Here is a 57,671-nt window from a genome sequence, read left to right on the forward strand (position 1 = left end):
GTGCGATTTCCTGGTTGATCGCGCGGGTCAGGCAGTAAGCGGTGTGCAGGTGCCGAAGCGCCACGGAGGCCGACAGGCGTGGCAGTTCCTCACTGGCGACCAGGCGATCCCTGGAACTTGTCCGGGCCCGAGTGGGCGAAGGCCGCGGCAAGTTCGGCCTGGTGCGTGCCCAGCACGTTGAGACCGAAGCGGCCAGTGCGGCGGATGATCGCCAGCAGGTGTGAGCGTGTGTCCAGCGACACCATGACCATGGGTGGCGTCAGGGACAAGGATGCGAAGGCGCTGACCGTGGTGCCGTGCGGACGTCGGCCGTTCATGGCGGTGACCACGGCGACCGGGGACGCGACGGTGGCCATGGCGTCGCGGAACGCCTGCTGTGCTGCGGTGTCGGGCGGCGGTGAAGCTGTGGCGGGCATTATCGGACCGGTTCCGTGACGCACGGGTCGAGCCCGTACTGGTGGCGGGCTCCGAGGTGGTCGCGCAGGGTGGAGCCTTCGTAGTCGAGGTGGAACAGTTCACGTTCCTGCAGGAGGGGGACGACCTGGTCGACGAAGGCGTCGACGCCGTCGTGGTAACTGTCGATGGCCAGCGAGAAGCCGTCGCAGGCCCCGGCCTCGAACCACTCCTGCATGTGGTCGGCCACGTCGGCGGCGGTGCCGGCCACAACCGGGTGGTAGTCGATGACCCCGTGGGCGATGACGTCACGCAAGGTCCAGCCCTCCCGGACCACTTCGAGGGCGCGGGCCGAGCGCGGATCGTGCGGACTGGGTACGGCGTCGGCCAACTGGTGTGCGGAGAGGGGTTCGTCGATCTGGTCGTATCCGAGCGGCACGCCTATCATCGCGCCGAGGTAGCGCACCCGCTGGCGCAGGTCGACGGACTCGTCCAGAAAGCGGCGCCGGTCGAGTGCGGCCCGGCGGGAGGAAGCGATGGTCGGCATGAAGCCGGCGAACATCTTCACCTCGTCCGGGTCGCGTCCGGCGCGCTTGGCGGCGTCGCGCAGCGCCTGGCGCTGGGCCTGGCCGTCCTCGACGGTGTAAGGGTTGGCATAGACTCCGTCCGCGTAACGGCCCGCCAACTCCAGGCCGTAACTGCCGCCGCCCGCCTGGAAGATGACCGGCTGGCCCTGCTCGGACGGCGGGATGGGAAGCGGACCGCGGGAAGCGACGTGGCGGCCCTGGAGGTTGACCGGCTGGATCCTGTCCATGTCGGCGAACCGCTTCCCGGCCACGTCGAGGACCCACGCGTCCTTCTCCCAACTGCCCCACAACGCCTGCACTATCTGGACAACCTCGTGGGCGCGCTCGTACTTCTCGGTGCGCGACAGAATCGGGCGGCCGAAGTTCGCCGCGGCGGCGGGATCCGAGGTGGTCACCGCGTTCCAGCCGGCCCGACCGTGGCTGATCACGTCCAGGGCCTTGAACTGGCGGGCGAGGCTGTAGGGCTCGTTGAAGGTGGTGGAGGCGGTGGCGACCAGGCCGATCCGCTCGGTCTCGCGCGCGATGGAGGTCATGACCAGCAGCGGGTCGATCGGGTGGTGCGGGGCCTGGTGTTCGAGGTCCACGTCCAGAACCGGGGTGTCCGCGAAGAACAGCAGTTGGACCTTGCCGCGCTCGGCGGCCTGCGCGTACCGCACGAACTGGTCCATGTCCGTGTAGCTGGACAGGTTCGCCCCGGGCAGGCGCCATGCTCCGGGTTCGGCTCCGTAGCCGCTGGTGAACTGCATGCACAGGAGCATCTGTCGGCTTGTCATGGTCGCTCCTCCGAACGAGGCAGGATGAATCGGTGAGTGCATCCGCTTCCGGACCATGCGGAGGCAGCCTCCGGGTCGTCGGCAGGGGGATGCGGTGAACGAGAGGGGCTGACAGGCGCCGGGGCACAGGCGTGTTCGGCCGGGAGGACGCCCGCAGCACCGCGCCGGCAGGAACGCCGGGTGCTCGCCCCGCCGTCGGCACACCCCAACTGCGGTAGCCGCGGCACGACTTGGGCGGAATACTCTTCACGTTCCCGCCGTGTCGCGACCACGGCCCCGCGAACTGCCGCCCCTCCACCAGCACGATGTCAGCGGTGGGCGGCGCGGTTCATCTCGACGACATCCTCCAGCGTGGGGTTGGCCGGGAGGGCGACGAAGCGCTCCGGCATGCTGTCGCGGACGAGGGTGTCCTTGACACGATCGGCCGCGGCCAGGGCCGCCGGCAGCTCGTCGAGGGTCAGTTCGGTGCAGTAGGCGGGGCCCATCGGCTGCTGGCGCCAGGAGTCGGCCAGCACGCCTGCGTCGTAGGGGTCGAAGCCGGTGTCGTCCACAAGACGCATGGCCACACGCCGTGCCTCATCCGAGTCGGCGGCGACCGGGAGGGCGATGCGGCCGGGGGTACCTGCCGGCACGCTCTTGGTCCGCTGGGTTTCGGCCAGGGCCGCGTTCCACGCCTTGACCACGGGCCTCCCCAACTGCTCAGCAACCCATAGGCTTTCCACCTGGCCCTTGTCCACCGACTCGATGCGGCCGTTGAGGTGCGGGTAGTAGTTGGAGGTGTCGATGACCACCGTCTCGGCGGGCACGGAGGCGAACAGGCCGGCCAGCTCCGGGACCCGATCGAACGGGATGGACAGGATGACCACCTCCTTGCCCTGAACAGCATCCTCAAGGGCCGCCGCGCGGGCTCCGAACTCCAGCACGTCGGCCCGGACGGCCTCGGGACCCCGGGCGTCCGCCACCTGGACGTCGTGACCGGCCGCGCTGAGCTTACGGGCCAGATTCCCCCCGATCGCTCCTGCGCCAATAACAGCAATTTTCATGATTTGTCCTTCCAAAGGTTGCGCCACCCTTGAGGGCGCAAGAGGTGATGAATGTGCAGGTGGCATCGCGGGCCGCTGGTCGTCGCCGGGAACTGGACCTCGGAACCGGAACTCCTCCAGGTCCCCGGCCGCCCGGCGCTCAGCCACGAGGGGGCGTGCCGATGGACTACGCCTCGTCGTCCCGCTCGCGGTATCCGCTTTCGATGAGCGCACGGAGACGGTCCAGTGACTCCTCGTCGGTGGCACCGGTGCCCTTGATCCAGGCAACGGAACAGGCCGCGAGGAACAGGTCGTACCCCTTCACCCCCGGGCGCACGTGTCCCGCGAGCTGAGCGGCCCGCACGTACTCGTCGGTGGTGGCGATGAGGGTGCCACAGGGAACCGTGAGCGGGTTGTCCGGCTCCTCCGCCCTGGCTGCGGCCATAAGCGGTTCCGGAAGCCCGCTGAAGGCGCTGAAGTACTCCTCCATCGCCCGCAGCCACTGCACCAGCGCCTCGGCGGCGTCACCGAGCTGGGCGACCTCCGTCCGGCGGGCCACCAGTTCCTCGGAGCGCGTCTGCAGCACGCCCGCCAGCAGCGCCTCCCGGGTGGGAAAGTGCCGGTACAACGTGCCGGGTCCGACGCCCGCCTCCTTGGCCACCGCCTCCAGCGACGTGCCGACGCCGTAACGCAGGAAGTGACGCTGGGCCGCGTCCAGGAGAGCCGCACGGTTGCGCTGGACGTCCGCACGGGGCCGACGCCCCTGCTGCTCCTTCGCTCCCATACGCCCTCCTGACTCGTACGACCCTCGACCAGCAAAACGGAGGATGCCTCCGCACTGGGTCGAGCATAAAGCGGAGGTAGCCTCCGGTCAAACCGCACCTGCCGTCCCGCCGACACCCGGGCCGCACGCACGCCGGTCCACCCGCTCACGGCTACGCCACCACGCCCTCCCGCGTGATACCGAGCGCCTGCGCCAGCAGGGCGCGAGAGTGCGCACGGGCGTCTGGGTCGCCCATGACGTCCTGGACCATGACTTTTTGGACGCCCGCCACCTTGGCCATCCGTCCGATCTGCCCCCGCACGGTCGTCGGACTCCCGGCGACGGGGCCCTCCCTGGAGGACGCAGAGGCCGGCTCCGCCTCGCCATGGAAGCCCTGTCGCCCAGCGCGAAGGTGGCAGAGTCGCGACCGCTGTCGGCTGTGGCGACGGCTACGTCGCGAGGCTCCGGGCAGCACAAAAGGCAGTTGTCCGGGATCTCGGCCCATCACCGTCAGGTCGGTGGCACAGTCCGGCCGTCGCCACTTCAAGGATCAGCCGACCAGGGCCCGGCTCCGGGCGGGATCGGTGAGCAATTCGGGGCGCGCCTCCGGCCCCGCCGGGTCGAGGGCGGCGCGGTCGCCCTCGCAGGCGAGGAGGCCGAGCGGGTACATGCCATGGTCGTCGAAGCGCCCTTGCGGCCCACGGGCACGGCGACGTCGGTACGGGTGCGCCATGCGCCAATGAACCAAGGCGGCAGAAGATCACTCAATAGGTCCGGCCGCAAGGTGACAACCCGTCAGAAGAAGCGTCATCTCAGCGTCGAGACGACCTGCCGCCCTCCGGGCCGAAACGGAGGAGATTCACCCGTCATCCCGGCACGACGCCATGGAACAGCAGGTCAGCGGCGTTCGTGAGCATACGACGCGCTTCACGTCATGTACTTCGGGGAACAGGTCGAGCACCACCGGCCACATCTGGAAGACACAAGAAAGCCGCAGGTCAGAGCCCCTTTGCAGTAGGCTCCAAAATCGCCACGCACTCCACGTGCGACGTCATCGGAAACAGATCGAACGCCCGCAACGTCCGCACCCGGTACCCCCCGTCCCGGAAGTACCCCAGATCCCGCGCCAGTGCCGCCGGATCGCACGCGACGTACGCGATGCGACGCGCGCCCAGCGACGACAGGTGCTCGACGGTCTTCCGGCCGGCCCCGGTCCGGGGCGGGTCCAGGACGATGAGGTCGACCTCGGTGATCCCGGTGCGCGGCAGGACCGACTCGACCTTGCCCTGCTCGATACGGACCCGGTCGAAGCCGGCGAGGTTGTGCCGGGCGTCCTCGACAGCCCGCTTGCCGGACTCGATGCCGAGGACCGCGCCCTGGTCGCCGACCCGGTCGGCCAGCGCGCCCGCGAACAGGCCGACGCCGCAGTAGAGGTCGAGCGCCATGTCGCCCTTGCGCGGGAGAAGGCCCTGCATCACGGCCGTCACCAGCGTGTCCGCGGCCTTGGGATGGACCTGCCAGAAGCCGCCGCTGCCGACTCGGTAGGTACGCCCGTCCGCTCGCTCGCGGACGAAGGGCCGGCCGTGGACGCGGTGCACCCCGCCGTCCTTCTCCTCCACCCGCATGACGGACACGGGCTTGTCCAGTTCCACGAGGGGCAGGCGCGCGCCCGGCCGGGGCGTCAGAATCACCTGGCGGTCCTGCGAACCCGTCGCCGCGATCGCCTCGACCGAGGCCATGCCGGTCCAGTCGCGCTTCTCGATGCCGAGCTCGCTGACCCCCTCGGCGGCGATCATGCAGTGGTCGATGGGCTCCACCTCGTGCGACCGGTGCCGCCGCAGGCCCGCACGGCCGTCGGCGTCCACCGCGTACTGCACCCGCGTCCGCCACTGCGGCACCTGCCCGACGGGCAGCTTGTCGCCCTCGGCCGGCATCACCGTGCCGTCCCAGCCGGCCTCCTCGGGCGTCAGGCCCGCGAGTCGCTGCAGCTGCTCGGCGATCACCTCGCCCTTGAGGCGCCGCTGGGCACCCGGCTTCGCGTGCTGCCAGTCGCAGCCGCCGCAGCGGCCGGGACCGGCGTAGGGACAGGGCGCCTCGATGCGGTCCTTGGACGCCGAGAGCACCTCGACCGCGTCCGCGCGCAGGAACCGAGCGCCCTCCTCACCCTCGGTCACCCGGGCCACGACCCGCTCGCCGGGCAGCGCGTGCCGGACGAACAGGACCTGACCCGACTCGGTGCGGGCGATGCAGTGGCCGCCGTGGGCGACGGGGCCGATCTCGACCTCGTACTCCCGCCCGACCAGGGACCCCGCCTGCGACTTCTTCGGTTCTGCCTGCATGGCGGGGTGACTCCAGAGATGAGAGGGACTACGGCTGGACAAAGGACTACGGCTGGACAACAGCCCACCAGTCTACGTGCTCCTGCACACGTCAGTCCTTGGCGCTGGGCTCCTTCGGCCGCACCTGCGCCGGACCACGCCGCACCGAACCCGGCGCGCTCCACTCCTGCCGCTTGCCGGCCCGCTTCTTGGCCACCTCGGAGGAGGCCAGCTGGTAGGGCACCGAGGTCACCATGACCCCCGGTGTGAACAGCAGCCGGCCCTTCAGCCGGAGCGCGCTCTGGTTGTGCAGCAGGTGCTCGTACCAGTGGCCGACGACGTACTCCGGGATGATCACGGAGACCACGTCGCGCGGGGACTCCTTGCGCAGGCTCTTGACGTACTCGATGACCGGCCGGGTGACCTCCCGGTACGGCGAATCGAGCACCTTCAGCGGTACGTCGATGCCGCGCTGTTCCCATTCCTCGCGCAGACCCTTGGTCTCGGCCGGGTCCACGTTGACGCTGAGCGCCTCCAGCGTGTCCGAGCGCAGCAGCTTGGCGTAGGCGAGGGCGCGCAGGGCGGGGCGGTGGATCTTGGAGATCAGCACCACGGAGTGCACCCGCGAGGGCCGGAGGCTGTCGTCGCTCGGACCCTCGGGGGCGGCGAGTTCCTGGGAGACGTGGTCGTAGTGGCGGCGGATCGCCGTCATCGTCACGTAGAAGATCACCATGCCGAGCAGCGCGACCCAGGCGCCGTGGGAGAACTTGGTGACCAGGACGACGACCAGGACGAGACCGGTGAAGAAGGCACCGAACGCGTTGATCGCGCGGGAGCGGATCATGCGGCGGCGCTTGGCGGGGTCCTGCTCGGTGGCCAGGTGGCGGTTCCAGTGGCGGACCATGCCGGTCTGGCTGAGCGTGAAGGACACGAACACGCCGACGATGTACAGCTGGATCAGACGCGTGGAGTCGGCTCCGTAGACCCACACCAGGAGTGCGGCCGCGCCGGCCAGGAGCACGATGCCGTTCGAGAACGCCAGGCGGTCGCCGCGGGTGTGCAGCTGACGCGGGAGGTAGCGGTCCTGGGCGAGGATCGAGCCGAGCACCGGGAAGCCGTTGTATGCGGTGTTCGCGGCGAGGAAGAGCACCAGCGCGGTGGCTGCGGCGAGCACGAGGAACAGGATGCTGCCCTTGCCGAAGACGGCCTCGGCGACCTGCGAGATCACCGGGTTCTGGACGTAGTCCGAGCCCACCGGGACGCCCTTGTCGAGCAGGTCGTGGGCCGGGTTCTCGGCCATCCGGACGTTGGACGCCATCGCCAGGCCGATGATGCCGCAGAACATGGTGACGGCGAGCAGGCCCATCAGCGCGAGCGTGGTGGCCGCGTTCCTCGACTTGGGCTTGCGGAAGGCCGGCACGCCGTTGGAGATCGCCTCCACGCCGGTCAGTGCGGCACAGCCGGAGGAGAAGGCGCGCAGCAGCAGGAAGAGCAGGGCGAAGCCCGCGAGGCCCTCGTGTTCGGCCTTGATCTCGTACCCGGCGGTCGGCGCCCGCATGGTGTCGTCGAGCACCAGCCCGCGGAACGCGCCCCACATGATCATGATGAAGACGCCCGTGACGAAGACGTACGTCGGGATCGCGAAGAGCGTGCCGGACTCCTTGACCCCGCGCAGGTTCATCAGCGTCAGCAGCAGGATCACGGCCACCGCGCAGAACACCTTGTGCTCGACGACGAAGGGGATCGCGGAGCCCAGGTTCTCGATGCCGGAGGAGATGGAGACGGCAACCGTCAGGACGTAGTCGACGAGCAGGGCGCTGGCGACGGTGAGGCCGGCCTTGGGACCGAGATTGGTGTTCGCCACCTCGTAGTCGCCGCCGCCGCTCGGATAGGCGTGCACGTTCTGCCGGTAGGAGGCGACGACCGTGAACATCAGCACGACGACCGCGGCGGCGATCCAGGGGCTGAAGTGGTAGGCCGACACGCCCGCGATGGAGAGGACCAGCAGTACCTCTCCGGGCGCGTACGCCACGGAGGACAGCGGGTCGGAGGCGAAGACGGGGAGTGCGACGCGCTTCGGCAGGAGCGTTTCGCCCAGCCGGTCGCTGCGCAGTGCGCGCCCGATCAGGATCCGTTTGGGCACGTCGGTCAGTTTGGACACAACAGAGGATCGTAAGCCTTCGAACAGGGCTTCGCCCACCTGCCTTCCCGGCATCTGCCCCACGAGTGAAATACCGGGGCCGTCAGGCCACGGGTCCGGCCGGCACGACAGCCCCCATGCCTATATGACAAAACCCTTATGTCAGAAACCATCCCGTGAACCATCCCGTGCGCCATCCCGTCGCCTGCAATCGGAGGTCCCATGTCTGCAACCGCGGAGTTGATCGGCGCCACCGCCGCACTCGTCGGCCTCGGAATCCTGACTGTCTTCAGCGTCTGGAGCATCAGCCGCCGCTGATCTGGGCAAACCGTGCACGGGGGTGCCTTCCGCGGACCGTGCGTGTGTAGCTTGGTGGCCGGTCTGAGAACCTAATCAAGGCAAGTCAGCAACTTGATCTCGGAAGGACGGTCGTGCACATCGTCATCATGGGCTGCGGCAGAGTGGGTTCCGCTCTCGCCCAGACCCTGGAGCAACAGGGGCACACGGTCGCCGTGATCGACCAGGACCCCACCGCCTTCCGACGCCTGGGATCCTCGTTCGGCGGCCGCCGCGTGACCGGGGTCGGCTACGACCAGGACACCCTGCGCGAGGCCGGAATCGAGGAGGCCGGCGCCTTCGCCGCCGTCTCCAGCGGTGACAACTCGAACATCATCTCCGCCCGCGTGGCCCGCGAGATGTTCGGCGTCGAGAACGTCGCGGCCCGCATCTACGACCCCCGGCGCGCCGAGGTCTACCAGCGCCTCGGCATCCCGACGGTCGCCACGGTCCGCTGGACAGCGGACCAGATGCTGCGCCGGCTGCTGCCGTCCGGCGCCGAGCCGCTGTGGCGCGACCCCACCGGCGGCGTCCAGCTCGCCGAGGTGCACGCCTCCAACGCCTGGGTCGGCCACAAGATCAGCAGGCTGCAGGAGGAGACCGGCGTCCGCGTGGCGTTCCTCACCCGCCTGGGCGAGGCCATCCTGCCCACCTCGCAGACGGTGTTGCAGGAGGGGGACCTGGTGCACGTGATGATGCGCTCGGACGACGTCGAGAAGGTCGAGGCGGCGTTCGCCGAGGGCCCTGAGAAGGAGGGCGGTCACTGATGCGGGTCGCCATTGCCGGAGCCGGCGCGGTCGGCCGGTCGATCGCCGGTGAACTGCTGGAGAACGGCCACGAGGTCCTGCTCATCGACAAGGCGCCGACCGCCATCTCGGTCGAGCGCGTCCCGCAGGCCGAGTGGCTGCTCGCCGACGCCTGCGAGATCACGTCCCTGGACGAGGCGGCGCTCCAGCGCTGCAACGTCGTCATCGCCGCAACGGGCGACGACAAGGTGAACCTGGTCGTCTCGCTGCTGGCGAAGACGGAGTACGGCGTTCCGCGCGTCGTCGCCCGGGTCAACAACCCCAATAACGAGTGGCTGTTCAACGAGGCCTGGGGCGTGGACGTCGCCGTCTCCACCCCGCGCCTGATGTCGGCCCTGGTCGAGGAGGCGGTGAGCGTCGGCGACCTGGTCCGCCTGCTGCGCTTCAGCCACGGCGACGCCAACCTCGTCGAGCTGACCCTGCCGGACGAGTCGGCCCTGGCCGGCACCCAGGTCGGCGATGTGGAGTGGCCGGAGGACACCTCCCTGGTCACGATCATCCGCGGCACCCGGGTCCTCACCCCCACTCGGGACGACTCCCTGGAGGCGGGCGACGAGCTGCTGTTCGTGGCCGCGCCGGCCCGGGAGGAGCAGCTGGAGGATCTGCTGTCGGTACGGCGGGAAGACGCGACGAGCTGACTCCCCGCCGTCGATACGAGGATGGGGCGCCCTGAGATCTCAGGGCGCCCCATCCTCGTATCGACGGCTGTCAGTCCCGCCGGTGGCGAGCGCCGGTCGGCAGCTCCCCGTGCTCCCCCGCAAGGGCGGCCTTACGCTCCTGCTCGGCGCGCTCCTCGGCCTCCATCTCGGCGAAGACGTCGATGGGCGGCGGCGCCTTGGCCAGGAAGACCCAGGTCAGCCAGACCGCCAGCAGGAACGGCGGGATCTTCAGGGTCACCAGCACCCAGCCCAGCTGTGTGGTGTCGGCCCACCAGTACAGCGGGAAGAGGATCGCGCACTTGGTGAGCAGGATCAGGCCCCAGGCCCAGCTGGCCTTGGCGTACGCCTTCTTGCGGCCGGGGTTGCGGGTGCGCCAGGAGAGGTTCTCCTTGAAGACCGGGCCGAGCATCAGGCCGATCAGCGGGACGCCGCACAGGGTCGTGATGATGTACGCCAGCGCCAGGCCCAGCGTGTAGAGCATGCCCGGCAGGTAGAAGTCCTTGGCGTTGCCGGTCATCATCGCGAAGACGACGCCGAAGGCCACGCCGAAGACACCGCTGAAGGCGTGCTTGACGGTGTCCTTCATCGCCAGGCGGACCACGACGAGCAGCAGGGACACGCCCAGGGCGGCGATCGCCGACAGGTGCAGGTCCTTGTTGATCGTGTAGATGGTCACGAAGAGCAGGCCCGGCAGCACCGTCTCGACCATGCCCCGCACGCCGCCGAACGCCTCGAACAGCGCGGCCTCCGTGACCGCGCGGGCGTCCTGATCGGTGTCTTCGGTGTGTTCAGTCGGCTTGTCGAGCGACGTCACCGGCTACTCCCGTCCGAGGGGTCTCAGTTCGTATTTCGGGTTGAAGAGCACCCGGCGGCCCCGGCTCATCGAGATCCGGCCCGATGCGATCAGCTTGCGCCCCGGTTCTATCCCGACGATGGAGCGCCTGCCGAGCCACACCACGTCGAGTGCGGCGGAGCCGTCGAACAGCTCGGCCTCCAGGGCCGGGACTCCCGCGCGCGGCCGCAGCGTGACCGTGCGCAAGGTACCAGTAACCGTCACTATCTGTCGGTCGTGGCAGTCACCGATCCGCGTACAGCCTGCGGTCTCGGCGTCCTCCCGCAGTTCCTCGGACTCCAGGTCCTCCTGCGAAGAGGAGAGCCGGTCAAGCATGCGCCGGAACCGGCCCGCCGGCTTTTCGGAACGAGGAACAGCACTCATGTCTGAAGCCTACCGGGGTGGCATCGACAGTCACGTACCCGTTGTGTCACAGCTCGAAAGCTCACTTCTCGAAGCGGTATCCCATCCCCGGCTCCGTGACGAAGTGCTTCGGGTGCGACGGGTCCGCCTCCAGCTTGCGGCGCAGCTGTGCCATGTACACGCGCAGGTAGTTGGTCTCCGTCCCGTACGACGGTCCCCACACCTCCTGCAGCAGCTGCTTCTGGCTGACCAGCCGGCCGGTGTTGCGCACCAGCACTTCCAGCAGATGCCACTCCGTGGGGGTCAGCCGTACGTCCTTGCCGCCGCGGTTGACCTTCTTGGCGACGAGGTCGACGGTGAACTCCTCGGTCTCCACCATCACCTCGTCCTCGCCGCCGCCGGTGGGCTCGGCGCGGCGGACGGCCGCGCGCAGCCGGGCCAGCAGTTCGTCCATGCCGAAGGGCTTGGTGACGTAGTCGTCGGCGCCCGCGTCGAGTGCCTCGACCTTCTCGTCGGAGGAGTGCCGGGCGGACAGCACGATGATCGGCACGCGGGTCCAGCCGCGCAGCCCCTTGATCACTTCGACGCCGTCCATGTCCGGCAGCCCCAGGTCGAGAACGATGACGTCGGGGTGGCGAGCCGCGGCGAGCTCAAGGGCGGTGGCCCCGTCCTGGGCCGCGTCGACCTCGTACTTGCGTGCCTTGAGGTTGATCACGAGGGCGCGAACGATCTGCGGCTCGTCGTCGACCACGAGCACCCGGTTCATCGAGCCTGCCTTTCTTGAGGTGCGGAGGAAAGAAGCACGGGGCGCGCTCCTGCCGCCTGGAGGGTGAGGACCATGGTGAGGCCGCCGCCGGGTGTGTCCTCGACGTCGAGGGTGCCGCCCATGGCCTCGGCGAAGCCCCGGGCGACGGCGAGGCCGAGTCCGACTCCGGCACCGCGCGGAGCGTCGCCGTAGCGCTGGAACGGCTCGAAGATCCGCTCCTTCGCCTCGTCCGGGACGCCGGGACCGCGGTCCACGACCCGGACCTCGACGCGGTCCGCGATGGCACTGGCGGCGACCAGCACGGGCGTACCCGGCGGGCTGTACTTGACCGCGTTCTCCACGACGTTGGCCACCGCCCGCTCCAGCAGTCCGGCATCGACCTCGACCATCGGCAGCGTCTCCGGGACGTCCAGCTCCACGCTGCCCTCCGGCACGCCGCCCAGCGCCATCGGCACCACCTCGTCGAGGTCGATCTCGCGGATGATCGGCGTGACCGTGCCGGTCTGCAGGCGGGACATGTCGAGCAGGTTGCCGACCAGGTGGTCGAGGCGGTCGGCGCCCTCCTCGATCGCCTCCAGCAGGGCCGCCCGGTCCTCCTCGGACCACTCGACGTCGTCCGAACGCAGCGACGTGACCGACGCCTTGATGCCGGCCAGGGGCGTCCGCAGGTCATGGCTGACGGCGGCCAGCAGGGCCGTGCGGATGCGGTTGCCCTCGGCCAGCGTGCGGGCCCGGTCGGCCTCCTCCCGGAGCCGGCGGCGGTCCAGGACGACCACGGCCTGCGCGGCGAACGCGGCCAGCACCCGGCGGTCCTCGGCGGGCAGCACCCGCCCGGTCAGTGCCAGGGCCATGTGGTCGCCGACCGGCATGTCGACGTCCGCGTCCTCCGGGCTCTGACACGGCCGCGGCCCGACACTGCCCGCGCACGTCCAGGGCGCCACGTCGCTCTCACGCTCCAGCAGCGCCACCGACTCCATGCCGAAGGTCTCGCGCACCCGCTCCAGCAGCGCCTCCAGGCTGGTCTCACCGCGCAGCACGTTGCCCGCCAGGAACGACAGGATCCCGACTCCGCCGCAGACGGGCCGCCTGATGCGTCCGCCGGGCCGCGAGGTCGACCACCGACGCCACCGACACCGCCACGCCTATGAAGATCACCAGGGCGACGATGTTCTTCGGGTCCGCGATGGTCAGCCGGTGCAGCGGCGGGGTGAAGAAGTAGTTGAGCAGAAACGTTCCGAAGGCCGCCGCGGCGAGCGCCGGGTAGAGCCCGCCGAGCAGGGCCGCCGCCACCGTCAGCGTCAGGAAGAGCAGCATGTCGTTGGCGAGGCCGAGGTGAACGGTGTTCAGCAGGACCGCCAGGACCACCGGCCCGGCCAGGCCGACCAGCCAGCCCCAGATGATCCGGGCCCGCCCCAGCCGTGCACCGCGCGCCACCGGCAGCCCACGCCCCTTGGCGGCCTCGTCGTGCGTGACGATGTGGACGTCCAGGTCGGGACCGGACTCCCGGGCGACCGTCGCCCCCACACCCGGCCCGAACACGTACTGCCAGCTCTTGCGCCGCGACGAACCCAGCACGATCTGGGTGGCGTTCACGCCGCGGGCGAAGTCCAGCAGGGCCGCCGGTATGTCGTCGCCGACCACGTGATGGAAGGTCCGCGAGGTCCTCGACCAGCGTGCGCTGCACCGCCAGTTCCTTCGGCGAGGCGGACGTGAGCCCGTCGCTGCGCGCTATGTAGACCGCCAGCACCTCACCGCCGGCCCCCTTCTCCGCCAGCCGCGCCGCCCGCCGGATCAGCGTCCGCCCCTCCGGACCACCCGTCAGACCCACCACGATCCGCTCCCGCGACCCCCAGATCCTCGACACCCGGTGATCACTGCGGTACTGCTTCAGATACTCGTCGACCCGGTCCGCCACCCAGAGCAGCGCCAGCTCCCGCAACGCGGTGAGATTCCCCGGCCGGAAGTAGTTCGACAGCGCCGCATCCACCTTGTCCGGCTGGTAGATGTTGCCGTGCGCCATCCGCCGCCGCAGCGCCTGCGGCGACATGTCCACCAGCTCGACCTGATCCGCCCGCCGCACCACCTCGTCCGGGACGGTCTCCCGCTGCCGTACCCCCGTGATCGACTCCACCACATCACCAAGGGACTCCAGATGCTGGATGTTCACCGTCGAGATCACATCGATCCCCGCCGCCAGCAGCTCCTCCACGTCCTGGAAGCGCTTGGCATGGCGCGAACCGGGGACGTTCGTGTGCGCCAGCTCGTCCACCAGCGCCACCTTCGGCCGCCGGGCGAGGACCGCCTCCACATCCATCTCCGTGAACACCCCGCCCCGGTACCCGAACTCCCTGCGCGGCACCTGCTCCAGCCCGTGCAGCATCACCTCGGTGCGCGGCCGGCCATGGGACTCCACGAACGCCACCACACAGTCCGTGCCCCGCTCCACCCGCCGGTGCGCCTCGGACAACATCGCGTACGTCTTGCCCACCCCCGGTGCCGCACCCAGGTAGATCCGAAGCTTGCCGCGTGCCATGGCCTCATTGTCCGTCTTCTGCAAACTGCGCGTATGCAGCGTCGACCTTACGGCCAGCGTTCCGGGCAAATGGGGCGGCCAGGAGGGCAACGGGCGACTTTGACGGAACCCTGACGACACCCCGTTGAGCGAGCTAGCGTTCGACGACTGCTCCGTCGCTCAGCTCCAGGACCCGGTCGGCCAGGTCGAGCAGGGTCGCGTCGTGCGTGGCGACCAGCGCCGTGACGCCTTCACTGCGTACGACGGCCCGCAGCAACTCCATCACCGCGTGACCGGTCTCCGCGTCCAGCTGGGCGGTCGGCTCGTCGGCGATGAGGAGGGAGGGGCTGTTGGCGAGGGCGCGGGCGATGGCCACCCGCTGCTGCTGACCGCCGGACAGCTCGCCAGGCCGCTGGGCGGCGTGGTCGACGAGGCCGACCAGGGACAGCAGCAGCTCGACGCGTTCCTCGCGCTCCCGTGGGTCGGCCCGACGCAGCCGCATCGGTACGCCGACGTTCTCTGCGGCCGTGAGGATCGGGATGAGCCCGAAGGACTGGAAGACGAAGCCGATGTGGTCCCGGCGCAGTTCCAGCAGCCCGTTCTCGCCGAGCCCCGACAGATCGAGCCCGTCGACCACGACCCGACCCCGGTCCGGCTCGTCGAGGCCGCCGACGATGTTGAGCAACGTCGTCTTCCCGGACCCCGAGCGCCCCTTGAGGGCGACGAGTTCACCGCGCGGGACGTCGAAGGAGACCCCGCGCAGGGCGTGCACGGCGGCGGCTCCCTCGCCGTACGACTTGTGGACGTTCTCGACGCGCACCATGGTCTCGGTGACCACCTGGCTCATGTCGCCTCCCCCGTGATCCGGGCGCCAGTATCACGAAGCGACGCCCACCCGTTCAAGCGTTCGCACACGATGAGGGCCGCACCCCGGCGGGGGATGCGGCCCTGCGTGCGCTGACGTCTAACGGACCTCGGTGATCTCCGGCCCGCGCTGCAGCTGCCCCATGCCGCCCGAGAACCGGGAACCGGCCTGGTCGTCCTGCTGGACGCCCTCGGGGACCATCTGCGCGTCGTTCGGCAGCTTCAGGACGATCGGGTCGCGGGGCGCCATCGGTCCGTCGCCGCGGACCACGACCGTGTCCCGGAAGATCTGCTCCAGGAGGCCGGCGGCCTGCGGCTGCACGGCACCCTGCCCGGAGATCACACCCCGCAGGAACCAGCGGGGCCCGTCCACACCGACGAACCGGACCACCTGGAAGCCGCCCGTGCCGTCCGGCAGCTGCACCGGCACCTGGGCTCGCAGCTCCCAGCCGAGCGGGCCCTCGACCTCGTCGATGATGCCGCCCTGCTGGGTGATGCCGGCGCCGATCTCCTCGCGCACCTCGCCCCAGATGCCCTCGCGCTTGGGCGCGGCGAAGGCCTGCAACTGGATGGCGCTGTCCCGCAGTACGACGGTCGCCGCGACGATCGCGTCGCCCGCGACCTCGACCCGCAGCTCCATGCCGTCGACGCCCGGCACGAACAGACCACCAAGATCCACCCGGCCCTCGGCCGGGTCCCGGACCTCGGTGCTGTCCCAGGGCCCGTCGGGCCGCGGTTCCGGCTCGAGCCGCACCCGCTCGCGCTCGACCTCGTCCGCCTCAGTGTCGACGCTGTCGACGACCTGCTCGGCCTCGCCGGCCGCGTCCTCGGCGGCACCACTCTTCTTGCGACGTCCGAACACGTCACTGTCCTTCCCGGTCGGATACGACCGAAGCGTATCGATTCCCACCCGTCTTGCCGCCAACGGCGGCCTGACCGTTTGTGCCGCGCCCGCCGTCCACGGCAGCATGGCCGCCGGTGGACCCGAAGCCCCCCTCGGCCCGTGCCGAGTCGGGAAGCTCCGCCACCTCCTGGAAGCGGACCCTCTCGACCTGCTGGACGACCAGTTGGGCAATCCGGTCGAAGCGCTCGAACCGCACGGGCTCGCGCGGGTCGAGATTCACCACGATCACCTTGATTTCCCCACGGTACCCGGCATCAACCGTCCCCGGGGCATTCACGAGGGCCACGCCGCAGCGGGCGGCGAGACCGGAACGCGGGTGCACGAAGGCCGCGTACCCCTCCGGGAGCGCCACAGACACCCCCGTGGGCAGTACGGCCCGCTCACCCGGCTTCAGTTCACGGCTTTCGGTGGTGCGCAGATCGGCTCCCGCGTCGCCGGGGTGCGCATACGTCGGAAGCGGTACGTCCGGATCGACACGCCGGATCAGCACGTTCACGGGGTCGCGGCTCACGGGTTCACCTCGAAGGCGCGGACACGCCGGATCTGGTCGGGGTCGTTCATGGCGGCCTGGATCTCTTCCTTGCGGCCGTGGTCGACGAAATGGTCGACCTTGACCTCGATGAAGAGCGCATCCGCTCGGACGACGACGGGTCCGTCGGGGCCGCCGACACGTCCGGTGGCCCGCGAGTAGATCTTCCGGCCGGCCACCGCCGTCACCTCGGCCGCAAGATGGAGCGTGGTGCCCACCGGCACCGGACGCACGAAGTCGGTCTCCAGCCGTCCGGTCACGGCGATGGTGCGCAGCAGCCAGTTCAGCGAGCCGAGGGTCTCGTCGAGGGCGGTCGCCAGCACTCCGCCGTGGGCCAGGCCCGGAGCACCCTGGTGTTCGGGCCGCACGGTGAACTCGGCGGTGATCGACACCCCTTCGCCGGCCCGCGCCGCGAGGTGCAGTCCGTGCGGCTGGTCGCCGCCGCAACCGAAGCACTCACCGTAGTGCGGGCCGAGGAGCTCGCCGGGGGCGGGAGCGTCGGGGTGCCGCACCGGCTTGGTCGCGTCGGCGGGAGGCTCCAGAGCTGCGGATGTACCACTCACAGCCGCAGACCTTACCCGGCGTTTCGCCCCGGCCCCCCTGACCCTGCCTCCCCGCGGACACCGTGCCAAGCTTGACTCCATGCAGCTTTCCGCCGCCCCGTACGAAGAACGCCTCACCGCGCCCCGCTCCTGGTGGCTGATCAGCCTCCTGGTCGGGGTCTCGATGGCCCTGATCCTGCTGCCCTTCGGCACCCTGCCGTTGCTGGGGGGCCTGGCCGGCGGCACCGCGGTCGCGGCGGTCGCGGCGAGTTCGTACGGTTCGGTCCGCATCCGCGTGGTGAACGACTCTCTGATCGCGGGCGAGGCGAAGATCCCGGTCACGGCCCTGGGCGAGGCGGAGATCCTGGAGCCCGAGGAGGCCCGCGCCTGGCGCACGCACAAGGCCGACACCCGCGCCTTCCTGCTGCTGCGCGCCTACATCCCCACGGCCTTGCGCGTGGAGGTCATCGACCCGGCCGACCCGACGCCGTACCTGTACCTGTCGACGCGTGAGCCCGAGCGGCTGGCGGAGGCCATCCGGGCGGCCAAGGCGGCGTGTACGGCGTAGCCGACCACGCCGATCACTCGGTCGCGTTCGGGCCCGGACGTCCGGGCTCCTCGAGGGGCTTCTCGATCGACAGCGCGTCCGCGGGCCGCTCCAGCGGCGGCAGCGGTGGCAGCTCCGACAGCTGGTCCCACGGCACCTGCATCTTCCGCAGGTCCGCCCGGATACGCGCGGCGACCTTCCTGGTGTCCCGCCGGTTCATGACCGCGCCCACCGCGGCTCCCACCATGAACGGCATCAGGTTCGGCAGATTGCGCACCATGCGTTTCATGATCTGCTGCCGCAGCTCCCGCTTCATCTGACCGCCGAGAGCCGCGTTGACCGTGACCGGCTTCATGGGGTCGATGCCGCGCTCGTCCGACCAGGACTTCAGATACGCGCTGCTGCGGTCCTTCAGATTGCCCGGCGGCCGCACACCGTAGACCTCGTGGAGCTCGGCGATCAGCTTCAGCTCGATCGCGGCCACCCCGGTGATCTCTGCCGCCAGTTCCGTGGGCATCGCGGGCGGCAGGGGAAGCATAGCCGCCGCGCCGACTCCCGCTCCGACCGTCGCCGACGCGTTCGCCGCGCCCGCCACGAGCTTGTCCGCGAGCTGCTCGGGCCCGAGGCCCGGGAACTGCCTGCGCAGCGTCGCAAGGTCCCGTACGGGGATCCGAGGGGCGATCTCGATGATCCGGTCGGCGAGATACGCCAGGCCCGCCCTGGCGCCGCTGCCGCTCTTGGCGGCGCCGGCCTTGGCCAGGTCCATGGCCCGGGTCGCCGCCGCCCGCCGCCTGGCCACGGGGGTGGGACCCTGAGCCGGTACCGGGAGGTCGGCCCGGTCACCGGCCGGTTCGAGCGAGGCTGACTCCGCAGGGACCGGCAGTCCCGTACCGGAGGAGCCTCGCTCGTCGTCACGCACGCCGTGAGGGCCGTCGGACGGCCCCGAGTCCGCTCCCCAGGGGAAGCGGCGCTTCCGAGGTGGGGTCGAGCCAGTCACGGCCGACCCCGCCTCAGTCGCAGTCGCGGCAGATCGGCTGACCGTTCTTCTCCCGGGCCAGCTGGCTGCGGTGGTGCACCAGGAAGCAACTCATGCAGGTGAACTCGTCCTGCTGCTTCGGCAGCACACGGACCGCCAGTTCCTCGTTCGAAAGGTCGGCGCCGGGAAGCTCCAGGCCCTCGGCGGCCTCGAATTCGTCGACGTCGACCGCCGAGGCGGACTTGTCGTTCCGCCTGGCCTTCAGCTCTTCCAGGCTGTCCGAGTCGACGTCGTCGTCGGTCTTGCGTGGGGTGTCGTAGTCAGTTGCCATGTCGCTCTCCCCCTCCGGGTGTCTGCGGTGTCTCCAGCGCACGTAACGCGTGAGAGGCCGGACTTGTGCCCGACCCGAGGCGGAGATTTTGCCTCACATCAAGGTCTGTTACTCAATCGACACCCAACCGGACTCCTCGCGAGTGATCGGCTTGGATGGCGATCGGGACCGTACACGGTCCGAATGTCGCACTCCAAAAGGGCCTCATCGTGTACTTCCCGTGATCAAGCCCCTGGAAAACCCGGATTTTCTGGGCTTTCCGGCAACTAAATGATCACGGAGAGTAGATGGCCTGAAAATCGCCCTTGTGATCGATCACACATGGGACAGCCGGACGGGTGCCCCGAAAATTCCGCGCAAAGCGAACATTCCTCGGGTGTGTCGGCCCATGGTCTCAGATCGGGAAGGTGACCCGCATCACGAGCCCTCCGCCCTCCCTGGGCTGCGCCGCGATATGCCCGCCGTGCGCCCGGGCCACGGACCGGACGATGGACAGACCGAGGCCGACGCCCTTGTCGCTCCCCGTGCGCTCGGTACGCAGTCTCCGGAACGGTTCGAAGAGGTTGTCGACCTCGTACGCCGGCACCACCGGCCCGGTGTTCGCGACGACCAGGACGGCCTGCCCGTGCTGGATCTCCGTGGTGACCTCCACCCAGCCTCCCTCGGGGATGTTGTAGCGCACGGCGTTCTGCACGAGGTTCAGGGCGATCCGCTCCAGCAGGACGCCGTTGCCCTGGATGACCGCGCGCTCGCGCTTGCCGCGGATCTGCACGCCCTTGGCCTGCGCCTCGGCGTGCACCTGATCGATGGCCTGCGAGGCCACCTCGGCGAGGTCCACCGGCTTGCGCTCGACGATCTGGTTGTCGCTGCGGGCGAGCAGCAGCAGCCCTTCGACGAGTTGTTCGCTGCGCTCGTTGGTGGCCAGCAGCGTCTTGCCGAGCTGCTGCAGCTCCATGGGCGCGCTCGGATCGGACAGGTGCACCTCGAGGAGCGTGCGGTTGATCGCCAGCGGGGTGCGCAGTTCGTGCGAGGCGTTGCCGACGAAGCGCTGCTGAGCGGTGAAGGCCCGCTGCAGCCGCTCCAGCATGTCGTCGAAGGTGTCGGCCAGCTCCTTCAGCTCGTCGTCGGGTCCGTCCAGCTCGATCCGGCGGGACAGGTCGGAGCCGGCCACCGCGCGCGCGGTGCGGGTGATCCGGCCCAGCGGCGACAGGACGCGGCCGGCCATGGCGTAGCCGAAGGCGAAGGCGATCACGGCAAGCCCGAGGAGCGCCAGGAGCGAGCGGCTGAGCAGGTTGTCCAGGGCGTGCTGGCGCTGCTCGTTGGCGCAGTTGTTCATGGCGTGGTTGAGCTCGGTGGCAGTCGGCTGCGACGGGAAGTTGCAAGCCTCGCTCGCCACCTGGCCGGAGAGGATCTTGAAGGGCAGGTCACTGCCCACGTTCAGCGCGTTCGCCGCCAGCAGGTAGATGATCGACAGCAGCAGGATGCCGGCGATCAGGAACATGCCGCCGTACAGCAGCGTGAGCCTTATCCGGATGGTCGGGCGCAGGATCGGGAACGGTGGTGGCTTCCTGGGATCCCAGGTGGGCTTCGGGGGCGCCTGGGGAGGCGCGGGGTTCGCTGCCACGGTCGATCAGATCCGGTAGCCGGAGCCGGGGACGGTGACGATGACGGGCGGCTCGCCCAGTTTGCGGCGCAGAGTCATGACGGTCACGCGCACCACGTTCGTGAACGGGTCGGTGTTCTCGTCCCAGGCCTTCTCCAGGAGCTGCTCCGCGGAGACGACGGCGCCCTCGCTGCGCATCAGCACCTCCAGGACGGCGAACTCCTTGGGCGCGAGCTGGACCTCCTTGCCGTCCCGGAAAACCTCGCGGCGGTTCGGGTCGAGCTTGATCCCGGCGCGCTCCAGGACGGGTGGCAGCGGCACACTGGTGCGCCGGCCGAGGGCACGCACGCGGGCCGTCAGCTCGCTGAACGCGAAGGGCTTGGGGAGATAGTCGTCGGCGCCGATCTCCAGGCCCTCCACCCGGTCGCTGACGTCGCCGGACGCCGTGAGCATCAGCACGCGCGTGGGCATGCCGAGCTCGACGATCTTGCGGCACACGTCGTCGCCGTGCACCAGGGGGAGGTCGCGGTCGAGGACGACCACGTCGTAGTCGTTGACGCCGATGCGCTCCAGGGCGGCCGCACCGTCGTACACGACGTCGACGGCCATGGCCTCCCGGCGCAGTCCGGTGGCCACCGCATCGGCGAGCAGTTGCTCGTCCTCGACGACGAGTACGCGCACGTCGCTTGTCCTTCCTGTATCCACCCGCGTAGCGCCTGAGCACGCGCGGGCGGGGGTCTTCGGGGGTGTGTTGACCTCCATCCTGCCCTTTTCGGCCATAAGTGGGCAGTAAGACGGAGGAGCGGGCACCGGGCGGCCCCGGCGCGAAGGTCGCACGGACGGGGTGCCGGATCCGGGAATGCGAGATTTTCTCCTCCGGTTGAGGTTTCCGCGGAAGGGAGCGGGGGGAGGACCGAATACACCCCGCGATCACGCTCTGCTTGTGCCGCAGCACCATGCGGTACGCCGCGGTCCGCTTTCCGCAGAGTGGGCGTGGGTGTCCGGCACCGTCGCCGCCCAGCAGGGCAGCGCTGGGCACCCACAGACGTGATCGCCCCTTCCGAACGGCACACCCCCGTGCCACCGACCCACGACCCTGGACGAGGGGGCGCAGCATGGACGCTTTCACCGCAGGACTTCTGCAGCGCATAAGGGCGACCGAGTCCGACCTGACGCGGGCTCGTGACGAGGGCGACGACTTCCTCGTCGAGGTGGAGCAGGGCGAACTCGACGACCTGCGCCGCCTCGCCGCCGAGCATGGCGTGGAAGTCGGCGCGTCCGGCGTCTGACCGGCTCACACGTACGACAGCGGGCCCCGGCGAATCCATCGCCGGGGCCCGCTGCGGTTTTCTTGGCTCGTCAGTCGTGCCAGGCGCCGAAGTCCTCCAGGAGCCGCTGGAGGGGCTCGAAGACGCCCGGGGTGCCCGCTACCGTCAGGTCGCGTGACGGGCGCTCTCCGGGGCGTCCGCCGGTCAGCGCGCCCGCCTCGCGGGCGATCAGGTCGCCGGCCGCGAAGTCCCAGGCGTTCAGTCCACGCTCGTAGTAGCCGTCGAGGCGGCCTGCGGCGACGTCGCACAGGTCGACGGCGGCCGATCCGCTGCGCCGGATGTCGCGCAGGAGCGGGATCAGCCTGCGAGCCACGTCGGCCTGGTGGGTGCGGACCTCGGTGACGTAGTTGAACCCGGTGGAGACCAGGGCCTGGCCCAGGGGCGGCGCCGGGCGGCAGGCCAGGGTGCGCTCGCCGTCCCAGGCGCCGGTGGCCCAGGCGCCGCCGCCGCGGATCGCGCCATAGGTCTCGCCGCGCATCGGGGCCGCGACGACCCCGACGACGGTCTCGCCGTCCTGTTCGGCCGCGATGGAGACGGCCCAGGTCGGCAGCCCGTAGAGGTAGTTGACCGTGCCGTCGAGCGGGTCGATCACCCAGCGGATGCCGCTGCTGCCCTCGCTGGAGGCGCCCTCCTCGCCGAGGAAGCCGTCGTCGGGGCGGTGGCCGGAGATCAGGTCGGTGATCAGCTTCTCCGCCGCGATGTCCATCTCCGTCACCACGTCGATGGGGCTCGACTTGGTGGCGGCGACCGCGAGGTCGGCCGGACGCCCGTCCCGCAGCAGCTCGCCGGCCCGTCGGGCGGCTTCCCGGGCGAGCTGGAGCAGGTCCGTGTGCAGCGTGTCGGTCACGGTGCTCCTCACGCGTAGGGGCTGTGGGCGCCCCGCGGCGGGGCGGGGGTGCGGGCCGGGCAGCAGCCCACCGGGCAGAGGTTGTGGCTCGCGCCGAGGGCGCCCAGGGCGCAGGGGGTGACCTCCTGGCCGCGCTCGACGGCGGCGCGCTCCAGGACGAGGTCGCGGACCGCGGCGGCGAACCGCGGGTCGGCGCCGACGGTGGCCGAGCGGCGCACCGGCAGGCCCAGTTCCCCGGCCTTGGCGTTGGCCTCCGTGTCGAGGTCGTAGAGGACCTCCATGTGGTCGGAGACGAAGCCGATGGGGGCCATCACGACGGCCGGGACGCCCGCGGCGTGGCGCTCCTCGAGATGGTCGCAGATGTCGGGCTCCAGCCACGGGATGTGCGGGGCGCCGGAGCGCGACTGGTAGACCAGCTGCCAGGGGTGGTCGACGCCGGTGCGCTCGCGGACGGCGTCAGCGATCAGCTGCGCGACGTCAAGGTGCTGCTTGACGTACGCGCCGCCGTCGCCGTGGTCCTCGACGGGGCCGGAGCTGTCCGCGGCGGAGTTCGGGATGGAGTGGGTGGTGAACGCGATGTGCGCTCCGTCCCGGACGTTCTCAGGGAGGTCGGCCAGGGACCGGAGCACGCCCTCGATCATGGGTTCAATGAAGCCTGGGTGGTTGAAGTAGTGCCGCAGCTTGTCGATCTTCGGCAGCGGCAGGCCCTCGGCATCCAGGGCGGCGAGCGAGTCGGCGAGGTTCTCGCGGTACTGCCGGCAGCCCGAGTACGACGCGTAGGCGCTGGTGGCCAGGACCAGAATGCGGCGGCGGCCGTCGCGGACCATCTCGCGCAGGGTGTCCGTGAGGTACGGGGCCCAGTTGCGGTTGCCCCAGTAGACCGGCAGGTCCAGGCCGTGGTCCGCGAAGTCCTTGCGGAGGGCGTCCAGCAGGGCGCGGTTCTGGTCGTTGATCGGGCTGACCCCGCCGAACAGGAAGTAGTGCTGCCCGACTTCCTTCAGGCGTTCCTTGGGGATGCCGCGCCCGCGCGTCACGTTCTCCAGGAACGGGACCACGTCGTCCGGCCCCTCGGGGCCGCCGAACGAGAGCAGGAGCAGGGCGTCGTAGGGGGTGGCATCGAGCGCGTCTGGCATGAGTCGATCCTGCCACCCGGCACTGACAGCCGGGAAACGGCGGGTGACCGACGTGTTCCCGGCCTCCTCCCGGGGTGTCTCCGACGGCAGCCGACTCGTAAGCTGTATCAGCCACCTTTATGCCTTACCGCAGCCGTATCGGCCCCGTCACGCCGGCCGATACGCCGTACCGAGCCGCCGGAGACCCAGTGCCCAGCCCCTATCGCGCCCTGTTCGCCGCTCCAGGCTCCAAGGGCTTCTCCGCCGCGGGATTCCTCGGCCGTATGCCGCTGTCGATGATGGGCATCGGCGTCGTCACGATGGTCTCGCAGCTCACCGGGCGGTACGGGCTGGCGGGTGCGCTGTCGGCCACGATCGCACTGGCGGCCGCGGTGGCGGGCCCGCAGGTCTCGCGCCTGGTGGACCAGTACGGGCAGCGGCGGGTGCTCCGCCCGGCGACCCTGATCGCGCTGCTGGGCGCGGCCGGGCTGTTGCTCGCCGCGCACTACAGGTGGCCGGACTGGCTGCTGTTCGTGTTCTGTGTGGCCATCGGCTGCGTACCGAGCATCGGCGCGATGATCCGGGCACGCTGGGCCGCCCTGTACCGCGGCACGCCGCAACTGCACACCGCGTACTCCTTCGAGTCCGTGGTGGACGAGATCTGTTTCATCTTCGGGCCGATCATCTCCATCGGCCTGTCCACGGCGTGGTTCCCGGAGGCCGGCCCGCTGCTGGCCGCCTGCTTCCTCGCGGCCGGTGTCTTCTGGCTCACCGCCCAGCGGGCCACCGAGCCCGTGCCGCACCCGCGCGAGCGGCACGGCGGGGGCAGCGCGCTGCGCTCACCCGGTCTGCAGGTCCTGGTGACCACCTTCGTGGCGACCGGGGCGATCTTCGGGGCGGTCGACGTGGTCACGGTGGCCTTCGCCGAGGAGCAGGGCCACAAGGGCGCCGCGAGCGTCGTTCTCGCGGTGTACGCACTGGGCTCCTGTGCGGCGGGAGCCGTTTTCGGACTGCTGCACTTCAAGGGGGCGCCCGAACCTCGCTGGCTCCTGGGCGTCTGCGCCATGGCCGTGAGTATGATCCCCCTCCTACTGGTCGGAAACTTGCCGTTTCTGGCCGTGGCGCTCTTCGTCGCGGGCCTGTCCATCGCTCCCACGATGATCACGACGATGTCCCTGATCGAAGAGCACGTACCACGCGCGCAACTGACCGAGGGCATGACCTGGGTGAGTACCGGGCTCGCGGTGGGGGTCGCCCTCGGCTCCTCCGTGGCCGGCTGGGTGATCGACGCGGCCGGTGCGCGCTCCGGGTACGGGGTTCCGGCAGTGGCCGGGGCCGTCGCGGTCGCGGTCGGTTTCCTCGGGTACCGCCGGCTCAAGCAGCCGGCTCCGGGTCGGGGAGGCACCGTTGAGCAGCACAGCGAGCGGGAAGAACGGCACGTGGCGTAACTGGGGCGGCACGGTCACCGCCCGGCCCGTACGGGAGGTCATGCCCGCCTCCGTGGAGGAGCTGTCCGCGGCGGTGGCGCGGGCTGCGGAGGACGGCCTGAAGGTGAAGGCGGTCGGTACCGGCCACTCGTTCACGTCGATCGCCGCGACCGACGGTGTGTTGATCCGCCCTCAATTGTTGACGGGCATACGCAACATTGACCGGGATGCCGGCACCGTCACGGTCGAGGCGGGCACGCCGCTCAAGAGGCTCAACATGGCCCTGGCCCGTGAGGGCCTGTCGCTGACCAACATGGGCGACATCATGGAGCAGACGGTCTCCGGAGCCACCAGCACCGGCACCCACGGCACGGGCCGTGACTCGGCGTCGATCGCCGCCCAGATCAAGGCCCTGGAGCTGGTGACGTCCGACGGTTCGGTGCTCACCTGCTCGGCGAAGGAGAACCCGGAGATCTTCGCCGCCGCCCGTATCGGCCTCGGCGCGCTGGGCATCGTCACCGCGATCACCTTTGCCGTGGAGCCGATCTTCCTGCTGACCGCCCGCGAGGAGCCGATGAGCTTCGACCGGGTCACCAGCACCTTCGACGAGCTCTGGACCGAGAACGAGCACTTCGAGTTCTACTGGTTCCCGCACACCGGCAGCACCAACACCAAGCGCAACAACCGCAGCGCCGGCCCGGAGCGGCCGGTGGGGCAGCTGAAGGGCTGGCTGGAGGACGAGTTCCTCTCCAACGGCGTGTTCCAGGTGGCCAACTGGGTCGGCCGCGCGGCGCCGGCCACGATCCCGGCGATCGCCCAGATCTCCAGCAAGGCCCTGTCCGCGCGCACCTACACGGACATCCCCTACAAGGTCTTCACGTCTCCGCGCCGGGTGCGCTTCGTCGAGATGGAGTACGCCGTCCAGCGCGAGGCCGTCGTCGAGACGCTGCGCGAGCTGAAGGCGATGGTGGACCGCTCACGCCTGCGGATCAGCTTCCCCGTCGAGGTGCGCACCGCTCCGGCAGACGACATCACGCTGTCCACGGCATCGGACCGGGACACCGCGTACATCGCCGTCCACATGTTCCAAGGCACCCCCTATCAGGCGTACTTCACAGCCGCCGAGCGGATCTTCACCGCGCACGACGGGCGACCTCACTGGGGCAAGGTGCACACCCGGGACGCGGAGTACTTCGCCCGGGCCTACCCGCGCTTCGGCGAGTTCACGGCGCTGCGGGATCGGCTTGACCCGGAACGGCGGTTCCAGAACGACTACTTGCGGAGGGTTCTGGGGTCGTAGCGGGCGTGGTGGCCTGCGTCCGAACAGTCGCCGGTGCCGCCTGCGGACCCGGACACGTACCGGCGAAACCGCTGGTTCCGTTTCTGGTGAATCCGTGAAGTACGCCACGTTTGTGATCGAGAAATCCGGCCGGCGGCGGCCAAGTGCGGCCCCCGGGACGAAGTTGGGCGGCGTGGCAATCCACGCACGTGGTCCGAATGGAGTACTGTTGCGAGCCCTGGGTCCGGTCTCCCGCCAGGGTGTCCGGGGCCTTCAAGGACCGCCGGGAGGGGGCTTGTTGCACAGGGTGACGGATTTTGTCACTTAGCGTTGCGAATAGGTAACCGTGCCATAACGGCGATCCAGGGCCCACGCCCGACACGCCGGGCAACTCGGCAAGGTTGTGGCAGGCTGCACCCGGGCAGGCCACACTCGACTAGCGGAAGCAGCGACGCACGTGACGTCGGCAGGCACCACCCGGGAGGTCCCCATGCCCGAACTGCGTGTCGTGGCCGTCTCGAATGACGGCACACGGCTGGTGCTGAAGGCTGCGGACAGCACGGAGTACACGCTTCCGATTGACGAACGGCTCCGCGCCGCCGTGCGCGGCGACCGTCCCCGCCTCGGCCAGATCGAGATCGAGGTGGAGAGCCATCTCCGCCCGCGAGACATCCAGGCGCGGATACGTGCGGGTGCGACCGCGGAAGAGGTCGCCCAGATGGCCGGCATCCCCGTCGATCGCGTACGGCGGTTCGAGGGCCCCGTGTTGGCCGAGCGTGCCTTCATGGCCGAGCGCGCCCGGAAGACACCGGTGCGTCGCCCCGGCGAGAACTCCGGCCCGTTGCTCGGCGAGGCCGTGCAGGAACGGCTGGTGCTGCGCGGCGCCGAGAAGGACACGGTGCAGTGGGATTCCTGGCGCCGCGACGACGGCACCTGGGAGGTCCTGCTCGTCTACCGCGTCGCAGGCGAGCCGCACTCGGCTAGCTGGACGTACGACCCGCCCCGGCGGCTCGTCCAGGCCGTCGACGACGAGGCGCGTTCGCTCATCGGCGAGTCCGACGACCTCGGCACGCCCGAGCCCAGCTTCCCCTTCGTCCCGCGTATCGCACGGCTGCCGCGCGACCGCTCGGTGGAGCGTGCCCCGGAGCGGGAGCGGCCGGTCCTGCCGGCCCCGTCGCCGGAGCCTGCCGAGGAGAGCACGGGCGAGCGGGACTCGCTGACCAGCCTGCTGGAGGCGGTACCGAGCTTCAGGGGCGACCTCGTCGTGCCGGAGCGCCCGTCGCCGGAGCCGGCGGAGGAGCCCGCCGAGCCGCCCGCGGCGGAGGAGCCCCCGGCTCCCGCTGCCTCGGCCGGGTCCGCTTATGCGGACGTCCTGATGCCGCGCTCCGTCGGCAGCCACCGCGACCGCCTCGTCGGCGCCACCGACCGCCAGGCCGAGGCCGACGGCGTCCGCCCCGGCCGCAGAGCGGCCGTCCCGAGCTGGGACGAGATCGTGTTCGGGACGCGGCGCAAGAAGCAGGAGTAGTACGCAACCGTACGAGAACGAGGGCCCGCACCTGCCCAGGTAGCGGGCCCTCGACGTACGCCGTAGGGGGAGGCACCCCGCCAGCGCAGACGAGCGCACCACCCCCGCCCAGCCGCAACGCCGCTACTGCGGCTCCGGCCCCACCGCAACCGGCCGCGACGGATCCGACGACCACTCCGACCACGACCCCACGTACAGCGCCGCCGGAATCCCCGCGACCGCCAACGCCAGCACCTCATGCGCCCCGGAAACACCCGAGCCGCAGTACACGCCGACCTTTGCACCGTCGTGCGCCCCAGCGCACCGAAGCGCGCCCGGAGCTCCTGCGCAGGCAGGAACCGCCCGTCCGCCCCCACGTTCTCGTCGTAGGCGCCGACACCGCCCCCGGAATATGCCCGCCCACCCGGTCGATCGGCTCCACGTCCCCGCGGTACCGCTCCGCCGCTCGCGCGTCGAACAACACACCGGAGCGGGCCAGCGCGGCAGCCGCGTCCGCGTCGAGGAACCCCTCAGGGCTGGGCACCGGCTGGAAATCGCCTTCCTCGGGCGTCGGCTCCTCCACCGACAGCGGACCTTCCCACGCGGGCAGTCCCCCGTCGAGCACCCGCACGTCCGGATGCCCCGTCCACCCCAGCAGCCACCAGGCCCGGGCCGCAGCCCAGCCCTGCCCACCGTCGTACACGACGACCGGCCGCCCTGACGACACACCCGCCCGACGCATCGCAGCGCCGAACCCGGCCAGGTCGGGCAGCGGATGCCGGCCCCGCTCGCCCGGCGCCCCCGCCAGTTCCCGGTCGAGGTCGACGAAGACCGCGCCGGGGATGTGCCCGGCCCGGTACTCGGCCCGCCCGTCGAACGGCGGCTCACCGGCCGCCTTGGCCACGCTCAACTGCCAACGGACGTCCAGCAGCACGGGCGGGTTCGCGCCCGCCAGGGCGCCCGCGAGTTCGGATGCGGAAATGATGGCGTTCATGGCCACCATCCTCGCCTACGGGGTGGTCGCATCGTCCATGTCCGACTACTCTGCTCGGCCGGACAGGTCCGATCACAAGGCGTACAGGATCGGGCACATGCTGTACAGCCGATCGACACCCGGGAGCAATCGCCTGGACAAGGCGAGAAACCGCAGATCGGGCATCCTCCGGGCACGGGCAGGCCGGGATGCGGCGGCGCGCTCGGAGCGCGCGACACCGAGGGCGGTGCGAGCATCGGCACGGGGTCCGGAGAGCGCAGGCGACACGGCCACCGCGAGGGGCCGAGGAGAGGGTGACGATGACCGAGGCACGGGGGTCGGCCGGCGGGAACGGCGAAGCACACGCCCGGTACACGCCCGGCACGCCCTGTTGGGTGAGTCTGATGGTGCACGGGGTGGCAGCGACCCAGGAGTTCTACGGATCGCTGTTCGGCTGGAAGTTCCGCCCCGGCCCCCGGCGGCTCGGTCCCTATGTGCGGGCGCTGCTCGACGGCCGCGAGGTGGCGGGCATCGGCCGGCTTCCTCCGGACCGGCACCTGCCGATCGCCTGGACCCCCTACTTCGCCTCCGACGACGTGGATCAGACGGCCGAGACGGTACGGCTGTGCGGCGGCACCCTCGGCGTGGGTCCGCTCGACGCGGAGGAGGCCGGGCGCCTCGCCATCTGTTCGGACCCCTCAGGTGCCGTCTTCGGCGTGTGGCAGGCAGCTGCGCACCGCGGCACCGGCATCGCCGGTGTGCCGGGCACCCCGGCCTGGCACGAACTGCGCACGTTCGAGTCCGAGAGCGTCGCCAAGTTCTACGCGACGGTGTTCGGCTACGAGAAGGAGCCGGTCGTCTCCGCCGACTACGACTACCTCACCCTGCACCTCGACGGCCGCCCGGTCGCCGGCATCCACGGCGTGGGCAACTCCCTTCCTCGCGACCGGGGTCCGCACTGGATGACGTACTTCACCGTGACCGACACCGACGACGCGGTGGACCAGGTCCTCCACCTGGGCGGTCAGGTCCTCGCGCCGGCCCGCGACGGCAGCCACGGCCGCGTCGCCACGGTGACGGACCCGGAGGGCGCGCGGTTCGCGTTACTGGGAAGCCCGCGCTGAGACCCGCCGGTCCGCTCAGTCGGACGACACCGAGAGGATGTCCGGCGATAGGGCATCCGCGCGAACCGCGACCTGCTGGCGGCTTGCGGACATCGCGTCCACCCGTATCTCGGCCTGAGGCTTGAGCCTTCGGCAGACCAGCACTCGCTCGTCGACCGCGCATTCCACCCCGTTCCACCGACCCCCTATCGACCACGCTCGAAAGCCGTCCGTGACCAGGTCGAAGGATGTCGCTTCGCATGACTGCTCGGCGAGCCCGAGGCAGAGGACGACAAGTGGTGGCAGTTCTCGCAGAGGGGACGGGCAGCCACTGAGTGTTACCAAGTAGTCTTGCGCGGGCCAAAACCGGCTTTGTGATGAGGCTTTGGCGTCATGCATGAGCCCGGCAGCAGGAGGATCGCCATCCCTCTGGTGACCGGCTTTACAGCCTGGACCACTCCGGCCTCCTCAGGCAGCGGGAGTTGATCCGCTCGAGTTCCCGGGCAGGGTGTCCAACAGACAGGGGGGCGGGATGAGGGAGAAATCAGCAACGGCGGCAGGTACGCCGCTCGATGACGACCGGCTCCGACTGCAGTACATCCCTTGGGAGGATCCGACCGGAGCGACGGCGTTGGAAGCGCTCAGCGAAGCGCAGCATTTCTTCTACGACAGCCCGGAGTGCTCCGAACGGATCCCGGTACCCGCGGCACGACAGCATCCTGTGCCGCAAGCGCTTGGCGGCGACACCCGGAGCAGGCTGCCCCGCGGCATCTACCTTTTTGAGTCGCGAGCCGGCCGGGTTCTCGTCGGATTCGCATTGAGCAACGGTGGAGTCGCCGTTGCTCCCCAGCGGAAGCGTCTCCGTGACATAGACGACGGTCACATGCTTCACCGGGCCCTTCTCCAGTACCGGGAATGGTGCGCCGCTGTCCCCGACGAGGTGACACCCGCTTTCGTCCGCGGCGACCTCGTCCGTCTGGCGGGGAGGCGAGAGACCTTCACCGTGCTCAGGGCGACGCCGACGCGGGACGGAAGCGTCCAGTACAGGTTGCAGGACGCGACCGGCGGTCGCCGTATGGCGTTCGAAGAGGACCTCGAGGCGCTTCCGCCCAGCGCGGATGAGCCCGAGGACTGGATTTTCCGTCCGCCCGCTCCCGCTGACCGGACCGCCCTGGCTCTCACTCTCGCCAAATTGAGCACACCGCTCACAGATGTCGTGTACTCGTATCAGTCGAGCCGCACGGTGTTCCGGCCCTATCAGTTCCGGCCCGTGCTCAAGCTGATGAGTTCGGCCCGCCAGCGTTTGCTGATCGCGGACGAAGTCGGTCTCGGCAAGACCATCGAAGCCGGCTTGATCTGGAACGAATTGGAGCAGCGTACCCACCTGCGGCGGACCTCGGGACGTGGTGGCACGCACTTCCGAGGGCTCGTCGTGTGTCCCGCCGCACTCGTCACCAAGTGGCAGAACGAGATGCGCGACCGCTTCGACCGACACCTGCGTGTCCTCGACAAGGAGGGCATGGCGGAGTTGGTGGAGCTGTTCCGCAGCGGGGACACCAGTGAGCCGTTCGCCGGAGTGGTGTCCCTGGAACGGCTCCGGCGGGCCGGGCAGCTCGATGAGCTCGCCGACCTCCAGCCCAGGTTCGACCTCGTGATCGTGGACGAGGCTCACTACTTGCGCAACGCGAGCAGCCGGAGCCACGCCGCGGCAGCCCTGCTCGCCGACTGGGCGGATGCCCTGATCTTCCTCTCCGCCACTCCGCTCAACCTCGGCAACCAGGACCTCTACAACCTCGTTCACCTTCTCGACGAGGCGTCCTTCCCGGATCCCAAGGTCTTCGAGAACCAGCTCGAGCCCAACCGCCACCTGAACGCGGTGGCCGTCGGTCTCGCCGAGGGCGACGCGGACACCCCCGACGGCGCTCGGGCCCTGCACTCCCGGCTCATGCGGGTCCAGACCTCCGCGTACGGCAGGATCACTGCTCGACGACCGGAGTTCCGGCGTCTCCAGGAGCTCTTGAGCACCGGCGAGCCGCTGTCTCCCCACCAACGCGCCGAGGCACGGCGGTGCATCGCTGAACTCAACGCCCTTGCGGGCGTTGTCAACCGTACGCGCAAGGCCGACACGCCCGACCGCAAGGCCCTGCGCGAGGCCGAGGACGTCGCGGTCACCTGGACCTCGCAGGAGCGCGCCTTCTACGACGCCCTGCACAGATGGTGCCTGGAGCGCGCCGCCCGCAGCGGCACGGCCGCCGGCTTCGCCGCGCAGATGTGGCTGCGGCAGGCGGCCAGCTGTATCCCGGCCATGCAGCAGCGACTGCGGGAGCGTTTCTCACCCCGACCGGCCGAAGAAGAGGCCGTCGAGGAACTCCTCTACGAGTCGGGGGTCGTCGACGACGCCGAGGACGCTTTGAACGACAACGCCAGGAGATCGGCCGCCTCCCCCGAGAAGCTCGCCCGTGAACTTGCGGAGCAGGCCGACGATCTCTCGGCGCTGCGCTCCCTGCTGCGGGAGCTCCCCGTGGACACCAAGTTCGAGCGGTTCGCGGAGATGCTGCGGAGCGCCCGCGCGAAGGGCATGCGGCAGGCGATGGTCTTCTCCTTCTTCACCCGCACCCTGGAGTACCTGGAGGAGAGGCTGACTCCTGAGTTCAAGGTGCGGGTGATGCACGGGAAGACCCCGCCGGTCGAGCGGGAACGCGTCATGAAGGACTTCCGTGCCGGCGCGTTCGATCTGCTTCTGGTGAGCGAGGTGGGCAGCGAGGGCCTGGACTTCGAGTTCTGCAACGTCCTGGTCAACTACGACCTGCCCTGGAACCCCATGCGGGTCGAACAGCGCATCGGACGCCTCGACCGGTTCGGCCAGCAGCACGAGAAGATCTTCATCTTCAACATGCAGGTCCCCGGCACCATCGAGACCGACATCTTCCAGCGCCTCTACATGCGCATCGGGGTCTTCCAGGACTCCATCGGAGAACTCGAACCGATCCTGCGCGGGCGCCTCAAGGAGTTGCACCGCATCGTCCTGGACCCTCAACTCACCCCCGAGCAACGGCGCCGCCAGGTCGACCGGATCGCGGTCGCGCGGGTGGACCGGGAGAAGGACCTGGAGACCCTGAACGACGCGCAGGCACTTCTCACCGGCCTGGACGGCCTGCTCATCGAGGGCTTCGACGAGACCAGCCCGGGCAGGGGGCGCTACCTGGGCCCCAAGGAGATCCGCGGACTCGTCGAGTCCTTCCTCACGGACAGCGGGTACGGCCTGCTGCGCGAAGTCCCCCACGAGGACGACCTGGTGGACATCACCGGCAGCAGCGACCTGCTCAAGGCGATGTACGCGGCGATGGACGCGGGCGCCTTCCCCCATCCCCGCGGCGATCTGCTGGCCAGGCTCAAGAGCGGCTCACCGATGCGCGCCTGCTTCACCGCGAGCGCCTCATCGGCGGGCGGGCTTCCGCTGCTCAGCGTCCGCCATCCGCTGGTACGCACCGCCCAGTGGTGGTACGACCAGCATCCCGAGCTGCTCCTGCGCTACGGACGGGTGCGGCTGCCCGGCCTGCCGCCCGGCTCCCGCTATCTGGTGGAGGTCCGGCTGGCGCGTACGGACGGCACACGTTCGCGCCGCGAGTTGTGGACCACCGCGGCCGACATCCGGACGATGCAAGAGGTACCCGAGGTCGGCACCGCGCTGCTGACCTCTCTCGCCCGCGGTGAGCTCACCCGCGCCGACGAGCCGCTGCCCGCAGGTATCGACGCGTTGCTCGCCGAGACTCTGGCAGAGGTGCAGGCCCTCGCGGCCGTGCAGGAGCGCACGACCAAGCGGCTCTACGAGGCCGAGAACACGCGGCTCGCCGAAGGTCGGCGCGCGACGGTGCGGGACACCTTCCACGTGAAGATCGCGCGGGCCCGTCGTCTCGCCCACGAGGTGGACCACCCCTCGATCCGCCGCCTCCACGAGAGCCGGGTGACTCACCTGGAGACCCGGCGGGACGCCCTCCTGGCACAGATGGAGCGGGACGCCCGCTTCAGCCTGTCCACCGAGACGGTCGCCCTCGTTCTGGTCGAAGGGGACTGACCGGACGCCGGACGCCGGACGCCGGACGCCGGCGGTGGCCAGGGGCACACCCCGGGCCACCGCCGGGCGCCTCACTGCCACGGATGGGAATACAGGTCGGTGAAAGACGGCCGCTGGTGTTCCTGAACGCCCCTTCGCACACGCGTCAGACGAATGGCACCCTGCTCTCCCGCCCGGAGCACGGGCCACCTCTCCACCCTAAACGTCATGGGCCGGGCGGTGGAGTCATGCACGACCATCTCGCCGTTGAGCCGCAGTGCAAGGGAGAAGGGCGTCCTCGGGTGAAGTTCGACGGGCAGATGGGGAAGTGCGCTGCCCTCCACCGAGAAGTCCATCGGTTCCCCGTCCACCGCCATCGCCCGGATCCGGGCCTTGGTGACCCTTCGGACGTCCGGTGTCCCCCTCCAGCGATGGGCCAGCTCCTCACGGCGCATCACCTGGTGCGGGGTGTAGAGGGGCTCGAAGGCAGGATAGAGCAGTTCGCTGCGTCGGCCCCCGTCGGAGTCGTCCCACTCCAGCACCAGGTCGAAGCCGGGCCGGGGGAGGTTGAGCCGGTGGTAGTTGTGCACCACCAGGCCGGTCACGACCGACTGCTCCGGCGATTCCAACGCTCTGTCGAACTCCACCTCGGCATGGGGGAACTTCTCCTCGAAGGCCTGCCGCACCAGAGGCACCTGGGACATGCCTCCGGCGAGCAGCACGTGCTGCACGTCGGTCGCCAGTTCCGACAGCGGCATACGGGCCAGACGCGCGATGTCGGGCGTCGTGCGCCTACGCAGCCGCGCCTCGCACAGGGCGGCCCTGACGTGTTCCAGGGCTTCCTCCATCTGGGGGCGGAAGGCCTCCTCCAGCCGTTGGCGCGTGTAGGTGAGCAGCGGCAGGTTGGTGTATCCGCCGCCGACCGGAACCGCCTGTTCGTCGTACCGCGTGTCGGACAGCAGCACCTTGAGCCGTCGGGCCGCCGCCACGAGCAGGGCCCTGAGGATGGAGGGATCAGGCATCCGGTCCACTGATATGCCCGTGGCCTCCAGGTCCTGTTCCAGATCCCGGGCGATCCGGAGGTCCAGCGCGTCACCGGCCCTGGCCACACCGCGTGCCGAGAGCACGGTGAGCTCGGGGGCGCTGTCCTGGAGTGATTCGATGACCTCCACCACGGCGATGTCGAGGGTGCCCCCGCCGAAGTCGAAAACCAGCGTGGTTCCGTCGGGCCGGTCCTCGCCGAGTTCCCAGTAGAGACCCTCCGACCAGGCGAGTCCGGCGGCCACGGGCTCGTCGACGATGTCCCCGACAGCCACCGGAATGCCCGCGGCCCTGGCCAGAGTGGCGAGCCGCCTGCGCTGCGGTCCGTCCCAGATGGCTGGGCAGGCAAGGCGGAAGTGGGCATCCTCCGTGTCCGCTCCGGCGGCCCTGGCGCGCAGTAGCACATGCTCCAGCAGTTGCTTGATCAGGGTGTCCGCCGACTGGCGGACCGTGCCGCCCCTCTCCTGGCCAGGCAGCGCATCGGGCGTCAGGCCGAGGGTGATGCACTGCTTCACCGACCGCAGCGCCGAGGCCCCGGCCGCCGCCTCGGCGCCTTCGCCAAACAGGAGTTCACCAAAGGGGGAAACGGCGATCAGGCTCGGCATCCAGGCCGTGCCGTGACCGATCGGCACGTTCTCCGGTGCACCACCGGGGAGCCGCTGGCTCACCAAGGTGGTCGCGGTACCGAAGTCGATACCGATCAAGGGCTTGTCGTGCTGCACCGATGTCCTCCATGGACCCTGGCCGCCGGGCTTCGGTCCCGGCAGCGGAAATCAACTGCCCTGCCTACTACTCGGCCCTGCGGACGATCGCCTGTTCCAGCACGACAGGCCCGGGTTCACGAGGGCCCTGCCACACGAAGCCGGGCCGCTCCACCACCACCCGCGCCGCCGGTCCGCCCGGGGCCCGGTGAACCGCCGGGTCGTAATCCGTTTCCTCGCCGAGCACGCCGATGTCCAACACCCCGGCTGCCGCCGCCCGCGCCAGGACTCTCCGGTAGAGAGCGTTCGCCAGCCCCTCCTTCTCACCCTCGTGCACCGCCTGGTCCGCGACTTCGGCGAGTACCGCGGCGAGCACGCGCAGCGTGTCGATCCTGGCCTGCCGCAACTGCGCCTGCGACGCCCCGCGCGCGGTCTGCCGGGACTGCCGCAGCTCGTCGTCCCGCCGCCGGAGCTGACGTGTCATTGCCTCGGCGCGCTGAGCCGCCTCTTCCAGGTCCCGCTGGGCCGATTCCCACTTGGCCTCGGTGGCGTGGGCACGCGCCTCGGCCTCGGCACGGTGCTTCTCCTCGTCCTCGACGCGGAGCCGCAACCGGTTCGCCGCTGCTTCCGCCTCGGCCAGCGCGGCCGACGCGGCCCGACGCTCCCGCTCGTGCTCGGCCCGAGCCGCATCGGCGTTGCTCCGTTCCTCCTCCAGCAAGCGGGTCAGGGCCGCGATCTCGGCCTGCGGGTTCCGCTCGGGCTCCTGCGCCGCTTCCGGTGTCTCATCCGGGACGTCATTCGTCACATCCTGAGGAGGATCGTCGGCCGCGACCGCGGCGTCCCTGGGTGCGAAGGTGGCGGCTTCGCCTACCTCTGCGTCGGCGTCGCTTCCCTCTTCAACGCCCGTGGACTTCGTCTGCTCAGCGTCCCCCGTGAGCGTTTCGCGTACGGCCTCGACCTCCCGGCTCTCCTTCGTCCTCTCGCCGATACCCGTGCTGTCCGCATCGACCGCATCGGCGGCTTCGACTGCCGCGACGACCTGGACGGTTCTGGCTGCTTCTCGAAGCTCAGTGGGAATGGCCGGATGGGCGGCCACGTGTTGGGCCCATGCCCGCACGGTTCCGTTCGGTTGCTGCCGGGTCCGGGGGTCCGCCAGCAATGCGCAGGCCCGGGAGGCCATCTCCTCCGCGAAGTCCCGCCAGGGAAGGTCATCCTCCTTGGGCCGCCTCATCAACACCGTCTTCAGAAGTTCTCTGGCCCTGGCCGAGAGGGGGGCCAACCGCTCTTCCCGGTCCGATGTGTCCTTGGGGTCGGAACCCACGGACAGGGCCTGCTCGAAGTAGTCCATAGCAGCGCGCAAGGCGTTCCACGCGTGCTCGCCACTCAGCGCCCTGGCCGCCTTGTCCGCCGCGAGGCTCGAAGCGGGCATCGCAACAAGGGGGACAAGCAGCGGGAGGAGACCGAGGGAGGACGGGATATCCGCAGCCTTCCGCGCGGCCGGGCCGGGTTCGGTGCCGGGGAGAACGATGCGGCTCCTGGCGCGCGACATCTCGGTGATGTGCTCGACAGCCACCAGTCGAATCTCTTCAGGCACTTGCTCGGGACGAGTCTCCGTCCACTGCTGCGGCCACTCGGTCACCGGCACGTCGAGCGCATGCGCTGCGAGCAGTTCGTACGGCGACAGCTCCTTGAGCCCGGCGGACACGGCAGCGGACAACGACTGTTTGGTTCTAGCCCTTATTTTGCGGGGCTTACTCGCCAACTCGCGGAGCGCTTCCGGCGCTGACTGTTGCCGGCTGGGGCTCTCGGACTTGCTCCCGCCCTCACTCCACCGCAAGCCGCTTTTCCCGTCTTGCCGAATCTGAGGTTCAGCCAGAAGCAACTGCCGCATGTGGCCCCACTCATCGAGCGACATGCTCGCAGCGATCCCCATGCTCTCCGCGCACTTCCGAAGCGCGGTGATGGTGACCCGCTCGCCCAGTTCGCGGACCAGCCCGACCAGCACCTTCACAGGGTTGTCCTCGAACTCATCCTGGAGGATGGCGAGATCGGTTGCGGCCTTGTACCGGATCGTTCCCGGCACGAGAGCCCTCACCGACTCCGGTACGGGCACGGGCAAATGCTCACTCTCACCCCCCTCCCACTCGACGACGACTTCCGTCTCGTCCAGCGCACGAACGGTACCTACACGACGTACGGCACTGCCGTCACATTGCTCAACCAAAGATCCGATTTCCACAGCGCGAAACCCTATCGGCCGTCTCGGCAGTTCCGGCGGGCCAAAGCCCGTTGCTGCCGGTCCCTACGTGTGCTCACCGTCGTAAGCCGCCATCCTCACCTCAGTCTGCGGACGCTGCATGCCCGTCTGCTGAGGGAAGTTCAGGTCCGTCCCCGGCACGGCGAGCTCCGTGACGAGCTCCTCGACGGCCGTCTGCCAGGCGCGTACCTGGGCGTGGCCCGGTCCGATCTCGTCGTGGTGGTACTTGCAGCCCGTGCTGAGCCCGCTCCACAGGGCGTTGACGCGACGGGCCAGGTCGGGGCCGGCGTAGTGGCGCAGGCAGAGCAGTTTCGCTCGCATGGTGACCTGGCGGAGTCCGGCTTCCTCGGCGGTGAGGACTGCGTCGACGGCCGCTTCCAGGGCGATCCGCAGGGCGTAGGCCGCGCCGCGGGCCCGGCCGGCCGGGGTAAGCGGGCCGCCCAGGCCCGCGGTGAGGAGGCTGTCTGCGGTCGCGAGGAGTCCGGCGACGCTGCCGGCGCTCGTGCGGGTGGCGGGCATCAGGCGTTCACCTCCGGCTTGCGGATCCGGTTGGCGAGGGCCTCGACCTTCCTGACGAAGGCGACCGGGTCGGGCGGGAGGAATCCGTCAGGGTGGGCGCCGCGCTGGCACTGGCTGATCAGATTCGTGCTCTCGCCTCCGTACAGGGCGCGCAGACGGCTCCTGACGTCGTCGTCGGGGTGGACGAGACCGTCGTCGAAGAGGGCGAAAGAGGCGAGCGGGATGAGGCGTTCGGTCTCGTCGATGGCGGCCTGCAGACGGTCGGTGGGCTGTCCGGTGCGGCTCCGGCGGATCCAGGCCGCTTCGACGATCGCCTTGGTCAGGGCCTCGCGGCACAGGGACGGCAGGACGTTGCGCAGTGCCGTGTCGGGGCAGTTGGCGGTGTGGGCGAGGGCCATGGCGTCGTCGATGGCCTCCTTGACCGGGTCGGTCTCGGAGGTGACGTTCACCTTGGACTTCTCGCCGCGCTCCACCTTCAGCACGGTCACGGGCAGGCCCTGGCTGCGGAAGGCGTGCGGGAGCCGGGTGTCGTGGGTGAAGACGACGACCTGCCGGTCGCGGCCGAGTTCGTCGAGTACCTGGGCCAGGCCGTCGACCTTCGCCGGGTCCATGGACTGCACGGGATCGTCGATGACGACGAAGCCGAAGGGGCTGTCGGCCGTGGCGGCCCTGGGCAGGAACAGGGAGAGGGCGAGCGAGTGCAGTTCGCCCTGGCTCATGACGCTCAGGGCCGGGGCCTCGGTGTCGTCGACGGTGACGTCCATGATCAGCTTGCGCACGTTGGCCCGCTCGCTGCCGTGCAGGCTGACGTTCTTCAGGTCGACGCTGCTCTGGCGGCGGAGCTTCTCCCAGATCCGCTGCGTGTGGTCGGCGAAGGCGTCGACACGGAGGTCGCGGATCTCGGTCGTCACCTTCTTGATCCAGGTGAGGGCGGCGCCGATCTCCGTTCTGCGCGGCTTGGCGGCCTCGGCCTGCCGGGAGAGCTTCGTCCACTCCGCCAGCAGCTCGACGACCGCACGCCAGCGTTCGTCCATGGCCGCCAGTTCCTCACGTGCCTTCCTGGCCACGACCTCGCACGCGTCCGCCAGGGTCACCGCGGCCTTGAGCGCGCGCTCGGCGAGTTCGGCGGGGTCGGCGATCCGCCGGCAGTCGCTCCAGGTCCGCCACGGATCGCCGAGCGCGGCCGGGACCTCCCGCGGCGGGAGGATCAGGTCGTGCAGGGTCCGCGTCGCGGTCCGCAGGCCGGCCTCGGCTTCGCGCACCGCTTCGGCCTCGCGCAGGAGCGCGGCGATCTGCGCCTCGGCGCGCGAGGCCCACTCCCGGTCCAGGACCTGTTCCGTGCCGCAGACCGGGCAGGCCGTGTCGTCGGCGTGGCGGTCGCTGTGCCGCAGGGCCGCCTGGAGCAGCTGGGCCCTGCTGTGGGCGTCGGCGGCCGCGGTCCCCTTCAGGTCGTCGACGTCGGCGAGGGCGTGCCGCAGTGCGTCGACGGCGGCGCCGACCCGGTCGAGGTCGGGGCCCTCCGCGGCGGCCTCCAGCCGTGCCTCGCGCAGCCGGCCCTCGTCGGCCGTGGGCACACCGGCGATCAGGGCGTCGAGCACGGCGTGGTCGGGACCGCCCTTCTCCTCCATCGCCAGGAGGGCCTTGAGCGCCCGGTCGTCGTGCCCCACGTTCTCCAGGGCCCCGTGGAGAAGCGGCTTCTTTTCCTTCTCGGCGTTCACGACGGCGTCGAGTTCCTTCTTCGCGGCCGTAAGCCGTCGCGCGGCGGCGTTGAGGTGGTCGAGTCCGAGGATCGCGGCGATGTTGTCGTACATCTCGGACGGCTTGCCGTTGATCAGGTTGCCGAGGTCGACGTACGACAGGAACGGCCGGTAGGCCCGCGTCGCCTGCTCCCAGCTGACCTGCTCCAGGGGGACGGTGCCGTGTCCCGGCCGCCTGAGCACGGCCTGGGAGTCGGTGAAGGCGTCGCCGGTCCAGGTGCGGGTGAGGGTGCTCGGCGACTGGTCGCCCTCGACGGTCAGCTTGGCCTCGACGGCGGTCTGTTCGCCCTGGTGCAGGTTGCGCCAGCGGACGGTGCGGTTCGGGTGCTGCCCGGCGCAGTGGGCGTTGGTGCCGGTGAACAGGGTCTCGATGGCCTCGGCGATGCTCGACTTGCCGGAGCCGTTGCGTCCGACGACGAGGGTGACTCCCGGCTTCGGCCGCAGGTTCAGCCGCGCCTCCGAACCGACGCCGCGGAAGCCAGTGACCGTGACCTTTCCCAGGTAGACGGGGCCGGCGAGGGTGTGGGACTCGTGTACGCCCTCGGAGTCGCCGAGGGCCTCGCGGATGCGGCTCTTCACCCCGTCGGTGAGCTTCGGATCCCCGGCCAACCGCGCCTCGACAAGCTGGGGCAGCGGCAGCGCGTTGCTGTGGTGCGTCGCGTCCATGTGGTGTCTCCCGTGGTTCCCGCACTGATGTGGAAGGGGCGAGCACCGACAGGCGAGGGAGGCGGCGGGACTGCTGGGCACCTGTCGACGAAACGGAACCGTAGGAGTGGGGCGTGCTGTTGTGATCGCGTCAGCCCGATAACCCTGGTTATCAGCGGTGTCCAGACCCAGAGCGCAGAGCGGCAGGCACCTTGTGGTGGCCAAGTGCCACGACGCCGACCGGAGGATCACCGCGATGAGCCACACGCCCTCGATACCGCCCAGCAACCCGCAGTTCCCCGGCACCGGCGGTGCACCGGGTGGGCCGGGCGGCCCGGGAACGCCGTACCGCCCTTCCCGCCGGCCGGTGGCGGGCAGCTCGCCATGGGGCAGCCGATGAGACCGAAGCCGTCGCGCCGCAAGGCATGGCTCACCCACGGCGCGACCGCGTTCGTCGCGCTCATGGTCGGCGTCGGCATCGGCGGCGACGGGGACTCCGGCGGTACGGACGGCTCCGCCGCTCCCGCCCCGGCCGTCACCGTCACCAAGACCGCGGCCCCGGCGGCGGCGAACCCGAGCCCGCCGCGACCGTCACCGAGAAGGTCACGGTCACGCCGAAGCCGGCCGAGAAGCCGGGGCCCGCCACCACGGTGGAGGGCGACGGCCAGTACCTCGTCGGCGAGGACATGCAGGCCGGCACCTACAAGACCGCCGGGCCCGACAAGAGCGGCTTCGTCGACAACTGCTACTGGGCCCGCGCCAAGGACGCCTCCGGAGAGTTCGAGGCGATCATCGCCAACGACAATCTCAAGGGCCAGGGCCGCGTGACGGTCAACAAGGGCGAGTACTTCGAGACCAACGGCTGCCAGGAGTGGACCAAGGTCGGCTGACCGGCCGCCGCACACGCCGCCGCGCTCGTGGGGGGACGCGGCGGACCCCGGGGCGGGCGGCCAAAACCGGGCCGCCCGCCCCGTCCCTTCCCCTCCGTCCTTCTCTCCGCCACCCGCCCAACGTGAACAGGAGGGTCCGCCGATGGGCCGTCGTTCTCCGCTCGCCCGCGCACCCCGCCCCGCCCTCCGGGGCCACCGGCAGGTGCACTTCGACGACACGGTCAAGGCCGTCGGCCGGACGCCGATCGTGCTCGCCACGGACGCCTCCGTCACCGCCGACAAGGTGGGCACCGGCTACCTCGCCACCACCGGCGAGACCGGACTACGCGCCCACGTCTACCCGCGGTACCTCACCACGCCCCGCGTCCGCGTGGTCGTCACCGAACTCCGGTCCGTGTACTGGGGGTTGCGGCGGATCTTCGCGGCGCACCCCGGGCGGCTCGTCGAGGTGCGCGTCGACAACCTCGACGCCCTGACCCTCCTGCACGAGTGGCAGAACGGCGGCGACCGGATGCCGGACGGCTACGAAACCCGGCTGCGCTCGCAGGGCCGTCGGCCCAGCCTCGTCAAGCTGCAGATGTACGCGGAGTACACGCCCGGCCTGACCTTCGTCCACGAGAAGGCCCACGTCGGCAACCCGCTCAACGAGGCCGCCGACTCCCTGGCCAAGCTCGGCCTGCGCTCCCTGAACGGCAGGGTGCCGGTGACCGAGATCCCCCGGCTGGTCCCGCTCTGGGCGAGTGGAGCGCTGGCCGAGTACCGGCGGGGACGGGAGCGGGGCTGAGCCCCACGTCCGCCTGCCTCCGCTCGCCACACCCGCCTTCCGCCGCGTGTCCGTCTCTCACGACCTTCACGTCTTCAGTCGCCGCGCCTCCGCGCCTCCGTACCGAGAGGAAGTTCCACGATGTCCACCCCGGAGCAGCAGCCGCAGACCCCTCCCCCGACCGCGGTCCCCGAAACGACTCGGGGAACGGTCGAGGAGTCGGCCCCCGCATCCGCCGAACCGACACCCGCGCTGCCCGACCACCCGCCGACCACGTCGGCCTCCCGCTGGTCGCGGCTGTCGCGCGGCACCCTCCTCGCGATCGGCACCGCCCTCGGGGCCGCCGTGGTGGGAGCCTGCTGGGCCGGGACATCACTGGCCGGCGGCGAGGAAAGGACGTTCAGCACCGACGGGAAGCTCACCGTCGCCGGCATCGGCGTGGGTCTCGGCCCCGACGAACCGTGCTCCGGAACGGACGGCTACTCCGACATCGACTTCGGCGCCCAGGTCAGCGTCACCGACGCCGCCGGAACCCTCGTCGCCAAGGGAAGTCTGAGCTTCGGCAAGAAGACGGAGCAGGGCTGCGAGTTCCCCTTCACGGTCGACGACATCGCACCGGGCTCGAAGTTCTACACGGTCGAGGTTTCCCACCGCGGCGGTCTCACCCAGACCGAGAACGAACTGCGCGCGGGTGGCCTCGCGTTCACCCTCGGCGACTGAACGGCCAACCGACTCGGGATGGCTGCTCCGTATCTTTCCTGCGCATCCCCACCTTTTTCAGAACTTGGCATTGGACGATGTACTTCGCCCACGCGTCGGCTGGTAGGGCACCGTGGGCCCAGCGATCACAGTCGAAATGGAGAACCTCAGTGAGCACTTACGCCGACTCACTCGTCGACGGTGCAATCCCGATGAGCGCGTACGAGGGGCAGGTATGGGACACGCTCAACGAGCACTGGCAGCGCCGCAACAACCGCCGTGGCCTGCCGAACTGGGCGAGCACCGCGCTCGGTCGCACCGGTGAGGTCGCGGGAAACGCCGCAAGACGGGTTACGGACGCTGTCCCAGAAGCGGTCAAGGAACCGATCCGTCGCGCAGGCGACGCGGTCGCCGACAAAGCCATGCAACCGGCGCTCGCAGGCGCGGCAGCGTTGCTCGAGCTGGTCAACGACTGGGCCATGGATCTCAACGACCCGAAGAACATCGAGAAGCTCGCCCGCAAGCGAGGCTTCGAAATCGACAGTTTCACCGAACTGCGGCAGCAGGACCTCAAGGTCTGCGACCGGCTGCTGACCCGCAACACCCTCAAGTGGCGGACCACCGGCGCGCTCGAAGGCGGCGCCATGGGCCTGCTGGCCATGGTCCCCGTCGCCGGCATTCCCGTCGCGATGACAGCGGACATCCTCGTCGTCCAGGTCCTGAGCACGTCGATAGCAGCGCGCATCGCGTACTTCTACGGCTACGACGCCAAAGACCCCAAGGAGCAGGACTTCATCCAACGCCTGGTACAGCGGTCCTTCATGGCACAGGCGGCCAAAGCCAAGCCGTTGCGTGATGCCGCACGGGCGGCGGACGCGGTCAAGGGACGCATAAACTGGTCACAGAAGCTTCGCCAGGACCACCGCCTCCTGGCCGCCCTTGAGAAGTTGATGAAGCAGCTGGGCCCGGCCGGCTCCAGGGTGCCCGTTCAAAATGTCGCCAAGGTCGTGCCGTTTGTGGGGGTCCTCATCGGTGCCGGCATGAATTCCGCGGTCCTCGGCAGGGTGGCCGCCGACGCCCAGCGGTACTGCCAGACCCGATTCCTGTGCGACAAGTACGGGCTGCCGCTGCCGGCCGCACTGGCGACCGACTGGGACGACGACCCCCAGACCGACGCCACGTAAGTGGTGGCCGGTGTCTACGATGCAGTCTCTACGGTTCCCCACCGGGAATTCCGAGCTCCTCGCAGAGCTCGGCGACGTTCGGTGTCGGGCTACTGAGGTTGAACTCGTGGAGTCGTAGGAGCCGCCGTTCCGACTCCGAGATCCGACGGCTTTGCGAAACGTTCCGCTATGGCTGCTCCGTTGTTCCCTGAGGCCGGAATAGCCGTGGCCCGCCCCGTGTTGCCGCGAGCATGACGACGGACGCGTCGCGGCCCGAGGTGCTGCGCTACACCGCCTTCTCCAGTGACCCCGACGGCGGGAACCCCGCCGGGGTCGTCCTGGACGCCACTGGCCTGGACGACGGTGACATGCTGGCCATCGCCGCCGACTGGTCCCCGAGGACGCCGTGCTCACCCTGCGCCAGGGCGAGGACCTGGGCCGCCCCGGCAAGCTCACGGTGACGCTGCGCCCGGGCGACCGGCGCGTCCGGGCCGGCGGCACGGGGGCTCGCATCGGCTGAAGCGCCGGTGACGCGCCGCGGAGGGCTTTCGAGCGCCGACAAGGGGAGGCACAGCGCCGAACGGTTTCGCCTCCTGAACGGGGTCAGGCCGGAGTGACGGGAAGCACGGCCGAGAGGAACGACAACACGACGTACACCGTAGTTAAACGCCTATTTGTCAGTCTCTGCCCCGACCGCCACGCCCGACGGCGCGCAGGCAGCGGTGTCCGCTCCTCCCAGCAGCCGGCTACCGTCGTGGCAGGTAAGGATCCAGAGCAGCAGCGACGGCCGGACTGCGGAGGTAGCCCACTGCGCGATGGAAGTCGAAGAGACGGACGCTCTCCTGGAGATCGAGGTCGACGCCGTCGAAGTAGCGTCTCAGGGGCCGCAGGATGGCCACGGGGTCCCCGTGGTCGGACACGTTCACCCAGCGGGCGACGCCCGGGGGGCGGATGCCTCGCTCGACGGGTGCGGGCAGCAGGCGGTGGAAGACGCCATGCGGCAGGGCGAGCGGCGAACCGAGGGTGATGAAAAGATCGACAGTCAGCTCAGGGTGGGCGTGCAGGGCCTCATAGGTCACCACCGTGCCGAGAGAATGGGCGATCACTATCCGCGGTCGGCGCTCGGCGATCACCGAGGCGACCTCCTCGCGAGCCGCGTGGCGGGTCGGCGCGTCCGGGGCACGCAGGTAGGCGGCGACTTCGCGGCAGCACAGCGCGATGAAGGCACGTGTGAGCCGACCGTCCAGGCTGAAACGCTTCGCCACCATCTCCGCGGCATGCCGCAGCGGTATGGCCAGGCGCCCCTGCGCGGTGACCTTTGGCAGGTCCAGGGACTCAAGCCAGTGGGTCGCGAGCGCGGTCTCGTCCGGGGTCAGATGGTCCAGGGCGTCGTCATCCGGGCCTTGGGCGGTCGGAAGGCCGCGACTCAGATGGTGCGCGTAGTAGGCGAACGCCACATCGCCGTCCGCTAAGGGTCTGCCGAGACCGGCAGCAAGGTTCCTGGCCCATACGGCAGCCCGCTGGGCAGCGACGTCTTCCGGTGCGCGGCCGCGAACGTGGTTGCCGACACCGTGTACGCCGACTACGAGAGACATGGCTGTGTCCTTCCGGGAGTTGGCAGGGTCAGGCGCAGGTGACAGGGCTCCATGGGAGGAACGGCGGAAGTCCACTGCCCGGTTCCAACGCGATGAGCATGTCGGCCAGAGCAGCGACAACCATGCCGTCGGTGGCGACCGCCAGCGCCCGCAGCCCCTCCGGAAGACAGAGCACGTCCTCTTCGGCGCCAGTCAACATGTCTGATATGCGGACCGTGTCATCCTCTCCACCAGTGAGCGTATGCGGACGCCCTCCCACCGACGCCACCACCACGCACCGCACTCCCCCCTTGTGCCCGGCGAGCACCCGCACCTCCTGACCAGCCTCCAGATCCCATACGCGGACCGTGCCATCGCCGCCACCGGTCACCGCATACGGACGACCCTCCACCGACGCCGCCGCCACACACCGCACTCCCCCCTTGTGGCCGGCGAGCACCCGCACCTCCTGACCAGCCTCCAGATCCCATACGCGGACCGTGCCATCGCCGCCACCGGTCACCGCATGCGGGCGTCCCCCCACCGACACCACCGCCACACACCCCAGCGGAGCACCCTGGTCGAGGAGCGGCTCGCCCAGCCGTCGATCCTCGCGCAGGTCCCACAGCACCAACAGCCCCGCGTCGAACGACAATGGCCGCCGCCGATAGCCGCACAGGACCGCGACCGGGCGGTCGCGCACGGTGGCGCCGGCAACGGCGACGAACAGTTGCCGGGAGACGTTGACGCTCTGCTTGACGAAACGCGCATCCGGCAACTCCCATACGTTGACCCGTGACGAATTGCCGCCCATCTCATCGAACCAGTAGGTGGCGAGGATGACGGAGTCCAAGACCGTACAGGCAACCATGCTCTTGCCCTTGTCCACATCAAAAAGGGGCGCTCCTGATCCGAGCACCTTGCGCTCCCGGAGGTCCCAGACACGGACCTTGCCATCCTGGGAAGCGGTGATGACGTTCGAACCGCCGCCCAGGCTCACCGGCACCAGGCTGGTGATGCGGGAACGTCGCTCGACCCAAACAGGCGGCTGCGTCGAAGAATCCCACGGGATCTCCTGCAGCAGCCTGTGCTCCGGTACGCGTCCGACCCGGTGGGCGCGCCACGATCCACCGCTGGCAAGGGCCGAGGCCAGTTCCTGCTCGCCCCGCTGCGCCGCGGCGATGGTGAGGATCTGGCGGCGCTGCGAGGGAGTTCGGTAGCGGTGTGCGTCGGCAGTGTCGACGTACAGTCTGGCGAGTGGCGGAAGGCGGTCACGTCGAGCCCACTTCGGCCGCCAGCGTGCACCGTCCAACAGCCGAAGCTGTCGTTCCAGCGCTTCGGCGTCGGCGTGCAGGACGAACTCGGGGTCGTCGAGGAGTTCTTCCAGCCGTCCGGCATCGGCGGCGTGCTGGGCCGCGTGGCGCAGCAGGTACGGCTCGGCCGTCGCCCAGCGACGAGAGTCCGGTACGAAGGTGAGCAGTTGTGTGAACACGGCATCGGCATCCGGCTTCTCGGACCGGAGTTTGTCGGCCAGTCCCTGGTGGAAGAGGCGGTACACCGTCCTGCCCTCGTCATCCACGCCATGGCGCAGATAGAAGCGGGCTGCATCCAACGCCTCCCGGACCTGCTCGATCCTCGGCTTGCCCGGACCGAAGGCCGCGGCCGTCGTCCGCACCACCTCTTCCGGCATGCCGTCGCCCTGGGCGAAAGCCAGGGCGGAGAGGACCGGGTCCATCCACAAGATGTGCTGGTGATCGTCCCGGTGCAGGTCCATGACCTTGTGCAGATCGCGTGGCACGGCGGTGACGAGTCGGCGCACCCCGGCGGGATCGTCCGGGACAGGCTGATCGAGTACGCGCCGCACGTACAGCGCGGCCACCAGGAACTCGCCGCACTCCGGCGCCCCGCGCCGCGCCAATGCCCGAGCGATGCCGTCCGCAAGCTGGTCGGCGATTCCCTCTCCTTCCACCGTCGCATAGTGGGAGTCGGTGGCCAGCACATCACGCAGGTAGTCGCGCAGTTCGCCGCGCAGGCGCTGCTTCCGCACGCGATCCAGATCGATACGTCCCCGGCCGGCCCGACGGAACAACGGCGCGAAGCGACCCGGGCGGACGCCGACCAGCATCCGGCAAACCCGGCTCAGGGCGAGCAGCGCCTTCATCAGCTCCTGGGGATCCTCGGCCTCGTCCAGCGCGTCCAGAATCAGCACCGGTGGGCGGTCGCGGCCCTGCAGCGCGGAGACGACATCAGAGACACTTCGGGTCGAACCCAGCTTCCACTGGCGGCCCAGGGCGGCCATCACCTCGGAGACCGAGCGCTTGCGTGCGTGCACCACGGCCAACTCGTCAACCACCGGGGGCCCGCCGACGAGCGACTTCCATAACCCGTGTGATTCGCCCCGCAGGTCCGGGTGTGCCACACAGACCAGAGCGCCGAGCAGCGCGGACTTGCCCGCCCCCGGCTTGCCGGTGACCACCCGCAGGTCCCGGCCCTTGCCCCGCAACCAGTCCGACAGCGAGCGCACTTCGGCGTCCCTGCCCCGGAAGAACACGGGACCGCCTTCCCCGAACACTGCCTCCGCACCGGAGGCCCGGCCGACGAAATGACGGACGTCGGCGACCTCGTCGAGGAGTGCGGTGACCGTGCGGTCCATCCGGTCGCGAGCGACAGCTCGCGAACCGTCCCGGCCGTATGCGGGATTGGGGAAGAACGTCAGGTGGGAGAGCTCGGCATCCGACGCGGGGACCAAGGGGTCGAGGACCTCCTGCGGCGGCCCGTCCGCCGTGTACTCCTTCACCAGGTCTTTGACCTGGCGGCAGAAGAGATGGAAGGGGATGTACGGCACGGACGGATCCACCCGTACGCTCTCGTTCGCGAATCGTCCAAGCACCTCAGCGACTGCCCGGGACAGGTGACCGTCGTAGGCTTGCTCGCCGATCCCGCTGGCGGCGATCACCCAGGCCCGTCGACGATGCCCAGGCATGGTGTGCTGCCACTCCCGCCGAGCCGCGCTGCCGGAATAGCACAGGTCCAGCAGGAACAGCACGTGCGGCGCGGACTCCTCCGGTTCGGTGTCCTCGACCAGCTTGAGCCAGCTCTCGATGTCGTGCCGGGTAGGCCGCTCATCGCCACCGACGACATAAACCCCGCCACTGTCGGCCAGTTTGCCGTGGGCCAGGATGTGCACCACGACGAACCCGGGACCGGCCTCCAGCACCGACTCGACGGCCTGCTCAAGGGCCGCCGCCGATCCGGCGGGGTCCGCCTCGGTGATGTGCGGTCGGTAGCCGAAGAAACGGAAGGCCGCGCGAAGCTGTTTGGCGTAGCTTTGGGCGAACGGCAGCGGCTGCCACCTCGGCTGGTCCTCATCCTCCAGGTCCGGGAGAGGACCCTGGACGCCGACCACCAACGCCCGGTGTTTCAGCGGCCGTTGCCCCTCCATACTTCGCGCCCCTTCCCCGGTCTTCAAGAGCACTGTAGAGGGACACCACAACCGGCTCCAGGGGCCTTTTGGTGAGTCACTGTCGGTGTCCCCGGATTCCATGGTCCCCAGGTCTAGGTACGGGGCGACAGCCTACGAGGGCAGTGCGGCGGATTCTCGCCTGAGGCATGTCATGCGCCGCAGTTCACCCTTTCGGGATTGCTGTCCGATCCGCTGTCCCGTTTCGGGTCGGCGGACTCCTTCAGTGACCGACACCCAACCGCAGTTCGATCCCAAGAGACGAGGGTATACAGGCCCATCGGCAGGAGGCCCGAGCCGACGCAGGCTCCGCCGGCGCCTCCACTGATCACTGAACCAGAGACCGGCACCACCCAGAAGGAATGACTGCGCAGGCGAGCACACTGGCTGCGTGAGGAGGGCTGGGCCGCCATCCTCGACACTACGAACGGCCTTGGGCACACCGCCACCCCGCCGAACGACAAGTGTCGCAACCGCGCGGCGCTCACTGGGCAACAACCGCCGTCGGACATCGAGGCGGCAGGGTCGCCAGCACACCAGACGGGATATCGGGTGAAGGCGGAGACCGAGAGGCTCTGCAGACCACCGCACAGTGAACTACGGCCTATTCGGCCGACAACCATCAGTCAGAGGCCACCGGCAGGACGTCCGGCGAGAGCGCGCCAGCGCGGACAGAACCGCTCGTCATACGGCGACGATGGTGACGCCGGCACAACACCTCATAGCCGACCTCCGCAGCGGGGCTACTCACGTCACCGACAACGACCTGCTCACCTTCCACCACCATCTCGCCGCCCAGCGTGCGGGCATTGTGCGTAGCACGCGCCCCGCACCAGCACATCGCCTCCACCTGCAGCGTCTCAATGCGGTCCGCCAGCTCGATCAGCCGCCGCGAGCCAGGGAAGAGCTTCGTGCGGAAGTCGGTGGTGATACCGAACGAGAAGACGTCCAGGTCCAAGTCGTCCACGACCCGCGCCAATTGGTCGATCTGCACCGGCTCCAGGAACTGCGCCTCGTCCACGATCAAGTAGTCGACCTTGCCGCCCTGCGACACCCTGTCGACGACATAGGCATACAGATCCATGCCAAGCACCGCCTCGACCGCGTCGGTCACCAGCCCCAGCCGTGAAGAGAGCTTCCCCTCTCCCGCACGGTCGTCCCGAGTGAAGATCAGACCCTGCAGCCCCCTCGCCGACCGGTTGTGCGCAATTTGAAGCGCCAGCGTCGACTTCCCGCAGTCCATCGTTCCGGAGAAGAAGACCAGCTCGGGCATGGGGAGTTGAGCACCTTTCGGCGAAACGACGGAGCAGGGGGTGTCAGGAGCGTACTTCGAGCAGCGGGACCAGCTGCTCGGCGGGGGTCATCGAGCCGTGGTTGCCGACCATCGCCGACTCCTTCGGCTCCCGCTCGGAGGCGATGATCAGCACGTCGTCGCGGGCGGCCGCGACCACGTCGCCGATGCGCGCGTACACGCGGTCGTCGCATGCGCCGGGTGGCCCGAACCAGCCCGCGGCGATCGCCTCGTCCCGCGAGGCCACCCAGAACTGCTCGCCGAGCACCTCCCGCCAGCAGGTCAGTACGTCGTTCTCGGCGCCCGGCAGCGCGTACACGTGCCGCGCGCGGCCCTCGCCGCCCAGTAGGGCCACCCCGGCGCGCAGTTCCCAGTCCTCGTCGAAGTCGATGCGGTGCTGCTCGTCGAAGGGCACGTCGATCATGCCGTGGTCGGCGGTGACATAGAGCGCGCTGCGCTGCGGGAGCTGCTCGGCCAGCCGCTGCACCAGCCGGTCCACGTACATGAGCTGGCCGCGCCAGGTGTCGGAGGCGACGCCGAAACGGTGACCGGCGCCGTCGAGTTCGGCGTAGTACGTGTAGACCAGGCTCCGGTCCCCGGCGGCGAGTTGCTCCGCGGCGAGGTCCATGCGCTCCTCGCCGGTCAGCCGCCCGTGGAACGTTCCGCCACTGAGCGCGACCTTGGTCAGCGGGGTGCTCTGGAAGGCGGGGGACGAGACCTGCGCGGCGTGCACACCCGCTTTCTGGGCCAGGTCGAAGACCGTGGGATACGGCTGCCAGGCGCGCGGCTCGGTCCACGGCTGCCAGCGCAGCTGGTTCATCAGCTCGCCGGTGGCCGGGTTGCGCACGGTGTAGCCGGGCAGGCCGTGTGCGCTCGGCGGCAGGCCGGTGCCGACCGAGGCGAGGGACGTAGCGGTCGTCGCGGGGTATCCGGCGGTGAGGGGACGGCCCGTACCGCCACGGGAGGCGGCGAGGAGCGAGGTCAGGAAGGGGGCCTCGTCCGGGTACGCCCTGAGCTGCTCCCAGCCGAGGCCGTCGATCAGGAACACGCAGACCCGGTCGGCAGGGGTCAGTTCGGTGATCGTGGCGGTCATGCCCGGCACGCCCATACCCGCGGCCAGCGTCGGCAGCAGGTCGGCGAGCGAGCCGGAGCCGTACTCGGGCCGGGGGGCGGAGTCGACGGCGAGGGGCTCCGGGTGGTCCTCCCAGGCGGCGGGCTGCGCCATCAGCGGTCGAGGTCCGCGGTCGCCTCGGAGACGGACTGCGCGAAGGCGAGCGCCTGGCGCACCGTCTCCGGTCCGTCCCCGGCCTCGCTGACGCGCAGGCTGAGGTCGTCGGCCGTCGAACTGCCCGTGTAGCCGTGATCGGCCTCACAGTTGGGGTCGCCGCAGGCGGCGGGCTCCAGATCGAGGCGGGAGACCGCGCCCCAGCCGATCGTCAGCACGACCTCGCGCGGCAGCGTGCCCGGTGCGTACGACTCCGGGTTGGCGACGACGCGGCTGACGACCACCGACGAGATCCTGCCCAGCTTCACCGACTCCGTCGACGTCGTGGCGTACGGCGTCGGAGAGGTGCTGTCCGCGGCCTGCTCGTCGGTGTGGCTGACGATGAAGCGGTTGTCGGTGAGGACCAGCACGGTCACATGCCGCCGGACCTCGTTCTGGTCGAACGTCGTCTCCTGGTGGACCAGGTACGACCGGATGGGCTCGCCGCCCACGGCGGCCTCCACCGCCTCGGCCACGAGGGCCGGGTAGTAGCCGCTGCGCTCGATCGCCGCTCGCAGCCCCTGGGTCGTCGTACTGGTCTTGGCCATGAGGCCCATCCTACGGGGACCCACTGACTGCGAGGCACCGCTCGGTCACCCCGGGCCCCTCAGTACACCGGGAGCGTCCGCGGGCCGAGGTCGTCCCGGGCGGGGGGCGGGGCCAGGCGTACGGAGGCGCCGAGCACGCTCAGACCGTGCGGGGCGACGACGACCGGCTCCAAGGTGACCGCGACCACCTCGGGATGGTCGTCGACCAGCCGGGACACGCGCAGCAACAGCTCCTCCAGGGCGGGGGTGTCGACGGGCGTCGAACCGCGCCAGCCGAACAGCAGCGGTGCCGTACGGATCGAGCGGATCAGCGAGGTCGCCTCGCGGTCGGTGACCGGGATCAGGCGGTGCGCCGTGTCGCCGAGCAGCTGGGAGGCCGCCCCGGCCAGCCCGAAGGAGAGCACCGCTCCGGCCGCCGGATCGATCACCGTCCGTACGACCGTGTCCACCCCGCGCGGGGCCATCCGCTGTACCACCGGCCGCAGCTCCTCGGGCGTCCCGAACAGCTCCGTCAACTCGGTGTACGCCCGTCGCAGTTGCTCCTCGTCCGCCAGATCCAGGCGTACGCCGCCGAGGTCCGCGCGGTGACGCAGGTGCGGGGCGGTGGCCTTGAGGGCCACGGGGTAGCCGAGGGTGCGGGCGGCTGCTGCTGCGGCGTCGGGGGTGGGGGGGCAGGGCGCGGTGGACGCTGATCCGTACTTCCGAGCAGCTCGCACGTCTCCTCCGTACCGAGCGTGAGCCCCTGCCCGCGCGTGAGCAGCCCGCGATCAGCTCGGCGGCGCCCTTCTCGTCGATGTCCTCGAACTCGGCACCTTCCCGGCTCGGCGGTCCGCCGCCACTGCGCGTACTTGACGACTTCGGCGAGTGCACGGACGGCACGTTCGGCGGCGGGGTAGGCAGGGATATGCCCTTCCCAGCCGCGGGCAGTCGTGCCGCCCGGGGCGGCACGGGTGGGCGCGGGCGGCACCCGCCAGCGCCGGGCAGCGCACCCCACCCCACCCAACCGCCGCCGGGACCCTGGAAGAGGCTGTGGCGCAGTACTGGCCGCAGCCGACAACGCCTCCGCCAGCCCCCCGAGCTCCACATGCACCACCAGCACCGGCTTGGAAGAAGCCGCAGCCGCCGCCGACCGCAACGCCTCCGCCAACGCCGCATCCCCCACCGACGCCTCCCCGATCGCCGGTATCGCGGTCACCACGACGGAGTCGCACGTGTCGTCCGCCAACGCCCGCGACAACGCCGTCCGGAAGTCCTCCGCCGAAGCCCCCGTCGTGAGGTCCAGCGGAGGATGCGGCCGCAACCCCTCGGACAGACACGCGTCGTACGTCAGCAGCCCCAGCGACTCGGAGTTCCCCAGGATCGCCACCCGCGGCCCCGCCGGCAGTGGCTGTCGCGCCAGCAGCAGCCCCGCGTCGACCAGCTCGGTGATCGTGTCCACCCGGATCACGCCGGCCTGCCGCAGCAGCTCGGACACGGTGGCGTGCGGCAGCCGCGTCGCCCGTACGGCGTGGCCCTGCGGCGCGGCACCTCCGTGGCGCGCACCCTGCACCACGACGAGCGGCTTCGCCGCCGCCGTCCGTCGCGCGAGGCGGGTGAACTTGCGCGGGTTGCCGATGGACTCCAGATACATCAGGACGACGTCGGTGTCCGGATCGTCGTACCAGTACTGGAGCACGTCGTTGCCGGACACGTCCGCCCGGTTGCCGGACGAGACGAACGTCGACACACCCGTGACTCCGGTGACTCCGCCGCCGCGCCGGTGCAGCCGGGACAGCAGTGCGATGCCGATGGCCCCGGACTGCGCGAAGAGCCCGATCCGTCCGGGGCGCGGCATCTCGGGGGCCAGGGAGGCGTTGAGGCGGACGTCCGGGGAGGTGTTGATGATCCCGAAGGCGTTCGGCCCGATGATCCGCATGCCGTACGCGCGCGCGCGCCGCACGAGCGCACGCTGGCGATCCCGTCCGTCGGGGCCGCTCTCGGCGTAGCCGGCGGAGATCACGACGAGGCCCTGCACTCCGTGCTCGCCGCACTCGGTGACCACCTCGGGCACGTACTCCGCGGGGACGGCAACGACGGCGAGGTCGACGGGCCCGTCGATGTCGCGCACCGAGCGGTACGCCGGCACCCCGTCGAGTTCCTCGATGCCCTCGGGCAGGGCCCCGTTCACGGCGTAAAGACTGCCGGTGAAGCCGGCTTCCCGGATGTTGCCGAGGACGCTGCGGCCCACGCCGCCGGGCGTGCGGCCCGTGCCGACGACGGCGATGGAGCCGGGCGCCAGCAGCCGCCGTACCGACCGTGCCTCGGCGCGCTGCTCACGCGCGCGCTGCACGGCGAGCGAACGGTCCGTGGGTTCGAGGTCGAACTCCAGGCGTACGACGCCGTCCTCGAAGCTGCGCTTCTGGGTGTATCCGGCGTCCGTGAACACCTTGATCATCTTGCTGTTGGCGGGCAGCACCTCGGCGGCGAAGCGGCGGATGCCGCGCTCCCGGGCGACGGCGGCGATGTGTTCGAGGAGGGCGGAGGCGACACCGCGGCCCTGGTGGGCGTCCTGTACAAGGAAGGCGACCTCGGCCTCGTCGGCAGGCGCGGAGGCGGGCAGGCCGTCGGCGCCGATGCGGTCATAGCGTACGGTGGCGATGAACTCGCCGCCGATGGTGGCCGCGAGTCCCACCCGGTCCACAAAGTCGTGGTGCGTGAAGCGGTGGACGTCCTTGGCGGACAGACGCGGGTAGGGCGCGAAGAAGCGGTAGTACTTCGACTCGTCCGAAACCTGCTCGTAGAAGCTGACCAGGCGCTCGGCGTCATCAACGGTGATGGGGCGGATGCGCGCGGTGCCGCCGTCGCGCAGCACCACGTCGGCTTCCCAGTGGGCGGGGTACTCGTGCCGCTCCGACGAGCTCTGCATGCGCCCCAGAGTACGGCTCGCGTACGACAACGGCGCGAGGCAGTCTGTGCAAGGACGGGAGTCGGACCGAGGCCGCGGTCCGACTCCACCTCCGGACGGTACGAAGGACCGCACCGGGCATGCTTCACGATATGGGAAACTGGTCTAGACAACCCTGAACACTGAAGGGCAGCATCACATGGCTGAGCGCCGCGTCAACGTCGGCTGGGCCGAGGGCCTCCACGCCCGCCCCGCCTCCATCTTCGTCCGAGCCGCCACGGCCGCAGGCGTCCCGGTGACGATCGCCAAGGCCGGGGGCAACCCCGTCAACGCGGCCTCCATGCTGGCCGTTCTCAGCCTGGGCGCCGAGGGCGGCGAGGAGATCGTCCTGGCCTCCGACGCCGACGGCGCCGAAGCCGCGCTCGACCGTCTGGCCAAGCTGGTCTCCGAGGGCCTCGAGGAGCTGCCCGAGACCGTCTGACCGCCCGCACGGCGGTCAGTGAAGCCGCGTCGCCCTTCCCGGGCGGCGCGGCTTCGCCGTTTCCGCAGCGGGCTCATGCGTTTGCCGCAGCGGCTTCGCGTGTTTCCCGCAGCGACCTCCCGTCTTTTCCACGGCGGGCGCGACGCAATTCACGCGGGCACGCCTGTGACGCGCGGACGTGAATTCCCGGCGCGCCAGAAAAAGGGCAGCGGAAATACACCGCCACCGAATATCTCCTCTTTGTATACGGCGCATATGTTAATGCCGCAGGCTGGACATGTTTACGGGGTGTTGCGAAGTCCTCACACGGTCGGTGCGATCCTGGCCGCCGACGAACCGGAGCCGGTGCGCGGCGATCGCGCGCTCGGTGTGCAGCGCCGTGACGGCCCGCGCGCGCTCGCTGTCGCCGCGCGCCACGGCGTCCACGATCGCGCCGTGCTCCGTCCAGGACTCCGCGGGGCCGGCCGGTGCCTCCACGGCGTACATCCAGGCGATCTTGTGTCGCAGCTGGGTCAGCATGGCGATCAGCGCGGGGCTTCCGGAGGCCTGGGCGAGCGTCTCGTGGAACCAGCCGCCCAGCGAGCGCAGATCCTCACTGTTGCCCCTCCTCGCCCGCTCCTGACCCAGCCGGACGAGACCGCGCAGGACCTTCAGATGGGCCTCGGTGCGCCGCTGGGCGGCCCGGGCGGCGCCGAGCGGCTCCAGCAGCATGCGCATCTCCAGCAGGTCGGAGGCCTCCTGCTCGGTGGGCTCCGCGACGCACGCGCCCGCGTGCCGCCGGGTCACCACGAAGCCCTCTGCCTCCAGGGTGCGCAGGGCCTCCCGGACGGGGACGCGCGAGACGCCGTAGCGGCGCGCGAGGAGTTCCTCGGTGAGCCGGCCGCCACGCTCGTAGACACCCGCGACGATGTCGTCCCGGATCGCCGTGCACACCGAGTGCGCCGGAATACGCATGCCCGACCTCCGTCTTAATCCCCGTGAAACGTCGACGATTGACGTGTGTTCAGTGACTCTATTGCAAAGAGCCGGAATTTCCGATGGCGGACCGGAATCCATGGATATTTTTTGGACAAACAGACCCCTGAAACGCCGAAAGCCCCGGCTCGGGGAGCCAGGGCTTCGGGCAGCGCAGCCGCCTGTCGTCAGACGTTCACACCGTGCGAGCGGAGGTAGGCCAGCGGGTCGATGTCCGAGCCGTACTCGGCGGTCGTACGGGCCTCGAAGTGCAGGTGCGCTCCGGTGACGTTGCCGGTGGCGCCGGAGAGGGCGATCTGCTGTCCCGGGGTGACCGTCTGGCCGACCGAGACGGCGATGGACGACAGGTGGCCGTACTGGGTGTACGTACCGTCGTTCATCTTGATCACGACTTGATTGCCGTACGCCCCGCCCCAGCCGGCCTCGACGACGGTGCCGGAGCCGACCGCGTGGACGGGCGTGCCGCTCGCGGCGTGGAAGTCGACACCGGTGTGGCTGCCGGAGGACCACAGGGAGCCGCCGGACTGGTAGCCGGTGGAGACATAGGAGCCGGTGATGGGCAGCGC

General features: G+C 70.0%; 44 protein-coding genes and 4 pseudogenes (1 of these 48 running past the window's edge). 15 read left to right on the forward strand and 33 right to left on the reverse strand.

Going from position 1 to position 57,671, the window contains the following annotated elements; translation table 11 throughout:
• Positions 1-89: 89 nt before the first annotated feature.
• The 6 genes from StrepF001_RS28105 to StrepF001_RS28130 form a co-directional block, all read right to left on the reverse strand.
• Positions 90-416 carry a flavin reductase family protein gene (locus tag StrepF001_RS28105; protein ID WP_129801015.1) on the reverse strand — a complete coding sequence of 109 codons (327 nt, stop codon included), beginning with the start codon at positions 414-416 and terminating at the stop codon, positions 90-92.
• On the reverse strand, positions 416-1,753 hold the full coding sequence (locus tag StrepF001_RS28110) for an NtaA/DmoA family FMN-dependent monooxygenase (RefSeq protein ID WP_129801016.1): 1,338 nt from the start codon (positions 1,751-1,753) through the stop codon (positions 416-418). The genes StrepF001_RS28105 and StrepF001_RS28110 overlap by 1 nt, the downstream gene beginning before the upstream one ends.
• Before the next feature lie 308 nt (positions 1,754-2,061).
• Positions 2,062-2,796 carry an NAD(P)-binding domain-containing protein gene (locus StrepF001_RS28115; protein ID WP_129801017.1) on the reverse strand — a complete coding sequence of 245 codons (735 nt, stop codon included), beginning with the start codon at positions 2,794-2,796 and terminating at the stop codon, positions 2,062-2,064.
• A 166-nt stretch (positions 2,797-2,962) separates the two neighbouring features.
• On the reverse strand, positions 2,963-3,559 hold the full coding sequence (locus tag StrepF001_RS28120) for a TetR/AcrR family transcriptional regulator (RefSeq protein WP_129801018.1): 597 nt from the start codon (positions 3,557-3,559) through the stop codon (positions 2,963-2,965).
• A gap of 977 nt (positions 3,560-4,536) precedes the next feature.
• The gene (locus StrepF001_RS28125) at positions 4,537-5,877 is read right to left on the reverse strand and encodes a class I SAM-dependent RNA methyltransferase (RefSeq protein WP_129801019.1); all 1,341 of its coding nucleotides are present in this window, start codon (positions 5,875-5,877) and stop codon (positions 4,537-4,539) included.
• 91 nt (positions 5,878-5,968) lie between these two features.
• Complete coding sequence (locus StrepF001_RS28130; protein ID WP_129801020.1) at positions 5,969-8,017, reverse strand: APC family permease; 2,049 nt, start codon at positions 8,015-8,017, stop codon at positions 5,969-5,971.
• 410 nt (positions 8,018-8,427) lie between these two features.
• Between StrepF001_RS28130 and StrepF001_RS28135 the strand changes: the two genes are divergently transcribed.
• Together StrepF001_RS28135 and StrepF001_RS28140 are read left to right on the forward strand one after the other, a co-directional pair.
• Complete coding sequence (locus StrepF001_RS28135; RefSeq protein ID WP_129801021.1) at positions 8,428-9,099, forward strand: TrkA family potassium uptake protein; 672 nt, start codon at positions 8,428-8,430, stop codon at positions 9,097-9,099.
• Entirely contained in the window at positions 9,099-9,776 is a 678-nt protein-coding gene (locus StrepF001_RS28140) for a TrkA family potassium uptake protein (RefSeq protein ID WP_129801022.1), read from the forward strand. The genes StrepF001_RS28135 and StrepF001_RS28140 overlap by 1 nt, the downstream gene beginning before the upstream one ends.
• Positions 9,777-9,846: 70 nt before the next feature.
• Here the strand turns inward: StrepF001_RS28140 and StrepF001_RS28145 are convergent, their stop codons facing one another.
• From StrepF001_RS28145 to StrepF001_RS28180, 8 genes and pseudogenes are all read right to left on the reverse strand, one after another.
• The gene (locus tag StrepF001_RS28145; RefSeq protein WP_129801023.1) at positions 9,847-10,611 is read right to left on the reverse strand and encodes a DUF3159 domain-containing protein; all 765 of its coding nucleotides are present in this window, start codon (positions 10,609-10,611) and stop codon (positions 9,847-9,849) included.
• Positions 10,612-10,614: 3 nt separating this feature from the next.
• Positions 10,615-11,013 (reverse strand): OB-fold nucleic acid binding domain-containing protein, encoded by a 399-nt coding sequence (locus tag StrepF001_RS28150; protein WP_079048543.1) that lies wholly within the window; start codon positions 11,011-11,013, stop codon positions 10,615-10,617.
• Positions 11,014-11,074: 61 nt separating this feature from the next.
• The gene (locus StrepF001_RS28155; protein WP_129801024.1) at positions 11,075-11,758 is read right to left on the reverse strand and encodes a response regulator; all 684 of its coding nucleotides are present in this window, start codon (positions 11,756-11,758) and stop codon (positions 11,075-11,077) included.
• Positions 11,755-14,291 (reverse strand): annotated as a pseudogene (locus StrepF001_RS28160) (sensor histidine kinase KdpD). Before StrepF001_RS28160 ends, StrepF001_RS28155 begins: the two are co-directional and overlap by 4 nt.
• Before the next feature lie 133 nt (positions 14,292-14,424).
• On the reverse strand, positions 14,425-15,117 hold the full coding sequence (locus tag StrepF001_RS28165) for an ABC transporter ATP-binding protein (protein WP_129801025.1): 693 nt from the start codon (positions 15,115-15,117) through the stop codon (positions 14,425-14,427).
• Positions 15,118-15,234: 117 nt separating this feature from the next.
• A complete protein-coding gene (locus tag StrepF001_RS28170; protein WP_129801026.1) occupies positions 15,235-15,996 on the reverse strand; it encodes a DUF3710 domain-containing protein in 762 nt (253 codons plus the stop codon).
• 1 nt (position 15,997) lies between these two features.
• A complete protein-coding gene (gene dut, locus StrepF001_RS28175) occupies positions 15,998-16,549 on the reverse strand; it encodes a dUTP diphosphatase (protein ID WP_129801027.1) in 552 nt (183 codons plus the stop codon).
• On the reverse strand, positions 16,546-17,130 hold the full coding sequence (locus StrepF001_RS28180) for a PaaI family thioesterase (RefSeq protein ID WP_129801028.1): 585 nt from the start codon (positions 17,128-17,130) through the stop codon (positions 16,546-16,548). The genes dut and StrepF001_RS28180 overlap by 4 nt, the downstream gene beginning before the upstream one ends.
• A 79-nt stretch (positions 17,131-17,209) precedes the next feature.
• Here StrepF001_RS28180 and StrepF001_RS28185 point away from each other — a divergent pair, with 79 nt between their 5' ends.
• The gene (locus tag StrepF001_RS28185; protein ID WP_129801029.1) at positions 17,210-17,677 is read left to right on the forward strand and encodes a DUF3093 domain-containing protein; all 468 of its coding nucleotides are present in this window, start codon (positions 17,210-17,212) and stop codon (positions 17,675-17,677) included.
• A 13-nt stretch (positions 17,678-17,690) separates the two neighbouring features.
• On the opposite strand, the gene StrepF001_RS28190 is transcribed toward StrepF001_RS28185, so the two are convergent.
• From StrepF001_RS28190 to StrepF001_RS28205, 4 genes are all read right to left on the reverse strand, one after another.
• On the reverse strand, positions 17,691-18,653 hold the full coding sequence (locus tag StrepF001_RS28190) for a hypothetical protein (protein WP_129801030.1): 963 nt from the start codon (positions 18,651-18,653) through the stop codon (positions 17,691-17,693).
• Between the two features lie 13 nt (positions 18,654-18,666).
• Positions 18,667-18,963 carry a DUF4193 domain-containing protein gene (locus StrepF001_RS28195; protein ID WP_003993510.1) on the reverse strand — a complete coding sequence of 99 codons (297 nt, stop codon included), beginning with the start codon at positions 18,961-18,963 and terminating at the stop codon, positions 18,667-18,669.
• Positions 18,964-19,357: 394 nt separating this feature from the next.
• Positions 19,358-20,587 (reverse strand): HAMP domain-containing sensor histidine kinase, encoded by a 1,230-nt coding sequence (locus tag StrepF001_RS28200; protein WP_129801031.1) that lies wholly within the window; start codon positions 20,585-20,587, stop codon positions 19,358-19,360.
• Between the two features lie 6 nt (positions 20,588-20,593).
• A complete protein-coding gene (locus StrepF001_RS28205; protein WP_007385219.1) occupies positions 20,594-21,247 on the reverse strand; it encodes a response regulator transcription factor in 654 nt (217 codons plus the stop codon).
• A 434-nt stretch (positions 21,248-21,681) separates the two neighbouring features.
• On the opposite strand from StrepF001_RS28205, the gene StrepF001_RS45770 reads away from it, so the two are divergent.
• On the forward strand, positions 21,682-21,855 hold the full coding sequence (locus StrepF001_RS45770) for a hypothetical protein (protein WP_165396400.1): 174 nt from the start codon (positions 21,682-21,684) through the stop codon (positions 21,853-21,855).
• A gap of 70 nt (positions 21,856-21,925) precedes the next feature.
• Here StrepF001_RS45770 and StrepF001_RS28210 read toward each other — a convergent pair whose 3' ends face one another.
• Together StrepF001_RS28210 and StrepF001_RS28215 are read right to left on the reverse strand one after the other, a co-directional pair.
• Entirely contained in the window at positions 21,926-22,741 is an 816-nt protein-coding gene (locus StrepF001_RS28210; protein ID WP_129801032.1) for an inositol monophosphatase family protein, read from the reverse strand.
• Positions 22,742-22,749: 8 nt separating this feature from the next.
• Positions 22,750-23,874, reverse strand: coding sequence for a ferrochelatase (locus StrepF001_RS28215; RefSeq protein ID WP_129801033.1), 1,125 nt, complete (start codon positions 23,872-23,874; stop codon positions 22,750-22,752).
• Between the two features lie 188 nt (positions 23,875-24,062).
• Between StrepF001_RS28215 and StrepF001_RS28220 the strand changes: the two genes are divergently transcribed.
• From StrepF001_RS28220 to sepH, 3 genes are all read left to right on the forward strand, one after another.
• The gene (locus StrepF001_RS28220; RefSeq protein WP_129801034.1) at positions 24,063-25,301 is read left to right on the forward strand and encodes an MFS transporter; all 1,239 of its coding nucleotides are present in this window, start codon (positions 24,063-24,065) and stop codon (positions 25,299-25,301) included.
• The gene (locus StrepF001_RS28225) at positions 25,261-26,580 is read left to right on the forward strand and encodes a D-arabinono-1,4-lactone oxidase (protein WP_129801035.1); all 1,320 of its coding nucleotides are present in this window, start codon (positions 25,261-25,263) and stop codon (positions 26,578-26,580) included. Before StrepF001_RS28220 ends, StrepF001_RS28225 begins: the two co-directional genes overlap by 41 nt.
• A 469-nt stretch (positions 26,581-27,049) precedes the next feature.
• Positions 27,050-28,084, forward strand: coding sequence for a septation protein SepH (gene sepH, locus StrepF001_RS28230; RefSeq protein WP_129801036.1), 1,035 nt, complete (start codon positions 27,050-27,052; stop codon positions 28,082-28,084).
• 123 nt (positions 28,085-28,207) lie between these two features.
• On the opposite strand, the pseudogene StrepF001_RS28235 reads toward sepH, so the two are convergent.
• Positions 28,208-29,057 (reverse strand): annotated as a pseudogene (locus StrepF001_RS28235) (sulfurtransferase).
• A 299-nt stretch (positions 29,058-29,356) separates the two neighbouring features.
• Between StrepF001_RS28235 and StrepF001_RS28240 the strand changes: the two are divergent.
• Together StrepF001_RS28240 and StrepF001_RS28245 are read left to right on the forward strand one after the other, a co-directional pair.
• Complete coding sequence (locus tag StrepF001_RS28240; RefSeq protein WP_129801037.1) at positions 29,357-30,160, forward strand: VOC family protein; 804 nt, start codon at positions 29,357-29,359, stop codon at positions 30,158-30,160.
• 862 nt (positions 30,161-31,022) lie between these two features.
• Positions 31,023-34,214: a helicase-related protein gene (locus StrepF001_RS28245; protein WP_165396401.1), complete on the forward strand. Its 3,192-nt coding sequence runs from the start codon at positions 31,023-31,025 to the stop codon at positions 34,212-34,214.
• Positions 34,215-34,285: 71 nt separating this feature from the next.
• On the opposite strand, the gene StrepF001_RS28250 is transcribed toward StrepF001_RS28245, so the two are convergent.
• The 4 genes from StrepF001_RS28250 to StrepF001_RS28265 all read right to left on the reverse strand — a co-directional run bounded on the left by StrepF001_RS28250 (position 34,286) and on the right by StrepF001_RS28265 (position 41,134).
• Positions 34,286-35,956 (reverse strand): Hsp70 family protein, encoded by a 1,671-nt coding sequence (locus StrepF001_RS28250; RefSeq protein WP_129801039.1) that lies wholly within the window; start codon positions 35,954-35,956, stop codon positions 34,286-34,288.
• 67 nt (positions 35,957-36,023) lie between these two features.
• Positions 36,024-38,048, reverse strand: coding sequence for a hypothetical protein (locus StrepF001_RS28255; protein WP_129801040.1), 2,025 nt, complete (start codon positions 38,046-38,048; stop codon positions 36,024-36,026).
• 189 nt (positions 38,049-38,237) lie between these two features.
• Positions 38,238-38,711 (reverse strand): hypothetical protein, encoded by a 474-nt coding sequence (locus tag StrepF001_RS28260; RefSeq protein ID WP_206306964.1) that lies wholly within the window; start codon positions 38,709-38,711, stop codon positions 38,238-38,240.
• Positions 38,711-41,134 (reverse strand): AAA family ATPase, encoded by a 2,424-nt coding sequence (locus StrepF001_RS28265; RefSeq protein WP_129801041.1) that lies wholly within the window; start codon positions 41,132-41,134, stop codon positions 38,711-38,713. The genes StrepF001_RS28260 and StrepF001_RS28265 overlap by 1 nt, the downstream gene beginning before the upstream one ends.
• 404 nt (positions 41,135-41,538) lie before the next feature.
• Between StrepF001_RS28265 and StrepF001_RS28270 the strand changes: the two genes are divergently transcribed.
• The 5 genes and pseudogenes from StrepF001_RS28270 to StrepF001_RS28290 all read left to right on the forward strand — a co-directional run.
• Positions 41,539-42,003 carry a hypothetical protein gene (locus StrepF001_RS28270; protein ID WP_240797711.1) on the forward strand — a complete coding sequence of 155 codons (465 nt, stop codon included), beginning with the start codon at positions 41,539-41,541 and terminating at the stop codon, positions 42,001-42,003.
• A gap of 142 nt (positions 42,004-42,145) precedes the next feature.
• Positions 42,146-42,787, forward strand: coding sequence for a hypothetical protein (locus tag StrepF001_RS28275; protein ID WP_129801042.1), 642 nt, complete (start codon positions 42,146-42,148; stop codon positions 42,785-42,787).
• Between the two features lie 120 nt (positions 42,788-42,907).
• Complete coding sequence (locus StrepF001_RS28280; protein ID WP_129801043.1) at positions 42,908-43,486, forward strand: hypothetical protein; 579 nt, start codon at positions 42,908-42,910, stop codon at positions 43,484-43,486.
• A gap of 77 nt (positions 43,487-43,563) precedes the next feature.
• A complete protein-coding gene (locus StrepF001_RS28285; protein WP_240797712.1) occupies positions 43,564-44,649 on the forward strand; it encodes an EcsC family protein in 1,086 nt (361 codons plus the stop codon).
• A 230-nt stretch (positions 44,650-44,879) separates the two neighbouring features.
• A pseudogene (locus StrepF001_RS28290) lies at positions 44,880-45,017 on the forward strand (PhzF family phenazine biosynthesis protein); the annotation flags it as partial.
• A 357-nt stretch (positions 45,018-45,374) separates the two neighbouring features.
• Here StrepF001_RS28290 and StrepF001_RS28300 read toward each other — a convergent pair.
• The 6 genes and pseudogenes from StrepF001_RS28300 to StrepF001_RS28325 form a co-directional block, all read right to left on the reverse strand.
• Complete coding sequence (locus StrepF001_RS28300; RefSeq protein ID WP_129801044.1) at positions 45,375-46,223, reverse strand: hypothetical protein; 849 nt, start codon at positions 46,221-46,223, stop codon at positions 45,375-45,377.
• Between the two features lie 28 nt (positions 46,224-46,251).
• Positions 46,252-49,644 (reverse strand): hypothetical protein, encoded by a 3,393-nt coding sequence (locus StrepF001_RS28305; RefSeq protein ID WP_129801045.1) that lies wholly within the window; start codon positions 49,642-49,644, stop codon positions 46,252-46,254.
• Between the two features lie 640 nt (positions 49,645-50,284).
• Complete coding sequence (locus tag StrepF001_RS28310) at positions 50,285-50,935, reverse strand: thymidine kinase (RefSeq protein WP_129801046.1); 651 nt, start codon at positions 50,933-50,935, stop codon at positions 50,285-50,287.
• A gap of 43 nt (positions 50,936-50,978) precedes the next feature.
• Positions 50,979-52,178, reverse strand: a complete 1,200-nt coding sequence (locus StrepF001_RS28315) for a nucleotide pyrophosphatase/phosphodiesterase family protein (RefSeq protein ID WP_129801047.1) — start codon at positions 52,176-52,178, stop codon at positions 50,979-50,981.
• A complete protein-coding gene (locus StrepF001_RS28320; RefSeq protein ID WP_129801048.1) occupies positions 52,178-52,765 on the reverse strand; it encodes a DUF5998 family protein in 588 nt (195 codons plus the stop codon). Before StrepF001_RS28320 ends, StrepF001_RS28315 begins: the two co-directional genes overlap by 1 nt.
• Positions 52,766-52,824: 59 nt before the next feature.
• A pseudogene (locus StrepF001_RS28325) lies at positions 52,825-55,670 on the reverse strand (GNAT family N-acetyltransferase).
• Between the two features lie 178 nt (positions 55,671-55,848).
• Between StrepF001_RS28325 and StrepF001_RS28335 the strand changes: the two are divergent.
• Positions 55,849-56,130, forward strand: a complete 282-nt coding sequence (locus tag StrepF001_RS28335; protein ID WP_129801049.1) for an HPr family phosphocarrier protein — start codon at positions 55,849-55,851, stop codon at positions 56,128-56,130.
• 258 nt (positions 56,131-56,388) lie between these two features.
• Here StrepF001_RS28335 and StrepF001_RS28340 read toward each other — a convergent pair whose 3' ends face one another.
• Both StrepF001_RS28340 and StrepF001_RS28345 read right to left on the reverse strand, forming a co-directional pair.
• Entirely contained in the window at positions 56,389-57,084 is a 696-nt protein-coding gene (locus tag StrepF001_RS28340) for a GntR family transcriptional regulator (RefSeq protein WP_129801050.1), read from the reverse strand.
• A gap of 188 nt (positions 57,085-57,272) precedes the next feature.
• Positions 57,273-57,671, reverse strand: partial view of a M23 family metallopeptidase gene (locus StrepF001_RS28345; protein ID WP_129801051.1) — the 3' portion only. It continues 366 nt past the right edge of the window; 399 of the gene's 765 nt are visible here — the last part of the coding sequence; its start codon lies beyond the right edge, outside the window; it ends in the stop codon at positions 57,273-57,275.

Source organism: Streptomyces sp. F001, from assembly GCF_004187715.1.
Taxonomy (GTDB): domain Bacteria; phylum Actinomycetota; class Actinomycetes; order Streptomycetales; family Streptomycetaceae; genus Streptomyces; species Streptomyces flavusporus.

Bases quoted from the DNA above. Each gene is read 5' to 3' on its own strand.
- StrepF001_RS28105 (WP_129801015.1), bottom strand. From the start codon at position 416: ATGCCCGCCACAGCTTCACCGCCGCCCGACACCGCAGCACAGCAGGCG.
- StrepF001_RS28110 (WP_129801016.1), bottom strand. From the start codon at position 1,753: ATGACAAGCCGACAGATGCTCCTGTGCATGCAGTTCACCAGCGGCTAC.
- StrepF001_RS28115 (WP_129801017.1), bottom strand. From the start codon at position 2,796: ATGAAAATTGCTGTTATTGGCGCAGGAGCGATCGGGGGGAATCTGGCC.
- StrepF001_RS28120 (WP_129801018.1), bottom strand. From the start codon at position 3,559: ATGGGAGCGAAGGAGCAGCAGGGGCGTCGGCCCCGTGCGGACGTCCAG.
- StrepF001_RS28125 (WP_129801019.1), bottom strand. From the start codon at position 5,877: ATGCAGGCAGAACCGAAGAAGTCGCAGGCGGGGTCCCTGGTCGGGCGG.
- StrepF001_RS28140 (WP_129801022.1), top strand. From the start codon at position 9,099: ATGCGGGTCGCCATTGCCGGAGCCGGCGCGGTCGGCCGGTCGATCGCC.
- StrepF001_RS28150 (WP_079048543.1), bottom strand. From the start codon at position 11,013: ATGAGTGCTGTTCCTCGTTCCGAAAAGCCGGCGGGCCGGTTCCGGCGC.
- StrepF001_RS28155 (WP_129801024.1), bottom strand. From the start codon at position 11,758: ATGAACCGGGTGCTCGTGGTCGACGACGAGCCGCAGATCGTTCGCGCC.
- StrepF001_RS28165 (WP_129801025.1), bottom strand. From the start codon at position 15,117: ATGAGCCAGGTGGTCACCGAGACCATGGTGCGCGTCGAGAACGTCCAC.
- StrepF001_RS28185 (WP_129801029.1), top strand. From the start codon at position 17,210: ATGCAGCTTTCCGCCGCCCCGTACGAAGAACGCCTCACCGCGCCCCGC.
- StrepF001_RS28195 (WP_003993510.1), bottom strand. From the start codon at position 18,963: ATGGCAACTGACTACGACACCCCACGCAAGACCGACGACGACGTCGAC.
- StrepF001_RS45770 (WP_165396400.1), top strand. From the start codon at position 21,682: ATGGACGCTTTCACCGCAGGACTTCTGCAGCGCATAAGGGCGACCGAG.
- StrepF001_RS28215 (WP_129801033.1), bottom strand. From the start codon at position 23,874: ATGCCAGACGCGCTCGATGCCACCCCCTACGACGCCCTGCTCCTGCTC.
- sepH (WP_129801036.1), top strand. From the start codon at position 27,050: ATGCCCGAACTGCGTGTCGTGGCCGTCTCGAATGACGGCACACGGCTG.
- StrepF001_RS28240 (WP_129801037.1), top strand. From the start codon at position 29,357: ATGACCGAGGCACGGGGGTCGGCCGGCGGGAACGGCGAAGCACACGCC.
- StrepF001_RS28245 (WP_165396401.1), top strand. From the start codon at position 31,023: ATGCTTCACCGGGCCCTTCTCCAGTACCGGGAATGGTGCGCCGCTGTC.
- StrepF001_RS28260 (WP_206306964.1), bottom strand. From the start codon at position 38,711: ATGCCCGCCACCCGCACGAGCGCCGGCAGCGTCGCCGGACTCCTCGCG.
- StrepF001_RS28265 (WP_129801041.1), bottom strand. From the start codon at position 41,134: ATGGACGCGACGCACCACAGCAACGCGCTGCCGCTGCCCCAGCTTGTC.
- StrepF001_RS28270 (WP_240797711.1), top strand. From the start codon at position 41,539: ATGGCTCACCCACGGCGCGACCGCGTTCGTCGCGCTCATGGTCGGCGT.
- StrepF001_RS28275 (WP_129801042.1), top strand. From the start codon at position 42,146: ATGGGCCGTCGTTCTCCGCTCGCCCGCGCACCCCGCCCCGCCCTCCGG.
- StrepF001_RS28280 (WP_129801043.1), top strand. From the start codon at position 42,908: ATGTCCACCCCGGAGCAGCAGCCGCAGACCCCTCCCCCGACCGCGGTC.
- StrepF001_RS28285 (WP_240797712.1), top strand. From the start codon at position 43,564: ATGTACTTCGCCCACGCGTCGGCTGGTAGGGCACCGTGGGCCCAGCGA.
- StrepF001_RS28300 (WP_129801044.1), bottom strand. From the start codon at position 46,223: ATGTCTCTCGTAGTCGGCGTACACGGTGTCGGCAACCACGTTCGCGGC.
- StrepF001_RS28305 (WP_129801045.1), bottom strand. From the start codon at position 49,644: ATGGAGGGGCAACGGCCGCTGAAACACCGGGCGTTGGTGGTCGGCGTC.
- StrepF001_RS28310 (WP_129801046.1), bottom strand. From the start codon at position 50,935: ATGCCCGAGCTGGTCTTCTTCTCCGGAACGATGGACTGCGGGAAGTCG.
- StrepF001_RS28315 (WP_129801047.1), bottom strand. From the start codon at position 52,178: ATGGCGCAGCCCGCCGCCTGGGAGGACCACCCGGAGCCCCTCGCCGTC.
- StrepF001_RS28320 (WP_129801048.1), bottom strand. From the start codon at position 52,765: ATGGCCAAGACCAGTACGACGACCCAGGGGCTGCGAGCGGCGATCGAG.
- StrepF001_RS28335 (WP_129801049.1), top strand. From the start codon at position 55,849: ATGGCTGAGCGCCGCGTCAACGTCGGCTGGGCCGAGGGCCTCCACGCC.
- StrepF001_RS28340 (WP_129801050.1), bottom strand. From the start codon at position 57,084: ATGCGTATTCCGGCGCACTCGGTGTGCACGGCGATCCGGGACGACATC.